The following is a 55,119-nucleotide window of genomic DNA, read 5'->3' as shown; positions in this document are numbered from 1 at the left end:
ACCCGACGCCGATGACGCCGCGATCGTCGAAGCGGCCAGGCGCGCCGAGGCGCATGAGCTGATTCTCACGCTGCGCGACGGCTATCAGACCATGATAGGCCCGTCGCATACCGTGCTGTCGGGCGGCGAGCGCCAGCGGATAGGGCTGGCGCGCGCCTTCTACGGCAAGCCACGCATGCTGGTGCTGGACGAGCCCAACGCCCATCTCGACGGCAGTGGGGAGGCGGCGCTCGAAGGGATGCTTTCGGCCGCGCGAAGTGTAAGCGTCACGACAGTCGTCATCACGCATCGCCCTTCGATCGCCGCGGCCTGCGACCGCGTCATGGTCCTGCGCAACGGCATGGTCGAAGCTTTCGGCCCTGCGAGCGAGGTGCTGAGGCAACCGGCGGCCGGCAAGGCCGGGAGCGCGGTGGTGACAGGCTCGTTCGTGCCGACCGTGCGCCCGCACAGCGTCCGCTTCGGGTCATAGACGATGATGCAGCAGAGCCTCGCCTTCGAAGGTCGACCGCGCACCGACTTCCGCCGCATGGCCGTCGTCGGCTACGTGGCCATAGCGCTCTTCGTCGGCTGCTTCGGCTATTGGGCGGCGAACGCGCCGCTCTCCGGCGCGGTGATCACCTCCGGCACGATCTCGGCAACGGGCGGCAACATCCTCATCCAGCACCCCGAGGGCGGCATCATCGAGCAGTTGCTGGTGCATGAAGGCGACCGCGTGCAACAAGGCGAACCGCTGGTCCTCCTCGACCGCACGGCGGCCGAGGCCGACCTCAACCGGCTGACCAGACAGTCGATCGCGCTCAGGGCAAGTGCCGCGCGGCTGGAGGCCGAGCGCGACGGATCGGACAGGCTGGCGCCGATCGCCGAAGCAGCACCCGCGCCGTTCCAGAGGGATTTCGACAATCTGGTGCACGAACAGCAGAAGGAGTTCGAGGCCAGGCTCGCCCGGTTCCGCTCCGAGCAGTCGATCCTGGCGCAGCGCGTCGCCATGCATCGTGAGTCGGCGCTGGGACTGGACGCGCAGAAACTGGCCATCCAGCAACAGGCCGAGATCGTGAAGAAGGAACTCGGCATCAAGACCGGCCTGCTCGACAAGGGTCTCACCAACCGCAGCGAATATTCGCAGCTTCTGCGCAGCGAGGCCGATCTGGTCGGCCAGGCCGGCGCGCTGGAGGCGGATATCGCAGCGACCAAGACGCAGATCGTCGAAGCCCAGGCGCAGGTCGAGCGCGCGACCACGCAGCGCGTCGAGGACGCGCTGACCAAGCTCGACGAGGTTCGCACCAGCCTGGCCGACATCGGCGAACAGATCACCGCAGCCGAGGCGGTGCTGGGGCGCACGACGATCAAGGCGCCGGCAGCCGGCATCGTGGTATCCTCGATCTACAACTCCAAAGGCAGCGTGATTGCGCCGGGGCAGAAGATCATGGAGATCCTGCCGACCGCGTCGGGCCTCATCGTCGACGCGAAGCTGCGGCCGAAAGACGTGGACCTGGTTCGCGTCGGCCAGCCGGCGAAGCTCAGGCTGTCCGCCCTGAACGCGCGCCTCACCCCTGAGGTCCCGGCTACGGTGACGCAAATTTCCGCCGACCGGCTGATCGATGAAACCACGCATGAGGCGTATTTCCGCGCCAGGCTGAAGATCACCGACACGCTGCCGCAGAGCGTGAAAGCCGAGCAGCTTTACCCAGGAACGCCGGTCGAGGCGTTTATCAGCACCGGCGACCGAACCTTCCTCGAATATCTGGCGCGGCCGATGCTGGACTCGTTCGCGCGGGCGTTCACGGAGCGATAGGCGCCAGCTCGTCCTCCCAGTTGACGCCGCCGTAGAACACCCTGAGAATCACCACCTGGTCGCCTTCTACGGTGAAGGCCACAGTCAGGCGGCGCTCGAAGCCAACCATGCGAAGCCCCCGCCGCACATCATCCCTTAGGGTTCCGCGTTCCGAGGCATAGTCGAGACCAGGCAAAATCGCTCGATCCGCTCGATGTAGCGAAGGGCGGTGAGGTTGCCGGATGCGTGAGCGACCGTATCGTATATCCATAACAGGTCCGTCTGGGCTTCCGGCAAAAGGACAACATGCAGGCGCTTCACACGTTGCGGGCTGCGTGATGTGCGCGGATGCTGTCAAAAGACTTGTCGCCCGGGATGACCTGGGAGGGGTCTGCCTTCCACCTATCATAGGTCGGCGCGACCTCCTCACGCAGCCAGCGCTCCACGGCGGCGTCGCGTTCCTGCAATGCGCGAAGACCGGCGCGGATCACTTCACTGCTGGTCGCGTATGTGCCGGACCGAACGAGCTGGTCGATGAAAGCAGCCTGCTCGGCCGGCAGGCTGAAGGTGCGTTTTTCGGTGGCGGACATGGATCCCTCCTATCAGGTTGGTATGATACTATCATACCAACGGCGAGATCGCACGCCCCAATATAGGCTTAGGGACCGCTCCCCTTGCCGTCGGCAAAGACACCGGACATTCGGTTCGGATGCCTGAGATGGGTCGGCGTGATACCGGTCTGCTGGCGGAAGACACGGCTGAAATGGCCGGCATTGGGAAAACCGCAGCGGTAGGCGATGTCGCCGATCGCCAAGTCGCTCCCCTCCAGCAGCGACTTGGCATGATGCACGCGCAGCGCAAGATAGGCGGCCATCGGGCCGATGCCGAGCTCGGCGCCGAACAGCCGCTCAAGCTGGCGCCGGGATAAATGCAACCGGCCCGCGATCTCGGCGATCGACAGCGTCTCCTGGAGATTGCTTTCCATCAGAAGCAGCGCCCGTTTCACCGCGCGGCTCGAGGCCGCGGGAAAGAGGTCGCCGACGGGCTGCACATCCAAGCTCGAGCGGATGCGGTCGAGCACGAGGATCTTGGCGGCTTTTTCCGCAGCCTTGCGGCCGATGAACTGCGACACGAAATGGCCGGCAAGGTCGGCCGCACCCGTGCCTCCGGCGCAGGTCGAGCGGCCCCTATCGACGGAAAACAGGCTGTCGGCATGGGCGTTCACATCAGGGAATTGGCTGCGGAAATCCTTGATGTGAAACCAGCTGACGGCAGCACTGTAGCCATCGAGCAGACCGTAGCGCGCGAGCACGAAGCTGCCGGTGCAGAGTGCCGTCAGCGGCACGCCCTTTTCGGCCGCCCGCAACAGGAAGGCCTCCTTTTCGGAGCTGAGGCTGCGGTTGGTGTCGAGCAGGCCACCGACCACGACGACATTGTCGAACTCCTGCGGATTGCCGATCGCCTTGGTCGGCAGCAACTCGACACCGCAACTCGCCCGGATCGGCAGGCCACGCTCGCCGACGATCTCCCAGTCGAACTCGATCCGGCGGCTGCGGTCGCCCTCATCGCCGGCGAGCCGCAGCGTGTCGATGAACAGCGACAGCGGCGACAGCGTGAAGTCGCGAACCAAGAGAAACGCAAACCGCCTGGCCATTGTTGCTCCGAAACCGTTCCTTCGGGTGGATGGAAGCAATTATCGCGAAAGATGTCGCACAGGCGAGCACGCGGCGCTTTTCAGGAGAAGCCACCGGATGTCGGCGATGAGATTGACGACTTTCTGATGCGCCGTCACGGTATCGCCTTTGGCTTCAACAGGCCGAGACCGCTCGCATCCATAACAATTTGCCGCTATATTGGGTTCATGACAAAAGCACAGACCAAACAGGAGCTGACCGGCAAGTGGGTGGTGCGCGATTCCCGCAGCGGCCGCTACGTTGAAGTGCGCGGTGCTGATTCGATGAAGTCGTCGCAGTTGCCCCTGAAAAAGGGTGTGGACCTTACGAAGCCGATTGCTAATCAAGCCCTCAAAGGCGGCTCTCACCAGGTGCGCAAACCCAGGGATAGTTGATCCTTGCCAGGGGCGCTTCTCGACACGCATACGTTTTATTGGCTGGTAACGGCCGCAGGCACGCTTTCGGAAGAAGCTCTCATCGCAATCGCCGAGAGCCAAACTGCGGGCAAGCTTTATGTTTCCCCAATCACTGCGTGGGAATTGGCGATCGCGTCCCATAAGCCGACGCACAAGAACCCGCCCTATCTCGGCATAGGAACGCCGTCGAAATGGTTTTCCGAGGCAGTTGCAGCAACGGGATCTAAGATCATCCCGATCAAGCAACGTATCGCTTGCGAGGCAGCGACCGTGGTGACCGATACGGGGCATAAGGATCCCGGCGACTGCTACCTGATCGCGACGGCGCGAGTAAGAAAAATTCCGATCATCACCCGCGACACAATCATGCAGGGGCTTGCCTCGCCGGACTATCTACAGGTCATTGTATGTTGAGTTTGCAGCCACAGCACTAAGCGGAGCCCCAACCATGACCCTGACCAATCGCGATATCATCGAGCTGACGGCATGGCGCCGCAAGCTGCACCAGCGGCCTGAAATCTCCAACGAGGAAGAACAGACCGCCAAGGAAGTCGTGAGCTTCCTCGCCGATACAGGGCCGGACAAGGTGCTGACCGGCCTCGGCGGTCATGGCGTGGCGGCGATCTATGACAGCGGCAAGGCAGGGCCTACGGTGCTGTTCCGCTCGGAGATCGATGCGCTGCCGATCGAGGAGCTTTCGGGCGTCGAGCATGCCTCGCAGATGCCGGGAAAATCGCATATGTGCGGCCATGACGGCCACACCGCGATCCTGGCCGCACTTGGCCGCCAGCTCGGGCGCGAAAGGCCGGCCCGCGGCCGCGTCGTCTTGATGTTCCAGCCGGCGGAGGAGACCGGCAATGGTGCGGCCGGCGTCGTCGCCGATCCACGCTTTGGCGAGATCGCGCCGGACTTCGCCTTCTCGCTGCACAATCTGCCGGGCGTGCCGTTCGGCGAAGTGCGGCTCAAGCCCGGCGTCGTCAACTGCGCCTCGCGCGGCATCCGCATCGTGCTGGACGGCAAGACCGCGCATTCCTCCATGCCCGAAACCGGCGTGTCGCCGATGCCGGCGATCAGCCAGCTGATGCCGGCGCTTCCGGCACTCGGGAGCGGCACTTTCGCCGATGACGATTTCAGCATGGTGACCGTCACCCATGCGACCATGGGCGAGGCCGTGTTCGGCATCGCGCCCGGACATGCGGAAGTGTGGGCGACGCTGCGCACAAGGCGTGACGAGCGCATGGCGGAGCTGGTAGCAGCTGCTGAAGCGCTGGCCGCCAGGATAGCGGCCGAGCACCGCCTGTCCGTGCGCTGCAACTATCACGAAATCTTCGTCGCCAGCGTCAATGCGCCGGACGCGGTGAAACATCTCAACCGCGCGCTCGACGAGGAAGGTGTCGCGCGCAGCGAAGAGGCCCTGCCGATGCGCGCTTCGGAAGATTTCGGCATTTTCGGCCACAAGGCGAGCTCAGCCATGTTCTTTCTCGGCGCCGGCGAGCGCCATCCTTCGCTGCACAATCCCGATTATGATTTTCCCGACGATCTGATCCCGATCGGTTCGAAAATCTTCATGCGCACGGCGCGCAACCTGCTGGGGTGAGCGGCCCTGCAAAATCCGCATCCTGAAGCTGCCTTTTTCCCGCTGGAATCGTCTTGTAGTCGCGTCCTACATTAGGAGGGGCTTGCGGATGAGAATTGCAATGGTCGTCGCGTTGACCGCGACGGTGGCAGGGTGCGTATCGTCTCCAGTCCAGTATGGAGCCTCGCTCTCGACCCAAGACCCGAAATGGGCGACGCCGGAATGCCAGCAGGCCCGCACGGATGCCTTGAACTACGACCGGCGCGAGAAGGAGCATCCGGGATGGGCCGCCGGCGTCGTGCTGGGGCCCTACAGCATGGGTCTCGTGGCGGCGATCAAGGAGCATGAGCAGCAGCAGCGAAGGCTGTTGGCGCGCCAGATGCATCTGCAGTGCTCGAGCCTGCCGCTGCCGAAGGATTTGGACTTCGATCCGCAAATCTACGCACCAAAGCCGGGGAAATATCCGTAGGGCTGGGATTGGTTTGCACAGGGACCATAGCGGAGGCTTGCGCCCTACGAATACCCCCACCCTCAATCCCTCCCAACAAGGGGGAGGGAGACTAGGTTGGCGCTGATTTCCGCAAAACCGTCTAAGTCGACTTAAAAAAGGGCTGGGCGTGCGGCAGCGTTCCCTCCGCCTTGTGAGGGTCCGAAGGACGGGCGAAACCCTGGCTCGCCCCGGCAAGTTAGAGTGGGGGTCCTCTTCGTAAAAGCTCATATGCGATAGCCCTTGCCCCGAGGCATTGGCATTGCCAGCTCTGTATGAAGCGCTCCTCCGCTCTCCCCACCAGCTTTGCGCCTTGACCCACCGAGGGCTCTCCCTGGAACCAAATCCAAGCCTAAACTGTTCAAGTTGGCTACGACGCCGACGAGCCCTGCCGGTTGGGTGAGCGGCGCACTTGAGGAGCTCCCATCATGACCATCTCGTCCAGCTTTCGTTCGCTTGCGGTTGCGGCCATCACAACTGTGTCCGTCAGCGCTGCCAGCGCCGCGCATGCCGATAGCGGCACGATCCGCTTTGCCGTCTACAAGGCGGCCTTCTTCGTCGGCGGTTCCGGCGGCGAGGGGACGCTGACCTTCCACGGCCGCTCCTATCCCATCACGATCGGCGGCGTTTCGGGCGGCTTCGCCTTCGGGGTTTCCAAGACCTATTTCCGGGGCACCGTGCGCCATATCCGCAGGGTGCGGGATGCGACCGGCGTTTATGGCGCGGCCGGCGGTGGCGGCGCGCTCGGCAAGGGGGCGCAGGTGATCGTCATGACCAACGACAAGGGCGCCCAGCTCGAGCTTACCGGCCGGCAGGTGGGCCTGCAGGTGAATGCGGATCTGAGCGGGATGGCGATTTCGTTGAAGTAAGGGGCGCTCCCTCGCGTTCTCGGTGGGGTAAGCTCGTCTGGGGCGATGATAATCGCCTATGGCTGCGCCAGCCCCCTCATCCGGCCGCTTCGCGGCCACCTTCTCCCCGCTGGGGAGAAGAGGCTGGCGTTGACGCTGGCGCCCTCCTCTCCCCTCGGGGAGAGGTCGGATTGCCCCGAATTGCCCTTCGCAATTCGGTTGGCAATCCGGGTGAGGGGGAACTTGCTCCCGTGCGCTTGGCCTGAACCTTGGATGGGGAAGCTTCGCCCAATGCAGCGTCGGGCGCCAGCCCCTACCGCTCCTCCACAATCCGCAAATACGCCGCCGTCACGAACAGCACGATCAGCCCGAACAAGATCCGCCGTGCCCCCTCCGGCATCTGCAGGATGGTCAGCAGTGTTGTCAGCACGGTCAGGATCAGGGCGCCGATGATGGTGCCGGTGTAGCCGCCGCGGCCGCCGAAGATGGAGGTGCCGCCGATGACGGCGGCGGCGACCGAGGGCAGCACCAGCGGTTCGGCGAGCGACAGCGAAGGCGCCTTGATCAGGCCGATATAGAGCAGGCCGGTGATGCCGGCGAGCACGCTGGAGGTGACGTAGAGCGCGGTGATGACCTGCCAGTATTGCACGCCCGACAGGCGGGTCGCGCGCTCATTGTCGCCGACGGCGTAGAGCAGGCGGCCGAAGCCGGTGCGGGCGAGCGTGAAGACGATGAGGGCGGCGAGCGGCACGAACAAAAGCAGCGCGTTGGGGAAGCCCCATGTCACGCCGGTGCCGAGCCAAGCCAGGAAGTCGGGGATTTTTGCGCCCGACGCGATCACCGTGCGCTGGTAGACCTGCAGGCAGCCGGTGCCGATCAGGCTGGTGCCCAGCGTCATGATCAGCGGGTGGACGCGGAAGACACCGACGCCGATGCCGTTGACGAGGCCGATCAGCACCGCCGGCATCATCGCCAGCAGGAACGCCACCGCCGGGTCCTGGTTGACCACTTGCGTCGCCATGATGAAGGCGCTCATCGTTGCCACCGTGCCGACCGACAGGTCGATGCCGCCGGTCAGCATGGTCATGGTCTGGCATCCCGCGAGGATCGCCAGCGGGATGGCGAATTTGATGGTGTTGGCGATCCAGCGCTCGTTGACGATGCCGGGGCGCAGGACCTGCAGGATTATAACCAAGATGGCGAGCAGGACGATCAGCGGGATGAGCGGGCGATCGGCCATGAAGCGCTTTATGCGGCGGCCGATGGGGACCGGGGTGATGGCGGTGGTGCTCATGGGGCGGCTCTTGCTCGCGATGAGGTTTGCAAGGTGCGGCAAGTTGGCGAGGACAGTGCTCTACGGCGCCCCCCTCTGGCCTGCCGGCCATCTCCCCCACTTGTGGGGAGATTGGCAGCTCCAGCGCCTCGCTCCTTTTTGCAACGTTGAAGGCTGGCGAAAGCGGCGATGACAGCTGATCTCCCCCCTCGTGGGGGAGATGTCTTCCGGCAGGACAGAGGGGGGCGCGAAGGAACGCCGACGTCTCTCTGCGACAGCACACCCATCATTGCCGCCCCCGCATCGTGATAAACGCCCCGAACATCACCACCGCCACCATGATCAGCCCCTCGATGATGGCCGTGACATTGGGGTCGATGGCGAGCAGCGTCAGGTCGGTGCGCACCAGCCTCAGCACGAAGACGGCGACGATGGGGCCGAGCAGGCCGCCTTTGCCGCCGCCGAGCGCGACGCCGCCCAGCACCACGGCGGCGACGCTGGCCAAGAGATAAGGGCCGGGGATGGGGGCGCCGATGCCGGTGCTCATGGTCAGCGCCAGGCCGCCAAAGGCGGCGAACAGGCCGGACAGCGCATAGGCGATGATGCGGGTGCGCTTGACCGGCACGCCGGAGCGAAACCCCGCCAGTTCGCTCGAGCCGATGGCGTAGATGGAGAGGCCCAGGCGCGAGCGCCTGAGCGGTATCCAGATGACGCAGAGGCAGACGATCAGCACCAGCAGGGCCTTGGGCAGCCAGGCGTCTATGGCGTCGGGCAGGCCGGGGATCGGCACGGTGCCGGAGATCAGCGCCTTCAGCCATTCGGCGATGCCGCCGCCCGGCGCGTCGAGCACCAGCAGGGCGGCGCCCTGCAGCACGAACAGCATGGCGAGGGTGACGACAATGTCGGGCACGCGGGTGACGACGATGAGCAGGCCGTTGAGCGCGCCGAGCGCAAAACCCATGGCGAGCACGAAGGGCACCACGAACAGCGCGTATTCCTCGCTCGCGCCATTCATCATCGACGCCGCGGTGACGCTGGTCAGCGCCATCATGGCGGCGACCGACAGGTCGATGCCGCCGGCGATGACGACCACCGTCTGCGCGGCGACTGCGAAGGCATAGGGCAGAACGGCGCGGGCGAGCGAGCCGAAATCATTGCTGCCATAGGCCGGCTGGATGATCCTGGTGGCGATGAACAGGACGATGAGCAGGGCGAACAGGCCGACGACCCAGCCTTGGCGGCGCAGGAAATGGCTCATGGCGCGGCCTCCGGCGAAGCCGAAGTGTTCGCGGTCGGATCAGCCAATATGCCGATATCGGCCTTGGCGCCGCGCGGCAGGCCGTAGGCGGCGCGCATCAGCGCCGGCTCGTCGGCCTCCTCGACCGGAAAAATGTCGACGAGGCGGCCGCCAAAGATGACGATGACGCGGTCGCAGACGCGCTGCACCTCTTCGAGTTCCGAGGTGTAGAACAGCACCGACTTGCCGTTGCCGGCGAGTTCGCGCAGCAGCTTGTAGATCTCCTGCTTGGTGCCGACATCGATGCCGCGCGTCGGGTCGAAGCACAGGATGGTGCGGGCATCCGCCGCGATCCAGCGGGCGATGGTCACCTTCTGCTGGTTGCCGCCGGACAGGCGCTGCACCTCGCCCTGGGCGCGGGTGTCGATCTGCAGCCGCTCGATGGCGCTGAGCACGGTCGCGCGTTCGCGGCGCATGTTGATCGGACCCCAGTTGCGCAAGGCAGCGCTGAAAGGCAGCGCGATGTTTTCGCGCACCGAGCGCTGCATGGCGAGCGCTTCCGAGCGGTCGCCCGGCACATAGGCAATGCCGGCGCGGATGGCGTCGATCGGATGCGAGAATTTCACCGGCTGGCCATCGACTTCGATCGTGCCGCCGGAGGGCCGGATCGAGCCGGCAAGGGCGGCGAACAACTCGTCCTGGCCCTGGCCTTCGAGCGCGACGACGCCGGCGACTTCGCCGTCGGCGAGATCGAAGGAGACATCGCTGAGCTTGGCGCCGACGCGGAGATTGCGCACGGAGATGCGCGGCCGGGCAACTGCGGGCGCGGCCTTCTCGGCAGCGCTGCGGGCCGCGACATGGGTTTTGACGATGCGGGTGCCGAGCATCAGCTCGACGATCTTTTCCTCGACGCCCGGCACGATGTCGACGACGCCGACGGTCTCGCCGTCCCGCAGCACGGTGGCGCGGTCGCACAGTGCCGAGATTTCGACGAAGCGGTGCGAGATGAAGATCACGGCGCGGCCGGCATCGCCCTGGCGGCGCACCACTTCCAGCACCTTTTCGGCAAGGTTGGCGGGCAGTGCCGCCGTCATCTCGTCAAGCAGCAGCACGTCGGGCTCGACGGCGAGCGCCCGCGCAAGGTCGAGCACGCGCAGCACGGCGAGCGGGATGTCGCGCGCGGTGTCGCGCAGATCGAGGTCGGTGATGCCGAGCTCGCGCACCCAGGCGCGGAACGGCTCGACCGGCGTGCCGGTGAGCCTGAGGTTGGAGAGAACGTCGAGATCGGGGATCAGCGACGGCTCCTGGTAGACAGGCAGCAGCCCGGCGCGGCGCGCGGCGGCCGGCGAGCGAATGTCGCGCGCTTCGCCGCGGATCAGGATGTGGCCGGCGTTCGCCGGAATGGCGCCGGTCAGGATCTTCACCAGCGTCGACTTGCCGGCGCCGTTGGCGCCCATCAGCGCGTGGACCTCGCCCGGCAGCACGGAGAGCGACGCGTTGCGAAGCGCTGCAACCGCGCCGTAGTTCTTGGCGACGCCGGTGGCGTCGAGGAGGGGGCTGGTGGTCAAATGGTTTGTTGTCAAAATTGACGGTTCCAGAAACTAATGTCGGCGCTCTACGGCGCCCCCCTCTGTCCTGCCGGACATCTCCCCCACTTGGGGGGAGATTGGCAGTTCCGGCGCCGCCCCTCGTCTTGCGACGTAGAAAATTAGCGAAAGCCGAGATGACAGCCAATCTCCCCACCTGTGGGGGAGATGTCCGGCAGGACAGAGGGGGCGCCGTAGAGCGCTAGTCTGTGTGACGAGGACGGCCGTTCGCCGTCCTCGCCAGTTCATTCAAACCAGGCTTACTCCCCCGGCCCCTTGCAGGCCACGATCTGGTCCTTCGTGTAGGTCGTCCACTCCGGGATCGAGATCGAGACCGGCCATTCCGGGCTCAGCGACGGGTCGGCGGCTGCCTTCAGCTTGGCCTTGCCTTCGTCGGTGGCGTTGTCCCACAGCTGCGGGTCGACCAGCACTGTCTGCTGCGCCGGCTTCTTGCCATCGAGGATCTGCAGCGCCAGCGTCACGCCCGCGCCGCCGATCGAGCCGGGGTTGGTGACGGCTGCACCGACGAGACCTTTCACCGAGCTCAGCTGGCCGACGAAGCCGGCATTGTCGGCGCCGACCACCGGCACCAGCGGCGCCTGCGATTCGACCAGCGCGTCGACGATGACGTTGTCGATGCCCGACGTCCACACGCCGTTGAACGGCGTGCCGGTGGCCAGGAACGACAGCATCTGCTGCTTGGCCTGATCCTGCTGCCAGCCGGTGAAGACTTCCTGCGCCACCTTCACGCCGGGGTTTTCGGCCAGCGCCTTCTTGAAGCCTTTGTCGCGATCGCTATCGGCCGAGGCGCCGGCGGCGCCGCGCATGTAGAACACTTCGCCCTTGCCGCCCATCTGCTGGAACAGCCATTTGGCGCCGAGATAGGCATACTGTTCCTGGTTGTTGGAGATGATGTAGGCCGACGGTTCGGTCACCGCCTGGTCGACGGCAACGACGACGATGCCGGCCTTGGTGGCTTCTTCCAGGCCCGCCTTGATGCCGGCGGGATCAGCGGGGTTGACGACGATGGCGTCGACCTTGGCGCTGATCAGATTGCGGATGTCTTCGAGCTGGCCGGCGGCATCGGTGTTGCGGTGGGCGATGTTGAGCTTCGTCACTTCGCCCGAAGCCAGCGCCTGCGCCTTCATGGCGCAGACCATTTCCTCGCGCCAGCCATTGCCCTGCACGGTGTTGGAAATGCCGATCGTATATTTGGCTTCGGCCGACGACACGCCCATCGATGCCAGCAAGGCAGCGCCCGCAAGCAACGGGACCATGGTCAGTATTTTCTTCATCTCAGTACTCCTCCACATTGTTGTTTTTCGTCTCAGGGCCAGACCCTTCGGCAGGATCAGACCAAGTCATTCACCTCGTCATTTGACGAAGGGGCGCAGCACGTCGCGGGCGAGCAGAAAGCCCCGCTTCACCGCATCGTCGCTGCCTTCGAACCGCCTGTCCTCATGTTCGATGATGACCGAGCCGTCATAGCCGGCGCGGTAAAGGCCGGAGAAGAAGCCGCTCCAGTCGACATCGCCCAATCCCGGCATGCGCGGCACCTGCCAGCCTATCCCGGCGGAAAGGATTCCGCGCTCATACAAACCATCATGATCGATCATCAAATCCTTGGCGTGGACATGCAGCATGTAGGGGCCGAACTCCCGGATGAAACGGCCCTGGTCGATCATTTGCCAGACCAGGTGCGAGGGGTCGAAATTCATGCCGACCTCGCCGCCCCAGGCCTCGAGGATGCGCCGCCAGATGCAGGGCGAATAGGCGATGTTGTGCCCGCCCGGCCACTCGTCATAACTGAAGATCATCGGGCAGTTCTCGAAGGCGAGTTTTACCCCGTGATCGCGCGCATAGGCGACGGTCTCGGGCCAGACTTTCAGCGCGTCCTGCCAGTTGACGTCGACGGTCTTCGAGGCATCGCCACCGCAGAAGGTGTTGACCACCGGCACGCCCATATTGGCGGCCAGCACGATGACCTTCTTCAGATGGCCGATGACGGCCTCGCGATGGGCGGGGTCCGGATGCAACGGGTTGGGATAGTAGCCGAGGCCGGAGACCGTCAGCTTCTTCTCCGTCAGCGAAGCGACGATCTCCTTGGCCTGCGCCGCCGAGGTGGAAGCGGCATCGATATGGCTGGTGCCGGCATAGCGCCGCGTCGCGCCGGAGGTCTTCGGCCAGCAGGCGATTTCCAGCGCCTCGAAGCCGGCCGAGTGCGCCCAGCCGGCGACCTCGCCAAGCGGCGTCTCCGCAAACGGTGCTGTAAGCACTCCAAGTTTCATTCTGCCTCCCTAGACCCGACGACTATAATGCCGATTGTTTGGATCGCTTCAACCTCGCGACCTCATCTTGTTCAAGACTGTGCCGGACAGCCGCCATCGGATCGTCCGACAGCAGGTCGCCCAGCGCCGATGTGACGGCCGCGCGGAACGTATCGTCGGCGGCAAGGCCGGGGTCGAATATCCCGTCGATGGCAAGGATGGCGGACACCAGCGCGCTGGCATCGTGACCGGTCGCATCGGCGATCGCGGCGACCTTGCCGGCATAGGGGTCCGACACCGGCCAGCGTCTTTCAAAGCGATCCGAGGCCCGGATCAGATAGGCCATCCAGCCGGCGACCGGCACCGATAGCAGGCCTATGCTCTGGCCCATTGCGAGCCGGTCGCGGATCGGGTTGAGCAGGCGCTGGACGATCTTCTGCGAACCGTCGGTTGCGACCTGGTGGTTGCGGTGGCGGATCGCGGTGTTCTTCAGCCGGGCAAGACTCTGCTCGACATAGGCAAGCGGCAGGATGCCCGGCACCGGCATCAGCGTCGGCACAGTCTCTTCGACCAGCATGCGCCGGATGAAGTCCGACAGCAGCGGGTCGGCCATGGCATCCGATGTGTGCTCGAGACCAGCCAGAACGCCGAGCGTGGCGAGTGCCGTCTGGGCGCCATTCAGCACCCGCATCTTGAGATGCTCAAACGGCGTGACGTCGTCGACGAAGGTGGCGCCGACCAGATCCCAGCGCGGCATGCGGCCGGCGAATTTTTCCTCGATCACCCACTGCCGGAACGGCTCACCGACAGCGACGGCGGCATCGTGGTAGCCGAACCATTGCTCGACACTGTCGAGGTCATCTTGCGTTACCGCCGGCGCGATGCGGTCGACCATTGACGAAGGGAAGGCGGAATTGGCTGCGATCCATGCGGCCAAGCCATTGCCGCGCTGCCTGGCGAAGGTCTGCACGACATTGGCTAGGATAACGCCATTGGCCGGAATGTTGTCGCAGGACAGCAGTGTCAGCGGCCGCCCATTTGTGGCCCTGCGCTGCTCCAGCGCCCGCACCAGCAGGCCGGGGACGCTGCGAGGCGTCTCGGGGTTGGCGAGGTCGTGGACGATATCGGGATGGCCAAGGTCGAGTTCGCCGCTGGACGGGACGTGGCAATAGCCTTTTTCGGTCACCGTCATCGTCACCAGCTCGATATCGGGTGAGATCAGCACACCCAGCGCCGGTGCGGCACTCTCCTGGCTGTCGACCACCCGGACGATGCTGCCGATCACACGTGCCTCGATATGGCTGTTCTCGCGGATCAGCCTTGTGTACAGCCCGCCCTGCCGTCCCAGCGTGTCGGCAAGGCTGGGCGGACGGATGTTGATGCCGACGATGCCCCAGCGGTCGAAGCGCAGCGAGATGAGATCGTCGGTGTATTCGGCCTGGTGGCAGCGGTGGAAGGCGCCGACGCCGAGATGCGCCATCCCTGCGGCAAGCACGGTGCGATCGTAGGACGGTGTCTGCACCGATGCCGGCAAGCGATCGAGCAGCGCCGGCCCAAGCGTTTCGGTGGAAGCGCTCACCGGTTCGCCCCGATCACCGCCTGCTCCTGGTCGATGACCGCGCCGGTCATCGGGCCGGCCGCGTCGGACAGCAGGAAGACGGCGAGGCTGGCGATGTCGTCCGGCGTCAGCAGCCGGCCGAAAGGCTGCGCGGCATTGGCCTTGTCGAGCCAGCCGGGGCCGTTGCCCAATGTCTCCGCCTGCATGATGCGTTCGGCCGGCGTGTCGGTCCAGCCGACATTGATGCCGTTGACGCGGATGCGATCGAAACGGTGGGCGTTGGCGGCGTTCCTGGTCAGCGTCGCCAGCGCGCCCTTGGTGGCGGAATAGACGGCGAGTTCCGGCGAACCGCAATGGGCGTTGATCGACAGGATGTTGAGAATGGCGCCGCCCTGTCCGCGCTGCTTCATGTCGGCAATCGCCGCCTGCATCAGGAAGAACGGCGCGCGCGTGTTGACGGCAAACAGCGCCGCCCAATCGTCGAGGCTGGCGTCGAGGAAAGAGGCGCGATCGGTCAGGCCGGCGGCGTTGACCAGCGCATCGATGCGGCCGAAGCGCTCGATGCAGGCCTGCGCCAGAAGGGTGGGGGCGTCAGCATCGGCAAGGTCGGCGGTGACGAAGATGGTCGGCGTGCCCAATTGCGAAAGCTCGGCCGCCACGGCCTCGCCACGCGCCCTCTCGCGCCCGGTGACCAACAGCCCGGCGGCACCGGAACGCGCCAGCGTCTCGGCAATGGCGCGGCCAATGCCTTGCGTCGACCCGGTGACCAGAGCCACCTTGCCGTCAAGCCGGATCTCCATTCCTCCTCCCGGGAATAAAGTTTCTATTTTGAGAAATATGGAACGACAATTCCCGATAGTCAATTGGACCAGTGATGCCTCATTCGCCGCGCCGCGCCGCCACGCCATGGACCAGCGCCATCCCAACGGCGAGCGAGGCCGCCAGTGAGCGGAAGCCGGCAAAGTCGGATTCCACCACTTCCAGCCAGCTGTCCGAGAGCGGGATCAGCGGGCTGAAGGTGCTGTCGGTGACGGTGACGATACGCGCCTTGCGCTCATGCGCCACCGCGACGAGATCGGGCGTGATCGAATTGTAGGGGCTAAACGAGACAGCGAGCACGGCATCCCGGCCGCTGATGCAGCCGATCTGGTCGAGTGCGGAGGAGCCGACATTGTCGACCAGCACATTGCGCACGCCCTGCTGCGACAGTGTCAGGGAGAGATAGGCGGTGACGGGAAAGGCGCGCTTGGAGCCGATGACATAGATCAGCTCGGCGGCCGCCAGCAGCGCCACCATCTTGTCGAAACTCGCGACATCGAAGCCCGCCTCGATGCGGCCAAGCGAGGCCTGCGACGCGCCGACCATGCCGTGCAGGAAATGCAGATTGGGCTCGGTCTCGGTGCGCGGTTCGCCGCGCCCTTCCGGCCATGAGCCCTTGATGTGCTCCTTGAACAGGCCCTGGAAATCGGAAAAGCCAGAATAGCCGAAGATCTGGGCAAAGCGCACCAGCGTCGAGGGCTGCACGCCGGCCTGTGCCGCAACCTGCGCGATGGTGCCGAGCGCGACGTCGCTCGGATGCTGCCACAGGAAGATTGCCACCTGGCGCAGCCGCTTGGGGAAATGCACCGTGCCCGACGACAGCACCGCGCGCAGCTCCTCATAGGTCTGCGGCTGGATGTAGCCAAGCGCGGCCAGCGAGCGCCCGCGCTTGCGCGTCGCCGCCTCGTCGGTGCTGGACCGTCCGGATGCCTTGCTTGCCCCACTCATGATTTCAGGCTAGCGCGACACGATCGTTTTACAATATGAAAATTGGAAATCATGTTCGAAAGCGGTCTGCCGGGAGGAGCTTGAAAATGGTCTACGCAACATCGGACGGGTCGGCCGGCAAGCGGCTGCGGGTCGGCATGGTCGGCGGCGGCCGCAACGCTTTCATCGGCGCGGTGCATCGGCTCGCCATGCGCCTCGACGACCAGATCGTGCTGGTCGCCGGCGCGCTGTCGTCGGACCCGGAAAACGCCGCCGCATCGGCCGCCGAGATCGGCATCGCGCCGGATCGCAGCTATGCCGACTATCGCGAGATGGCGCGAACCGAAGCAGCGCGGCCGGACGGCATCGAGGCGGTGGTCATCGTCACGCCCAACCATCTGCACGCGCCGATCGCCACGGCCTTTCTCGAGGCCGGCATCGACGTGATCTGCGACAAGCCGCTGTCGACGACGCTGGCCGATGCAGAGGCACTGGTGGCGCTGGCGCGGGAGAAAAAGCGTCGCTTCGTCGTCACGCTCAACAACACCGGCTACGCCATGGTCCGCCAGGCGCGCGAGATGGTGGCGGCGGGCGCGCTTGGCCGCATGGTGTCCGTGCATGGCGCCTACATCCAGGACTGGCTGACCAAGCCGATCGACGCCGAGGGCCAGAAGCAGGCGGAGTGGCGCACCGATCCGGCGCGCGCCGGGCAGTCGGCGGTGCTGGCCGACATCGGCGTGCATGCCTTCAACCTGGCAAGCTATATCTCCGGCTGTGAGGCCGAGGCGGTGTCGGCGGATCTGTTCACTGCCGTGCCGGGACGCCGGCTCGACGACAATGCGCATGTGCTGGTGCGCTGGACCGGCGGGGCGCGCGGCACGATCCTCGCCAGCCAGACCTCGCCCGGCCACTACAATGATCTCTCGGTGCGCATCTATGGCGACAAAGCCGGGCTCGAATGGTCGGGTGGCCGGCCGGAGGAATTGCGCTTCTCCATCTACGGCGAGGAGACCCGCACGCTGGTGCGCGGCGGCCATGGCTCGACGACGGAAAGCCAACGCGTGTCGCGCATGCCGGCGGCGCATCCGGAAGGCTATATCGAGGCCTTCGCCAATTTCTACCGCGACGCCGCCGATATCATTCGCGCCCATCGCTCTGGTGGGGTGGTGGATGCGGCGCGCGCAGCGCAGGTGCCCGATGTGGTAGAGGGCGCGCGCGGGGTGAAGTTTGTTGCGGCGGCGGTGGAGTCGAATGCAGCGGGTGGGGCTTGGACGGCGGCAAGGTTTGGGTGAGGACGGGAGCTGCCGTGGTTCAGCGGTAGAAGCAATCACCTGGGGGACTGGCGCTGCCCTAAGGGATTGACCTGCCGAAGGCGCTACCGCCGCCGCAGCAGACCTGGCAGCGGCGGGGCGCCAAGTACTCTTCGGTCGCTTTACTGGGCAAAACGCTGCTATGCATGTGTTAATCTTGTCAGAGCATCGGCCCAGCCGTATTCGGTAACAATGCGCAACTTGTCTCTCTTCCTTGCTGCCAGCCTCGGCTGCCTCGTTCTCTCGGCGGTTTCCTTCGGCGCTCCGCAAGGCCTGCTCGTTACCCTGTTCCCGGACAGCAATGCAGCGAAGGTGGCGCAGTGCAGAAGCCTACTCAAAATCCGTTTCGACACGGGCGAATGGCCGGACAAGGGCGCGGCTGACTACATGCGCTATGACGAGTGCTACTATCTGATCTGTGGCGGAACCAAACCGAGCGCTTGAGGGTTTGGCGAGCTATCCCTTGATCGCCGAGCCGACGATGGAATCGACGAAGAAGCGCTGCAGGAAGACGAACAGGATGAGCGGCGGCAGCACGGCGAGCGTGGCGCCGGCCATCACCAGGCCGGTGTTGACCGCACCCCTGTTGTAGCTGAGCAAGCGGCTCAAGCTGATGACGATCGGATAGGCGTCGGTATTGCCCTGCAGCACGGTCAGCGGCCAGAGATAGCTGTTCCAGTGGTAGACGAAGGCGAAGAGGGCCAGAGCCGCGATTGCGGGAGCGACGCTCGGCGCCACGATCTTGTAGAGGATCAAGAACTCCGAGGCGCCGTCCATGCGCGCGGCGTCGATCAGGTCGTCGGGCACGCCGGAGATGAACTGGCGCATCAGGAAGATGCCGAAGGCGTTGGCGAGATTGGGCACGATGATGCCGGCGAGGCTGGCGTTGAGGCCGATCGAGCCGACCAGGCGATAGAGCGGGATCAACGTCACGATCGGCGGCAGGAACATGGTGGCGATCAGCACAGAAAACAGCAGCGACTTGGCGGGGAAGTGGTATTTGGCGAATGCGTAGCCGGCCATCATGCTGGTCAGCAGGATGCCGGCGGTGGTGATCGAGGCGATGACCAGAGAATTCCACATCGAGCGGCCGACATTGACGACGCCCGACACCTTCTCATAGGCGTCGAGGCTCGGCGTAAGGGGGATCCATACCGGCGGCACCTGCATGCTCTCGGCCGGCGTCTTGAGACTCGATAGCGCCATCCAGACCAGCGGGAAGGCCGAGGCAACGGCGACCAGCAGCATCAGCGTCGCCAGCAGCGCCTTGCGGCCCGACGGGCGCCGGCGCGACAGCCGGCTCGACGATCCCGCGCTCATTCGTCGTTCTTCCGGTTGGCGAAGGCAAACAGCGCGCAGACGACGACAATCAGCGAAAGCATCAACATCACCGCCATGGCCGAACCCAACCCGCCCTGCGCGCGTTCGATGCCGACGCGGCGGATGTGGTAGGTCAGGACGTTGGTCGAGCCGGCCGGCCCGCCCTGTGTGATCAGCGCCACCGGCTCGAACACCTGCACGGCGTTAATGATGGCGATGACGGCGCTGAACAGAAGCGTGCGCCGCATCAGCGGCAGCGTGATGAAGCGGAACTGCTCGAAGCGGTTGGCGCCGTCGAGCTTCGCCGCCTCGTAGAGGCTGCCTTGGATTTGCGTCAGCCCGGCGATGGCCAGCACGGTGAAATAACCGACCTGCTGCCAGACATTGAGGAAGACGATCGAGACCAGCGCCGAGCGCGGCGACGACAGGAAGGGCTGTGGTCCCATGCCGATCAGGTCGAGCATCTGGTTGAGCGGCCCTTCGCTCGGCGAATAAAGCTTCGACCAGACCAGCGCCACCGCGATCATCGGCACCATGTAGGTGGCAAACAGCACCGTGCGCAGCGCCGTGCCGCCGGGCACATCCTGCTGGTAGACCATCAGGCCGAAGGCCACCGACAGAGGCAGGATGAGGACGACGGAGAGCGCGGTGTAGACGGCTGTGTTCGTGAGCGCGGCCTTGAAGTCGCGGCCGATCGAGGTGGCCCCGAAAATCTCGCGGAAATTGTCGAGGCCGACGAAGCTGGCGCTGGAAAACGGCGTCTGCGTCGACCAGTCCTGGAACGACAGCCAGACGGTGAGCAGCATCGGCAACAGGATGAAGATGCCGATCAGCGTCACGGCGGGCGCCAGCATGATGCCCGCCGAGGCACGGTACCTCTGAATCATTATTTGGCGGCGCGCTCCAGGATCGAAATGGCGTCGGCCTGCGCCGTCGCCTGCGCATCCTTGGCTGAGACCTGGCCATACTGCAACGCCTCGAGCGTCTGCTGCAGCGATTCCGAGAATTCCTGGCCGCCGGGCACGACAGGGAACGGCTTGGCATCGGTGAGCACGCTGACATAGCCGGAGAGGAATTCCGAGCCGAGCTTGTCTTTGTGCGCCTCGATGTCGGAGAGGCGTGAGGGCAGGATGCCCATCGACATGAGGATATCCGACATCGCGGAAGCACCGTTCTTGCCGGACTTTGGATTGTTCAGCCAGGCGAGGAAGTCCCACGCCGCCTTCTGCTCGGCGGCACCTGCATTGGCGTTGACCACGGTCATCCAGGAGTAGGATATCGAATGCGGCTTGTCGCCGCTCGGACCGACGGGAATCGGCGCCGTCGCAATGTCGGCGAACTTGTCGCCCATGCCGGCCTTCAGCGCGCTCTCCCACCAATTGGCCATGATGATCATGCCGGTCTTGCCGGAGACGAAATTGTCGAGGAAGGGGCCGGTGGTGTTGGCGTCGGCTGTCGCCATCGAAGGCACGCTGGCGCCCGACTTGATCAGGTCTTCATAGAGCTGGAAAGTCTCGGTGGCCTGCGGGCTGTCCAGCACCGGCTTGCCGTCCTTGACCAGGTCGCCGCCATTGGAGACCAGCAGCGAGGCGAAGGGATGAACGACACCGGCGGCCCATGAATTGATCATGCCGAAGCCTTGCTGTCCCGCATCCTTGTTGGTCAGCTTCTTGGCCGCATCCTTGAACTCGTCCCAGGTCTTGGGTGGCGCCGCGATGCCGGCCTGCTTGAACAGCGCCTTGTTATAGTTCAGCGCATAGACGTCGATTTCGTTGGGGATGCCGTAGAGCGTGCCGCCGACCGAGGCGGCGCTGGTGACGCCCGCCGGCCAGGCGGCCTTGACCTCGCTGGCCACCGCATCGGGAGCGGGCGCGACCAGCTTGTCGCGCGCCAGTTCCGGCAACCAGAGATCGTAAATGCCGCCGATCGTCGGACCGTCCGCGCCGCCGCCTTGCGAGCGCAGCGTGGTCAGGAGGTCGCCGAAGGGGACGGCACGCACGGTGACGCTGACATCCGGATTGGTCTTGGCATAATCCTTGGCCGCCGCTTCCAGCAGCGCCACCGTCTCCGGCGACCAGTGGGTGAGATAGGAGATGTTGACCGACTGCGCCCAGGCCGTGGCGGGCAGGATGGCGAGGCCTGCGGCCAGTGCCAGTTTCGACGTCCAGGCAAACGACATTCCTCATCCTCCCTATTGGTTCGCATGAGGTTATGACAAGTCAGCGCGGCGACGCAAGGGCTTGCTGGCGAAAAAGTCTCACATGGTACGGTCACAGATTTCTTTGCGGCGCTGGAATGTGGGTATTTGTCGTTACGTAACAAACAGTTGCGGGTACTGCAATGTCGTGAGCGGGCCAACGCCGCCATTCCTGAGGCGCAGCAGACCTCTTGCGAATACCGCTATGTCGTTATAATGACTTTTGCCGAACCAATGACTTCTCACGGCACGGAAACGCCGCGGGACGCCAAGGACAGAGAACAATGGGAGACTGGCAATGAGCATGCTTTCACTTCACCGGCGCGCAGCACTTGGGCTGATCGGCGGCCTTGCCGCCGCCTGCGCCGGCGTCTTCGCCTCATTGCCGGCGCGAGCCGCCGACAGCACGGTGACGCTGTGGAGCTGGCGCACCGAGGACGAGGCCGCGATGCGCCGCATCTTCGATGCCTTCGAGGTGAAGAATCCCGGCATCAAGGTCGCCATCCAGTTCACGCCCGATGCCGACTACCAGAACCGGCTGAGCACGGCGCTGCGCGGCGGGCGCGGGCCTGACATCGCCCAGCTCAAGGCCTATGGCGAATTGCAGCCCTTCGTCGAGGCGGGCTATCTCGACGCGCTGGACGACAGCGTGCCGGAGCTGAAGAACATGGAGGACGCAGCGCTTGGCGGCGCGCGCGGCCGCAGCGACGGCAAGCTCTACGGCGTGCCCTACTCGGTGCCGATGATGGGCGTCTTCTACAACCAGGATATCTTCGCCGCCCGGGGCATCGAGATCCCCAAGACCTACAAGGATTTCACCGCCGTCTGCGAGAAGCTGAAGGCGGCCGGCATCACCCCGATCGCCACCGGTGGCGCCAACGGCTCGGCCTGGGAACTGGAGATCGCCGTCGGCGTGGTCGGCCCGACCATCTATGGTCCTGATTTCTACGACGAGATGATGAGCGGCAAGGCGACCTTCCAGGATCCGCGCTATGTGGCGGCGCTGAAGCGCTTCGCCGAGCTGAAGCCGTATTTCCCCGACGGCTTCGCCGGCATCGACTACACCACCGCCACGCAGCAGTTCATCGGCGGCAAGGCGGCGATGTTCCTCGGCGGTTCGTTCGAGAACGGCAGCTTCAAGGCGCAGAACCCGAAGCTGAAGTTCTCGATCTTCCCGTTCCCCGCGGACGATGCCGGGGCAAAACTCTACACCTCGGCCTTCTCCGACGGCTCCTATGGCCTGGTCTCCGAGAGCCAGAACAAGGAAGCCGCGACCAAGGTGCTGGGCTTCATGGCTTCGGCAGAGTTCGCGCAGATGTTCGCCGACGAGCTCGGCTGGCCGCCGGCCCGCACGGATGTGAGGGTGAAGGATCCAGTGCTGGCCTCGATGATGGAGATGGCGAAGAATTCGACGCCGTATCTGACGCTGGTCGGCTTCCGCTGGCAGTCGCCGACGGCGTCTTCGGTGCTGCAGTCGGAGATCATCGACATGGTCGAAGGCAACATCGCGCCGGAGAAGCTGGCGGCCGACATGCAGGCCGCGGTCGCCACCTGGTTCAAGCCGAAGCAGTAGGCGCGGCCGGTCGCAAAAGCGGCCGGCCTCTCACGGACCAGAAAAGCGCATGAGCACCCTTCGCCGCACCAGCAGCCTTCGCCGCACGCAGCAGCGCATGGCCGTGCTGTTCATCCTGCCGGCGCTGGCAGTCTATGCGCTGTTCGTCCTCTATCCCCTGGGGATGTCGCTGTGGGGCAGCTTCTTCGTCTGGAAGGGGCTGCGCATGGTCGAGTTCGCCGGCCTGTCGAATTTCTCAAGGCTGTTCGCTTTCCCGAGCGGCGCGCGGATCTACGGCGCGCTGTGGCACAACACCGCCTGGTTCTTCGGCATCATGGTCTTCCAAAATGGCCTCGGCCTGTTGTTTGCCTGGCTGCTGTTCCTGCGCGACAAGGGTGCGGCCTTCTTCCAGTCGGTGTTCTTCTTTCCGGCGGTGCTGAGCCCGGTCATCGTCGGCGCGCTGTGGCGGTTGCTTTTGGCACCGGGCGGCGTCGTCGAATGGGCGCTGAACGGGCTTGGCCTGCACCAGGGCAGCCTGACCGTGCTCGGCAACAGCCACACCGCGCTCGCCATGCTGATCGCCGTCGATGCCTGGAACTGGATGGGCCCTGCCGGTGCTGATCTACACGGCAGGTCTGCGGCAGATTTCCGGCCAGATTTTCGAGGCGGCAAAACTTGACGGCGCCGGCAATGCGCGCATGCTGTTCTCGATCGCGCTGCCGCTGCTGATGCCGGCGCTGGGCACGCTGACGACGCTGTCGTTCATCAACACCTTCAACCAGTTCGACATCGTCTATGTCACGCAGGGCGTGCAGGGCAATCCGAGCTATTCGACCGACACGCTGGTGACCTACTTCTACCGGCTGGCCTTCGGCGCGGAAGGCGCTGTCGGCATCACCGATATCGGTCTGGCGCTGGCGCTCGGCACCGTGCTGTTTTTGATCCTCAGCATCGGCACGCTCATGATGCTGCGCTTCTTCGACCGCCGCACGGTGCAGCTATGAGCGCGCTGGCGATTGCGCAGAGGCCAGACATCTCTCGGCAGCTGGCGCGGCTGCCCGGCTGGACGGTGCTGGTCGTTTGGACGGCGGCTGTGCTGTTGCCGCTCTACATCCTTGTCGTCTCCTGTTTCAAGACCACGGCCGAGATCTACGACAACAGGCTCGGCCTGCCGCAAAGCTTTGCCTTCGACAATTTCATCAACGCCTGGACGCGCGCCGATCTCGGCCAGAATTTCATCAACAGCCTGATCGTCACGGGCGGCGCCGTCATCCTCACCATCGTCGTCTCGGCGATGGCCGCCTATCCGCTCAGCCGCTACAAGCTTGGCTGGAATGCCATCATGCTCGGCCTGTTCCTGTCCGGCATCATGCTGCCCATCCGGTTGGCCTCGGTCGAACTGTTCACGCTGATGCGCAATCTCGGCCTGCTGGATTCGCTGACCGGGCTGATCCTGGTCTATTCGGCGATCCGCATTCCCTTCGCCGTCTTCATCTTCGCCAATTTCATGCGCGTCTTGCCCTCCGAGTTGGACGAGGCCGCGCGCATGGACGGCGCCGGCGAGGTCCGCATCCTGTTCCAGATCATCCTGCCGATGGTCAAGCCGGCGGTGTCGATCGTGGCCATCTTCACCGCGATCGCGGTGTGGAACGATTTCTTCTTCCCGCTGATCTTCATCTTCGACGACCGCTACAAGACGGTGCCGCTGGCGATCAGCATCTTCGTCGGCCAGTTCCGCACCGACTGGGGCCTGGTGTTCGCCTCGCTGGCGATATCCATGGCGCCCATCCTGATCATGTATTGTCTGCTGGCGCGCCAGATTCGCGAAGGCGTGGGCACCGGAGGAGGCATGAAATGATCGAAGACAGAATTTATGCGGCGAAATCCATCCTGGTGGTCGGCGCGCACGCCTTCGATGCCGAGGTGATGGCCGGGCCGCTGGCGGCCGCTGCCGTCAAGCGCGGCGCCACGGTGACCTTCCTGCATCTGACCATGGGTGAGCAGGGCCATCCGTACCTGGTTCCCGCGCATTATTGCGTGCAGAAGGAAGAGGAAGCGGGCAGCGCGGCGGAGCGGCTCGGCGTCACCATGCGTGGCTTTGGCCTGCGCGACGGCTTCCTGCCCACAGACGATCAGACGGCGCTCGAAGTGGGCGACATCATTCGCGAGCTGAAACCCGAGATCGTCATCACCCATTGGCATGGCAGTTGGCACAAGGACCATCGCGCCGCCGCCCATTTGACGAAGACCGGTATCTTCTTCGCCGGACTGCCGACCGTTGCCAGCGACCATCCGGCGCACACGCCGCAACTGCTGCTGTTCGGCGAGAACTGGGAGGACGATGACGGCTTCCGGCCCGAGCATCTCGTCGATGTCAGCGACGGGTTCGAGGCCTGGCGCGACGCGGTCATGGAGTATGAGCTGGCGCGCGGCCTGAGCAGCTTCCCCTATGTCGACTATTACAGTTCGCTCTACCGGCTGCGCGGCTGCCTGCGCGGCACGCGCCATGCGCAGGCCTTCGCGGCGGCGTCGCATTCGTGGAATGCCGGCAGCGGTCTGTTCTCGCTCCCCTTCGGCAAAGGGTCGGGTCGATGACGCGGGTACTCGCCATCGATCTCGGCGCCACCAATTTGCGCGCTGCCGTATCTACGGGCGATGTCGGTGCGTTGGAGGCGCTGGGCAGCGAGCCGGCGCCGGCAACCCTTGATGCCTTCATTGCGCGCATCGACGCGCTGTGCACTGAGGCCGGGTCGGTCTCAGCGCTTGGCATCGCGGTGCCGGGTCTGGTCGAGGGCTCAATCTGCCGCTGGATCCCCAACTTGCCGTTCCTCGACGGCGTCGATATCCAGCCGCTGTTTCCCAAAGTGCGCGTAGCGCTCGGCAATGACGCACAGATCGCGCTGCTGGGAGAGGCTGTCGAAGGCAGTGCGAAAAACATGCCGGATGCGATCCTGCTCGCCATCGGCACCGGTATCGGTTCGGCGGTGCTGGCCAATGGCCGCATCGTTGCCGGCGCGCATGGCGGCGCCTGCTCGTTCGGCTGGGCCTGCGCCGACGTGAGGGATCATGGTGAAGAGCGCAGCGGCTGGCTGGAGCGCGTTGCGTCGGGCCGGGCGCTCGATGCCCTTGCCGGCCAGATCGGCCTTGCCGACGGCCGCCAACTGATCGCCGCTGCCCAGGCCGGCGAGCTGGCTGCACTCACCTTGCTTGAACTGCCGGCGCGACAGCTCGGCACCGCGCTGGCAGGCGCTGTCGCGCTGCTCGATCCGCAAGCGGTGCTGATTTCGGGTGGTTTGGCGGAGGCGCTGGATGTGATCCGGCCGCCGCTGCTTGCGGCGCTGCGACGTCAACTGCCGCCACATCTGCGCGGCATCGACGTCAAGGCTGGAAAGTTCGGTCCCCGCGCCGGTCTGGTCGGCGCGGCGCTGGCCGGCGCCGTTGGGCAAGGGTGGAGGCAGGTGCGATGAGCGAAGCAAGCTTTCAGCAACCGGACCGCAGACGGCCGGAGCCGCTCTGGTACCAGGTCGAAGAGGCGATCCGAGCCATCGTCAAGAGCGGCGAATGGGCAACGGGCGACCAGATCCCGGCGGAGGACAGGCTGTGCGCCCTGTTCGGCGTCAGCCGCATCACGCTGCGCCACGCCTTGCGCAATCTCGAGGAGGCAGGACTGCTCAGGCGCGAACATGGCCGCGGCACGTTCGTGCGCTCGACCACGCTGGTCGCCGGCACGCGCGAGCTGACCAGCTTTACCCAGGAGATGGGCAATATGGGCGTGGTCGCGGGCTCGCGCCTGCTCGACTGCAGCCTGACCACCGCCAATGCGGCGGCTGCCGGCGCGCTGGAGATCGAGGAGGGCGATCCGGTGGTGCGCATTCGCAGGCTGCGGCTCGGCAACAACGAGCCGATCGGCATCCAGACGGCGCAGCTGTCGGCGGTGCGCGTGCCGGGCTTCCTCGATGCCGGCCTGCTGCAGGGCTCGCTCTACGAGGCGCTGGAGCGCCATTACGGCATCGTGCCGGTGGCCGCGCGGGAGAACTACCGGGTCGGCGCGGTCGGCGCGGCGGACGCCGAACTGCTCGACCTCGCTGTCGGCAGCCCGGCCTTCGTCGTCGAACGCATCACCACCGACGAGCGCGGCCCGTTCGAATTCACCGTCTCGATCATGCGCGGCGACCGCTACGAAATCCGCTCGACGCTGCGCGCCGGACGCGTGCCGCTGAACCCGAGAAGCTGATCCATTCCAGACCGACACAGCAAACAGGAGTACCCACGTGTCCGATCTCTACATCCACCGTCTCGCCGCCCTCATCGACCAGGCTGCGAAAGCCAATGAAGAGGCCTTTGGCCAGGCCGCCAGCCGCTTTGCCGACTCCCTCGAGGGCGGCGGGCTGGTGCATCTCTATGGCTCCGGCCATTCGGTGCTGCCGGTGCAGGAAGTGTTTCCGCGCTATGGCAGCTATGTCGGTTTCAACCCGCTGACCGACCCGCGCGTGATGTGGCACAATGTGCTCGGCGCCGGCGGCGTGCGCGAGCTTTTGTGGCTGGAGCGAACTGAAAAATACGCCGAAAAATTCCTCGACCACCAGCCGCTCAACAAGGGCGATTCGATCATCATCTTCGGCCATAGCGGCCGCAACTCGTCGGGCATCGACACCGCGCTCTACGCCAGGAAGCGCGGCATCTTCGTCGTCGCTGTCACCAGCAAGAACAATCTGGACAAACCGGCGACGCACTCGTCCGGCAAGCGGCTGGCGGATGCCGCCGACCTCGTCATCGACACCTGCTCGCCGATCGAGGACGCCATCGTGCCGGTCGAGGGCTGGAGCCGGCCGGTGTCGGGCTCATCGACGGTGCTTGCCATGATCCTGGCGCATGAGCTGATCGCGCGCACGGCCGAGCAGCTCGCCAAGCGCGGCATCGAACTGCCGGTCTTCGCCTCGCCGACCATTGCCGGCGTGACGCTGCACGACACCGACGTCATCTACGGCGTCTACCGCGAGCGCATGCTGGAGGCGCAGCAGAAGCACCTGCCGACCTTCCAGGCGACGATGCGGGGAGAGTGAAAGCACGGAGGCCCGGCACATGGCCAGGCCTCCAATTTCTCTCGCTGGAATTTTCCGGATGTTCAACGCCGCTTCGGGCGGCTCGCGGGAGATTTGTTGCCGCGCGGGCCGCTCTGAACCGGCGTGTTGCCCTGGTTTTCCTCCGACAGCTTGCGCCAGCGGGCAAGGCGCTCAGGGTCGAGCGTACCCGCCTTCAACGCAGCCTGCACCGCGCAGCCCGGTTCGTGGACATGGGTGCAGTCGCGGAATTTGCACAGCGGTGCGAGCTCGGTGATTTCGGCAAACAGCGTGTCGATGCCGGAGGCGACGTCGCTGACATGCAGCGTGCGCATGCCCGGCGTGTCGATTACCCAGCCGCCACCGGCAATGGGGTGCAGCGACCGCGCCGTGGTGGTGTGGCGACCCTTGGCATCGTGTTCGCGGATGCCCGCCGTCTGTTGCGGCGATTGCTGCGCCGATCCGGCCAGCGTGTTGACCAGCGTCGATTTGCCGACCCCGGAGGAGCCGACCAGCGCCACCGTCTGCCCTGCGCCACACCAGGGAGCAAGCGCCGCTGCGGCATCGGCGACGCGCGGGTTCAGCATCACCACGGCCAGTCCACGCTGCAGGGCGGCGGCCTGGCTTTGGTAAGCCTCGGCATCGTCAGCGGTGTCGGCCTTGGTCAGCAGGATCACCGGCGTCGTTCCGGCCTCGTTGGCCAGCGCCAGATAGCGCTCGAGCCGGGCGATGTTGAAATCGGCATTGCAGGACGTCACGATAAACAGCGTGTCGACATTGGCCGCGGCCAGCTGCGGCACCCTGCCGCCCTGTGTGCGGCGCTCCAGCACCGTCTTGCGGGTCAGGCGGCGGCGCAGCAGATGCGTATGCGGCTCGACCAGCACCCAGTCGCCGACGGCATAGTCGCCGGTGTTGGCATTGGCCGGCAGCGTCAGATCCACTGGCCCTGCCCGGGACAGGCCGGCCAGGCGGTCGCGGTGCACCGAGGCGATGCGCGTCGGCACGAGGTCTGCCTCATCGGCTTCAAGCTGGTCGCCGAAGAAATCCGTCCAGCCCAGGCTTGCGAGGGAGGCCGTCACGGCTTTGACCAGGGGGACGGCGTCACAGACATCGGAGAGTATCCTTTGGCAAAATGGGCGCGGACCCTCGGGGCGGTTGTTCAAGCCGTGTATGGGCGGCATGGCGGCATTTGACAAGCCGAACCGCGCCGATGGCCGAGCCGTTTCGCGCACCACGTTGGAACGCATCGCGGCGGTGGTTCGCTGATGCGCTTACGCGTCGTTACTCTCAATGTCTGCAACACGGAAGGCGAACCGGAGCGCCTGGCGGCCATCAACCGGGAGCTGAGGCGGCTCGACCCCGATCTGTCGCTCTCCAGGACGTCGTCCAGACAGCCGATGTGAAATCCCTCGATACGCTGCCGATGGTCTTGATTTGCATGCCACGCATCAGGCCTCGTCGTCGACCTCGAAGTTGGCAGCGACGGCTGAGGATGGCAGGTCGAGAAGCCTGCCAAAAGGGGGAGGGGGATGGCCGGTACCGCAGGGGGCGGGGGGTTGGGATGGGGTTGCCTGAAGCACCGGCCAAAGCGGGACAAGTCCCACGCCCACAAGCTAGCAGAGCTTGGATCGGTTCATATGGTGTGATCGCGGAACTGGCGCAAAAGCGCTTTCACATCCCCGCGCAGGCGTCGGCAACGAGCCCGCAACCGGGGGTTTCCGGTCGGTTGGTGGATTGCGCAAGCGTCGGTTGAAGGCGCTGCGTGAGGCTGTCGTTTTTAGTGCGGTTCGAGTGCTATGCGCTCAGCGACAGGTGCTCAAGGCAGGGCAATCGCGTGGCGCCACCACATGCGATTGTCCTGCTTACGCCACCGGCAGCGTTCGCCCCGCAATCAGATCCGCAGCCTTCTCCGCAATCATGACCACGGCGGCGTTGGTGTTCGACGACACGATGCTTGGCATGACCGAGCTGTCGCAGACACGCAGGCCTTGCAGACCGCGCACGCGCAGCTCGGGATCGACGACGCTGTCGGCATCGCCGCCCATCCGGCAGGTGCCGACTGGGTGATAGGCGCTGCGGCCATGTTCTCGGGCGAAGGCTTCGAGTGCTGAGCGCCCCTGCATCGCCTTGCCGGGCAGATGCTCGCGGCTGATGTATCTGGCGAAGGCTGGCTGCGACAGGATTTCGCGGCTGATCTCGATGCCGTCGATGGCGCGTTCGAGATCATAGCGCTCGGCGAACGGGTTGGGGTCGATGATGGGCGCATCGCGCAGGTCCGCGGACTTGAGCGTGACGCTGCCGCGCGAACGCGGGCGCACATGGTAGGAGTTCAGCGTGCAGCCATTGCCGCCGGGAACCGAGCCGATGCCTTCCTCGACGCCGGCGCCGGGCAGGAAATGGAACTGGATGTCCGGCGTCTTCTCCGCGCGGTCGCCCCACCAGAAGCCGCCGGCCTCGACGATGTTGGAGGCCACCGGCCCCTTGCCGAACAGCGCATATTCAAGACCGGCGACCGCTTGCCAGCGCTTCTTCTTGTAACGGTCGATGCCGTGCGGTCCGTTGAGCTCGGCGACGACATCGACGTCCATGTGATCGTGCAGATTCTGGCCGACGTTTTTGGAATCGTGGACCACCTCGATGCCGTGATGGCCGAGATGCACGGCCGGGCCGATGCCGGACAGCATCAGCAATTTCGGCGAGCCGATGGCGCCGGCGGCGACGATGACTTCGCGCTCGGCGCGGAGCAGTTCGGTGCGGCCATTGACGATGATCTCGACACCGATGGCGCGGCCGTTCTCGACCACGATGCGGCTGACGGAGGCGTCGGTGCGTAGCGTCAGATTCTTGCGGCCGAGCGCCGGCTTCAGATAGGCGACCGCCGTGCTCGAGCGTTTCCCCCGACGCGTCGTCGTCTGGTAGAAGCCGGCGCCCGCCTGCTCACCGGCGTTGAAGTCGGCGCGGAAAGGAAGGCCCGCCTGCTGCGCCGCCTTGACGAAGATGCGGGTCAGCGGATGCGGCGCGCCGCTGGAGACGCCGAGCGGGCCGTCAATGCCATGCTGCGCATCGGCAAAAGTGTCGTTGCCCTCGGAGCGGACGAAGTAGGGCAGCACGTCGGCATAGCTCCAGCCGGCACAGCCGGCGTCAGCCGCCCAGCCGTCATAATCCTGCGGGCAACCGCGGGTGAACACCTGGGCGTTGATCGAGGAGCCCCCGCCCAGCACGCGGGCCTGCGGATAGACCATGGTGCGGCCGTCGATTTCCTTGCCGGGCGCGGTGTCATAGCCCCAGATCAGCGGCCCCGACGTCATCTTGAAGAAGCCGACCGGCAGATGGATGTAGCGATCGGTGTCGGGCGGACCGGCCTCGAGCAGCACGACGGACACGTCCGGGTCCTCGCTCAGCCGGGCGGCCAGAATGCAGCCAGCCGAACCGCCGCCGACAATGATGTAATCCGTCATTTCCACTCCCGGGTTCTCTTTGTTGGAGCATGATCTCCCGGACAAAACGGTTTCCCGATTTGTCCGAGAAAACCGGTTCCCACTTCTAGGGATCATGCTCCGGCGGGCGATGAAAATCACCGCCCTCCTCTTGCGCGCGACGATCTCAAGTCGCTTGTGCCGCGTCAAGAGAAAGGGTATGGTTATCGTGTTGAAGGGTTGTCGTACAAGTGGAGGAGCTCGACGATCCTCACCAGGAGGTCCCGGCCGCGCTCCCTGCGCAAGATGCCGGGCGGAACAGAATTCAATCGGGAGGTTTCGAGGTATGAACGACACGAAGAATTTTGCGGTCAACCGGCGCACGCTGATGATGGGCGCCACCGCCGGCGTGGCGGCACTCGCCATGCCGAGCGTGCTGCGCGCGCAGGACAAGCCGACTCTGGTGACGTCGATCCGCTCGCTGTCCAACCCCTATCACGCGGTGTGGAAGACCGGCGCCGAAGCGTATGCCAAATGGGCCGGGCTGGAACACGTCACGCTGGTTTCGGAAGGCAACAGCGAGAAGGGCATTGCCGACATCAAGGCGATGCTGGCCAAGACCGGCGGCAACATGGTGCTGAATTCCGATCCCAACGACACGCCCGATGCGCGCCCGATCGTCGAGGCCTGCGCCAAGGCCGGCGCCTATGTGGTGACGCAGTGGAACAAGCCTGGGGATCTGCACCCGAAGGATTTCAACCCGAACTATGTCTCGCATATCGAGTTCGACGGCATCGACAGCGGCAAGACCATCGCCGAGATCCTGTTCAAGACCATTGGCGGCAAGGGCGGCATCGTCGCACTCGGCGGCCTGATCTCGACCACGGCGGCGATCGAACGCAAGAAGGGCCTCGATGCGGCGCTCGCCGCCAACCCGGACATCAAGCTGCTCGACTTTCAGGTCGCCAACTGGAAGTCGACCGAAGCCTTCGACCTGATGGGCAATCTGCTCACCCGCTTCGGCGACGACATCAAGGGCATCTGGGCGGCCAATGACGATATGGGCTCGGGCGCTCTGGAAGCGCTGCGCGCCGAAAACCTGGCCGGCAAGGTGCCGATCGTCGGCGTCGACGGCATCAAGACGGCGGTCGATGCGGTGCGCACCGGCGAGTTCGCCTGCACCGTCACCTCCGATCCGTTCTGGCAGGGCGGCATGGGTCTCGCCATCGGCTACAACGCCAAGATCGGCAAGTTCGACCCGACCAAGGAGCCGCCGGAGCACCGCGAGTTCTACGGCAAGGCGGTGCTGATCTCGCACGACAATGTCGAGGAATATTACAAGACCAATGTCGATGCGAAGCCCGAGATCGACTGGAACGATCTGTGGGGCCGGGTGACCGGAGCGATCCGTACCTGATCCATCGGAGCGGGCTGCAACTCCCTGGCGGCCCGCTTCCTCCCGCAGCCGTCGCGATCCCCTTGTCGCGACGGCTGTCACCAGCAGACGGGAAGCGGTTTCTTGACAATCCATACAGAACCCCTGAAGTCCGTTTCGGACATCGAGCGGACGACGCCTATGACATCGTTCCCCGGCCGCATCGCGACATTCCTGGGCGGCAGGCGCTGGCGCAGCCTTGCGCCGCTGGCGGTGCTGATCGTGTTGTGCATACTCATCGCCATTGCCAACCCCAATTTCATCGAGCTGCGCAATCTGGTGCGGCTTGCGAATTCCGCCGCCGTGCCGCTGACGCTGGCGATGGGGCTGACCTTCATCATCCTGATGGGCAGCATCGACCTCGCAGTCGAAGGCACGCTTTCGGTGGCGGCGATGGTGCTTGTGCTGCTCGCCGCCAATGACGGCAACGGCAACGACTATGGCTGGTGGGCGGTGCTCGCTGCCATCGCCGCCGGCACCGCCATGGGCTTCGTCAGCGGTCTCGTCCAGACCATGCTGCGCATCCCGTCCTTCATGGGCACGCTCGGCATGTGGTTCATCGGCCTCGGCCTGTCGGTCTATATGCTGGGCGGCACGGCCATCAAGCTGAACGACGCCTCGATCCGCGACCTGGCCTTGCACCGTTTCCTCGGCCTGCCGGTGGCGGTCTGGGTCGCGTTCGGCGCCTTCCTGCTCGCCACTGTCATCCAGTATCACACCAAGCTCGGCCGCCACATATTGGCGATCGGCGGCGACGAGGATGTCGCCAAGCTCTCCGGCGTCAATGTCGTGCGCGTGCGCATCACCGCTTTTGCGCTGGCAGGGTTCTTCTTCGGCATTGCCGGCGTGCTGGCCGCGGCACAGCTCGGCCAGTCGCACGCCGTCATCGGCGACGGCAGGCTGTTTGCAGCGGTCACCGCAGTGGTCGTCGGCGGCACCGCTTTGACCGGCGGCGAGGGCGGCGTCGTCAACACGCTGATCGGTGTGCTGATCGTCACCGTGCTTGCCAATGGCATGATCCTGCTCGGCATCTCGCCCTACATCCAGCAGACGGTGCAGGGTCTGATGATCATCGCCGCGGTGGCGCTGTCGCTCGACCGTGTCCGCCTGAAAATCGTCAAGTGAACGCCATGCTGCAGGCGTCCAACATCATCAAGAATTTCCCCGGCGTCCAGGCGCTGCGCGACGTCTCCATCGAGGTGCGGCCCAATGAAGTTGTCGGGCTGATCGGCGAGAACGGCGCCGGCAAGTCGACGCTGATGCGGGTGCTGGCCGGCGGTTACCGGCCGGATGGCGGCTCGCTCACGCTGGATGGCGAACAGCTGCGCATGCGCAACGCCCGTGATGCGGCCAGGCATGGCATCGGCATGGTGTTCCAGGAGCAGTCGCTGGTGCTGAACCTGACGGTTGCCGAAAACATCTATCTCGGCGAAGAGGACCGCTTCACCCGCTTCGGCCTCGTCAATTGGCGCGCCATGAACGCGGCGGCGCGGCGGCAACTGGCCAAGATCGGCATCGACATCGACGTCACCGCGCGCACCTCCGAACTCACCTTCGCCGCACGCCAGATGGTCGAGCTCGCCAAGGCGCTGACCTTGGAGGAAGTGGTCGAGCGGCAGTTGCTCATCCTGCTCGACGAGCCGACCTCGGTGCTCAACGCCGCTGATATCGAGGTGCTGTTCGCGCGGGTGCGCTCGCTTAAATCCCGCGCCAGTTTTGTGTTCGTCTCGCACCGCCTCGACGAGGTGCTCAACATCTCCGACCGTGTCTACACGATGAAGGACGGCGCGGTCGTCGCCGAGCACCGCGCAGCTGAAGTCACCGCGCCGGAGCTGCACGAGATCATGGTCGGGCGCGGCCTGCAGGCCGAATATTACCGCGAGGCCCGCCAGCTCGCGCCGCGCGATATCGTGATGGTCGAGGCCAAGGGGCTTGGCGCCAACGGTTACTATCACGGCGTCGATCTCTCGATCCGGGCCGGCGAGATTGTCGGCATTGCCGGCGTCGTCGGCTCCGGCCGCGAGGAGGTGACGCGCACCGTTGGCGGCTTCGTCCAGCATGATGCCGGCGAGATGAAAATCGCCGGCGATGCCGTGCGCTTCTCCTCGCCGGAGCCGGCTGTGCGCAAGGGCATCGGCTATGTCCCGCGCGAGCGCCGGCTCGAAGGGCTGGTGATGTTCCTGTCGATCGCGGAGAACATTTCGCTGGCCGATCTCTCCAGCGTCATGCGCCATGGCGCCATCGACTATGGCAAGGAGCGCCGGCTTGCCGCCGACTGGATCAAGCGGCTGCGCATCAAGGCGCCCGGTCCCGATGCCGCCTGCCGCAAGCTCAGCGGCGGCAACCAGCAGAAGGTGGTGCTGGCGCGCTGGATGACGGCGGGCTCGCGCATCCTGGTGCTCGACCATCCCACACGCGGCCTCGATGTCGGCGCCAAGGAGGAGGTCTACGAATTGGTGCGCGATCTCTCGGCGCAAGGCGTGGCGATCCTTTTGATTTCCGACACGCTGGAGGAAACGATCGGTCTGTCGCACCAGGTGCTGGTGATGCGCGACGGTGCAATCACCGCACGCTTCGATGCCAGTCCGGGCAACAAGCCGAACCAGGTCGATCTTCTCAGGGCAATGGTGTGAACCGATGAATGAGGCGTTCTCCATCAGGCAGGTTTTCGAGGGCAAGTGGACGCAAGGCGCCATTCCGCTGATCCTGCTGGTCGGCCTGCTGCTGGTCATCGAGATCGCCGCGCCCGGCTTCCTCACCGGCGAAACCGTGGCGCTTTTGTTTGCCAACACCTCCGTGCTGTTCATCCTGGCGACCGGCGTCACCTTCGCCATTCTGCTCGGCGGCATCGATTTGTCGATCCAGGCGGTGGCGTCACTAGCCAGCGTCATCCTGGCGCAATTGCTGCCGTCGCTCGGCCTCGCCGCCTTTCCGGTGGCGATCCTGTCGGGGCTCGCCTTCGGCGTGTTGAGCGGTGTCGTCCATGTCAAGCTGCGCGTGCCGTCCTTCGTCGCGACACTCGCCACCGGCGGCGTGGTCACCGGCCTGGCGCTCTGGGTCTCCAATGGCCGCGCCATCACCATCGAGGAGGCTGGTCGCGAAAACACGGCGTGGATCAACGCCACCATCATCGGCATTCCGGTGGTGGTGCTGATTTCGGCGGTCATCGGCATCGCCGCCTTTCTGGCGCTGCGCTACACACGCTTCGGCCGCCAGGCGATCGCGGTCGGCGCCGGCGAGCCGGCGGCGTGGGCCGCGGGCATCAATGTTGACCGCACCAAGATCATCGCCTTTGCCGCGTCGGGTATGCTCGCGGCCTTCGCCGGCATCGTGCTGGCAGCCAGGCTGTCGAGCGGTTCGCCGGTGCTGGCCAACCAGCTGCTGCTGCCGGCCATCGCCGCCGTCATCGTCGGCGGCACGGCGATCACCGGCGGGCTCGGCGGCGTTGCCCGCACGGCGGTCGGCGCGCTGATCATCTCGATCGTGCGCATCGGCATGACCTTCGTCGGCGTCAATATTTTCCTGGAAAACATGGTGTTCGGCGCGGTGCTCATTGCCGCCGTCGCCATCACCATCGACCGCAGCAAGATCGCGGTCATCAAGTGATCCCGCCTCCCAGGCAAGCGCGGACAGGACGGGACCGCATCGGCGCGAGGCCGATGCGGTCCGGCCCGATCGGATTACATCGTGTCGAGGCCGATCAGCTCGATCTTGTAGCCGTCGGGGTCTTCGACGAAAGCGATGTGGGTGGTGCCGTGCTGCATCGGGCCGGGCTTGCGCGGGATCTTGGCGCCGCGCTTTTCCAGTTCGGCGCAGACGGCGTAGATGTCGTTGACGCCGAGCGCCAGATGGCCGAAGCCGGTGCCGATCTCGTAGGGCTCCTCGCGGCCCCAGTTCAGCGTCAGCTCGACGACGGCTTCCTTGTCCTCGGGGCCGTAGCCGACAAAGGCGTTGGTGAACTTGCCGCCGGGGTAGTCGTCGCGGCGCAGCAGAGTCATGCCGAGCACCTCGGTGTAGAAGGCGATCGACTTGTCGAGGTCGAGCACCCTGATCATGGTGTGCATATAGCGAAATCCCGGGGCGTCGCTCATTGGGGAAGTCCTCCGAATTCTGTGATTTGCGGGTCTGATCATCCACATCGAACGCTTGGCGGCAAGCCTCGCTTGATGTTCTCAATCAGGGTTGTATGATAACACGACAACGCCGGTATTTGTCCAGCCGTTTTGCCGAGGGGCCCAGAGCCAATCCATGAATGCCGTGCCGCCACCCTCCGCATCGCAGATCGCAGCCCTGGCCGGCTTGCTGCCGAATGGCGGGCTGCTGACCGAGGAAGTGGATCTGGCGCGCTACAGCCGCGATTGGTCGGGCGATCATTTCGGCCGGCCGCTGGCGGTGGCGCGGCCCTCTTCGGTGGAGGAAATGTCGGCGCTGATGCGGTTCTGCCATGCCGAGCGCATTCCGGTGGTGCCGCAAGGCGGCCTGACCGGGCTCGTGGGCGCCGCAGTGGCGGCGGATGGCGGCGAGATCGTCATCTCGCTGGAGCGCATGAACCGTATCCGTTCGATCAGCCCGATCGACTTTGCCATGGTGGTCGAGGCCGGCTGCATTCTCGAGGACGCCAAGCGCGCCGCCGAAGCGAGCGACTGCCTGCTGCCGATCACCTTCGGCGCGCAGGGCAGCTGCCGTATCGGCGGCAATGTCGCCACCAATGCCGGCGGCTTCAACGTGCTGCGCTACGGGATGACGCGGGACCTGGTGCTTGGCCTCGAAGTGGTGCTGGCCGACGGCCGCATCTGGAACGGGCTGAAAGTGCTGCGCAAGGACAATCGCGGCTATGATCTGAAGCAGATCTTCATCGGCTCGGAGGGCACGCTGGGCATCGTCACCGCGGCGGCGCTGAAGCTGTTTCCCAAGCCGACGCAGATCGAAACAGCACTTGTCGGCTTGCGCTCGGTCGAGGATGCGATGGCACTCTATGCCCGCGCCCGGCGCGATTGCAGCGATTTGCTCACCGCCTTCGAACTGATCCTGCGCGGCGGCATCGAGATCACCATGCGCGAAGGCCAGGATTTTCCCGATCCGCTCAGCCAGCCCTATCCCGTCTATGTGCTGATCGAGGTGTCGTCGGGCGGGCTGATCGACCTCTCCAATATGCTGCTGGGGTTTCTCGGCAGCGTCGAGGACATCGTCGAGGACGGCGTCATCGCTTCGACCAGGGCTCAAGGTGAGCGGTTGTGGCTCTACCGCGAGATCATGGTCGAGCGGCAGGGCAGGGGCGGGCGCTACCTGCGCACCGATGTGTCGGTGCCGATCTCCAGGCTTGCCGATTTCGTCACCGATGCGCTGGCCGCCTTGGAGAAAGCCCGGCCCGACGCGCTGGCCGTCACCTACGGCCATGTCGGCGACGGCAACATCCACCTCAACGTCGTGCCGCCGGAAGGCATGGGCACCGAGGCGATGGAACATCTGTTCGAGCAGGCGGAAGCCGAGATCTTCACCGTCGTCGATCGCTATGGCGGCTCTATCAGCGCCGAGCACGGCATCGGCCGGGTCAAGCAGAAGGCGTTCCTCGAACGCATCGATCCGGTGACGCTCGACCTCGCCGCCGGCATCAAGGACGCATTCGACCCGCGCCACATTCTCAGCAACGGCCGCATTCTGGCGTCCGCACCCGCCGTCGACTATAGGTGAGCGATGACGCTGAAACTCGACAAGGTCAATCGCGGCCCACACCTCTCCACTCTGGTGGCCAGTTCCATCTCGCGCGAGATCGCGCAAGGCCGGCTGAAGCCGGGTGACCAGCTGCCGACCGAGGCGGCGCTGGCAACCACTTTCGGGGTCAGCCGCAACGTGGTGCGCGAGGCGATCGCGCGGCTGCGCTCGGAAGGCCGAATCTGGTCGCAGCAGGGGCGCGGCGCCTTCGTGGTCGAGAGCAACAACCCGACGGTGCTGACCATCGACCATGAGACGCTGCAGCGCGCCGACTCGTTTCGCAATCTGTTCGAACTGCGTGGCATCCTCGAAGTGCAGGCGGCGGCCCTTGCCGCAAAACGGCGCAGCGACGCCGATCTCAAAGCCATGGGCGATGCGCTGTCCGGCATGCGCGCCGCCCCCTATGGCAGCGTCGCCTGGCTGCGCAGCGACCTCGAATTCCACCGCACCGTCGCCGAGGCGACGCGCAATTCCTACATGGGCCAATTCCTGGTCTTCGTGTCCGAGCGGGTGCGCGAAAGCATTCTCGCCGCCGGCAACCAGCAAAAGTCGGACGACATGGCCCGCATCACGCTCGGCGAACATGAGCGCATCCTGAGAGCGATCCGTGCCGGCGACGCCGAAGGAGCGCAAGCGGCGATGCGCGACCATCTGGCGGGCGCGGCGCTGCGGGTGGGGTTGCATGAGGGGGAAGCTGCGGAGATAGCGCCGGGGCCCGAGGCGGCGTCTCCGGTACGGCATTCGCGGTTGCGGAAGGCTGTGCGCGGGCAGGCTTAGGGATAGCCTTGCCTTATCCGCGCGCTGGGCCAATCGCCTATGGCGGCGCTGACCCCCACTCCGTCTCGGCTTCGCCGAGCCACCTTGCCGGGGCGAGCCACGGGTCTCGCCCGTCCTTCGGACCCCCCATTTCATGGGGGATGAGGAAATGCCAATCTCCGACATCGCAGCCCTTCAAAGCTTGGGTTTCCTCTCCCCCACGAATGTGGGGGTAGAGGTGGCTCGGCGAAGCCGAGACGGAGTGGGGGAGCGCCATATCAGATTTCACTCGGTCGTCGGCTCAACCAGCTCAGGGCCGGAGATAGGCCGCCACCCACCGCGCTATTTCAGCGGCAAAAACAGCTCAAGCACCACCTCGCGCACCGGTCCGTTCGACGAAAAGTGTCGCTGGCAATAGATCGGAAAGTCGCGCGCCTCCTCGCCGCTGGCCGGAAGCCATTCGCGGTACAGGTAAAGCGCTGCCGGCTCGAGATTGTTGGTGTTGCCGGGATAGCGCAGCACCGCGCAGCGTCCGCCGGGGATCACGCCGGCCTTCATCTGCGCGTCCTCGATCGGCCCGCCTTCTACCGGCAGGTCGGTTCCGGCACAAATATCCATGCTGTAATCGGCCGGGTTCGCCGGCTCCCTTTCGGAACGGAAGATGTTGAAGGTCGGGCTTGTCTCGGGCGAGAGGCCGGCCGCCTTGCGCCAGGCGATGAAGCGCTGGATGGTGTCCTGGAGCGTCGCCCGGTCGCCGCGATGCTCCATGATCGCCACCGGCGTCGGGGGCACATCGCGGATCATCACGTCGGCGGGTTCGAAGATTATCTGCATGAGCGTGGTCCTTGCTTTTTCGAGCGGCCCGAAGGCCATGAGCCACGCCCCCCAGTCGGGAGACTTCCGGAACGACGAAGGCGATTGTCCGAACCGTTGCCGAAAGGCGCGGGCGAAGGCATCCGGTGCGTCGTAACCGGCATCCATCGCTATGTCGGTGACGCTTTGGGCGTCGCTCTCGGCAAGCCGGTACGAAGCGCGCTTCAGGCGGGCGAGCTGGACATAGCGATGCACGGACAAGCCGAAGGTTGACGTGAACTGCCGGTGGAAATGGTATTTCGAGAACGCCGCGACGCCGCTCAACGCTTCCAGGCCCAGATCGCCGTCCAGATGCTGGTCTATGTGGTCCAGCACCCGCTGCATCCGGGCTTGGTAGTTTTCAAGTGGCGTCATCAAACGTCTCGTCCTGCGTGGCGACACCAGATAGGCGGTTCCGGACATGTCGCGCTCGACCGATCTTGCGGTTTGACATGGGGAGGGGTGGCCAGTGGTGGCTTAAAGGCCAACTCTGGCGCCGAAGCAGCGGCGCAAAGTTGCGGAAGTTCCTGGCCTATGGAGGAGGAAACCGGATTAGAAGGCAGGCGCATCCTACCTGGCGTAGGCCTTGTCGCTCATGCCGCCTTACCCAGTGCTTCGCGAGCAATACGAGCTATCGCTGCGTCTTCGTCATCCTTGTAGACGGGTACGGTCGCAAGGCGGTTGCTTGCTCTGCGGCGAAGGTCGTTCGAGATCGCATGATCGTCTTCCAATAGAGCTACTACCGACAAGTCCTGCTTCACCTCATGCAGAGCAGCAAAGTGAAGGAAGATCGCGTCGTTCACTCGCGAAGGACTATTCCCGAAAAATATTGCGACGGGCGGGCGGCCGCTGACCTCCAAAACCATGTCAGGAGTCACCTCTGAAAGACGAGAACTGACCGCCTCATTTTCTCTGACTATGGCACGGTCTCCCACGATTGCCTTTATTCTTTCCGCCGCATCTTCCTTGAATGAGGAAGCGATCTTCTCTTGTGTGAGCAGGAGAAAATCGTTCATGCGGATCATGACGCCGACAAACTCCAGCGCCCTAGCCGGCAGTTCCCTCTCTGGAAATGCCACGGTCTTGATCGTTCCGTCTGTCTGATCGAAATGAGCGTCCACTGAGGACAGTAGGCTTTCCAGCCCGCGACGGCGGGTATCGGTCTCAAAATCGACGCCGGCCGCTTCTAACTGCTGAATCGTAGCGCCGTCGTCTTCAAGCCTGAAAGCGCCGCCCTCTGTTTTCGTTACATAAAATGACACGCGGTCGCCGTCATCGCGCCTGAATGCCGTAGATACAGCAAGGCCAGCAGGCACCTCAGTGACCGTTATATCATTGCAGAACGCTTGGCAGAGTTCGGTCTTCATACCATTCCTTCCGCCCTATCGATCTTGAAGATTGATATTGCGCAATTAAAGGCGGTCTGAGCAGAAAGAGGCTGCTTTAGATGCCTAAATTCTGTTCGGCGATGGAACGAACCCGCCTTTGGCAAGCGAACGCCGCCGAATCGATTGTGAGCGGAATTGATGCCGGCCAAATCGCTACAACGGGCATGGCAATGCCACCCTGGTTCGCTGGCGTGATACTCATAGTCACAAATGACAAGGGTTTCGCCGCCCTTCGTCACGCCTAGGGTAGCACGAAAAATCCGCTTCGATTCGTTGAACAGCAGAAGAACGCGACAATCTTGACCAGCCGCTTGAAAGAAAAGGATTCGCCACTGATAAAGCGGCCCATATTTATACGCCTTGGCCTTCGCGCGGCGTGACGGCCACTTGGAGCGTGGTATCTCACCTCGTTTCCAATCCCCCGTATCAACGGCGGATTTCTCCGCCGCGATGATCCCCCTCAGATTCATGCGATCCTCATAGCGCAAAATCGCTAAGGAATCACCTATACATCGTCAGTATACAACTAGGCGGTACTCATCAGCCGCCTCCGTCACCCAGTCGCCGGCTCTATCAACGACACCCCGTTCAACCCCGCAACAATATCCGATAGCGCCGGCACGAACTTCTCGCCATGACCCGTCGTGACGGCCATCGCAAACCCATTGCGCACCGCCGCGCTGATCGGGTTGGCGATGCCGGCGGCCTGGGCGAAGGAGGCGAGGTAGGTCATGTCCTTCAGCGCATTGGCGATGGCGAAGCGCTGGGCGTTTTCGTTGCGGTTGAGGACGAAATCGAAGAAGGCCTGGTAGAAGCCGCAATCCATGCGGCTGCCGGAGATGACACTGTTGAAGACCTGCGGCGTCAGGCCGGCCTTGGCGCCGAGGCTCAGCGCTTCCGAATAGATCGCGGAATAGCCCATCGAGATGAAATTGTTGAGCAGCTTCATGGTGTGGCCGCTGCCGGTCGGGCCGGTGTGGACGACACGCGCGGCGAAGGCCTCGAGCACCGGCCGGGCGCGGGCGACGATTTCGGCCGCACCGCCGACCATGACGTCGAGCTTGCCCTCGGTGGCTTCCTTGGGCGTGCGCGCCAGCGGCGCGTCGATCAGCGTCATGCCCTGCTCCGCGAGGTCGGCGGCAAGCGCTGTCGTCGATGACGGGTTGGAGGTCGAGCAGTCGATGATCAGCAACGGCTTAGCTGCCGCAGCAAGGCCATCCTGGCCTTTGACCAGCGCTTCGACCTCGTGCGAGCCGGTGACGCACAGGATGACGATGTCGCTCGCGGTGGCGAGCGCGCGCGGGCTTGGCGCTTCGGTGGCGCCGGCGGCGATCAGCCGGTCGGCGGCGGTGCGGCTGCGGTGGACATGCACCGTCAGCGGCCAGCCCTTGCGCAGCAGATTGTCGGCCATGCCGGCGCCCATGCTGCCCAGGCCGATGAAACCGATGCGTTCTTTCATGCAATCCTCCTATGGCCCGTGCCAACGGGCCGAACTTTCGTCACCTTGCGGCGGGCACCCGTCGATGCAATTCTTTGAATAAGATTCGGCCTTCGAACAAGAATCGAACCGGAGTGCCACCGATGGCGGACCCCATGACTTTCGACGCCATTCCGCAGGCGCCCAACCTGCGGACGGGTCTGGTCAACACGCTGATTGCGCAGATCGAATCCGGTGACCTTGCACCGGGGCAGCGGCTGCCGACCGAGCAGGAGATTGTTGCTGCCACAGGCGTCAGCCGCACCGTGGTGCGCGAGGCGCTGGCGGCGCTGCGTGCGCGCGGGCTGATTACCACGCGCCAGGGGCTCGGCGCCTTCGTCGCCAAGGATCCGCCGCCGAAGACGTTTTCCGTGCTGCCCGACGATCTCGAATCGATCGACGAGGTGCTGCGCGTGCTCGAACTGCGCATGGGCATCGAGGTGGAGGCGACCGGTCTCGCCGCCGAACGCCGCAGCGAGGCGGCGCTTCAACAGATGAGCGCTCGGCTCGACGCGCTGGAGGCGGCGGTGCGCGCCGGCGGCTCCGGCTCGGAAGAGGATTTCGGCTTCCACCGCGCCATTCTGGCGGCGACGCAGAACCCGAATTTCACCCGGCTGTTCGACACGTTCGGCAGCGCCATGGTCCCGCGCCATTGGACGCGGCTCGACCGCATGACGGAGGCCGAGCGGGAAAAATATCTCGACCGCATGCAGCGCGAGCATCGCGCCATTCTCGGGGCAATCGAAGCCAGGGACGTCAATGCCGCGCGGCGCGCCATGCGCAGCCATCTGACCAAAAGCTATGCCCGCTTCGAGGATCTGCGCAACAAGGCTGTTCACGATTAGGGGGCCAACCACGGTTGACGGACTGCTCATCCGGCGACCCCGCGGAGATAGAGTTCGCGCATCAGCGACATGTTCCTCCCGGCTCCAACTGTTGCAGTCTTACCCGGTTGTCATACAACCCTGTAATCTGGTAAATCCAGGGAAGAGGGATGTCAATCACGTTGCCATGCGGTATGAGGCTCCCTGAAAAATCGCAATCATGGAGCCGGCATTGCCGGCGAGGCCGCAAGTCAGGAACAGCGAGATGCATTCACGGAAATTTGGCCGTTCCGGCAGATCAGTCAGCGAGATCGGCTTCGGCGCCTGGGCAATCGGCGCCGCCTGGGGCGAGGTCAATGACGACGATGCAGTCGCCGCCCTGCATGCTGGGCTCGATGCCGGCGTCAGCTTCCTCGACACCGCCGACGTCTATGGCGACGGCCGTTCGGAAAAGCTGATCGCACGGGTGATGAAGGAACGCGGCGGCGCGCGCCCGTTCATCGCCACCAAGGCCGGACGGCGGCTGCCGAAGCAGAGCGTCGAAGGCTACAGCGTCGAGAACCTCAACAGCTGGATCGACCGCAGCCTGACATACCTCGAGACCGACACGCTCGACCTGGTGCAGCTGCATTGCCCCTCGACGGATCTCTACTATCATCCGGAGGTGTTCGAGCGTCTCGACAAGCTCACCGAGCAGGGCAAGATCCGCAACTACGGCGTCAGCGTCGAGCGTGTCGAAGAGGCGCTGAAGGCGATGCAATATCCCGGTGTCGTCAGCGTGCAGATCATCTTCAACGCCTTTCGCCAGCGCCCGGCCGAGCTGTTCTTCGACCAGGCGAAAAAGAACGATGTCGCCGTCATCGCCCGCGTGCCGCTGGCCAGCGGCCTGTTGTCCGGCAAGTTCAGGGCGGACACCAAGTTCGAGACCACCGACCATCGCCTGTTCAACAGGAATGGCGAAGCCTTCGATGTCGGCGAGACGTTTTCGGGCGTGCCCTATGAGGTCGGGCTGGCGGCGGTCGAGAAGGTGCGGCCGCTGGTGTCAGGCGACACCACGATGGCGAAATTCGCTCTGCGCTGGATCCTGATGTTCGACGCGGTGACGGTCGTCATCCCCGGCGCCCGCAATCCGGCGCAGGCGGTTTCCAATGCGGAAGCGGCGGAGCTCGCGCCGTTGTCCTCCGAGTTGATGGCCAAGGTGAGGGCGGTCTACGACGAGAACATCAAGCCCTACGTGCATCAGCGCTGGTAACCCGGCGCCTGCCGGCCTCGACCGGCTGACCGACCAGAGGTCAGCCGGGCGCAATTGCGCTCGTCGTTACAAGCTGTGCAGCGGCTCCTGTGATCCACCGGTCATTTAACCGACCGCGCCGCTTGTTATTGTGCAGTGCAGCAACGATATTGCTGCGTGTGCGTTGTGTGCACGAGTCTGCCCATTCCGGCGCGCAAGGATACCGATTTGCGAGACATATCCGATACGATCGCCCGGCTGAGCGCGATGCGCGGCCGGCCAGCCGGTACAGGACAGAGCAAGGACGACCACCTGTCCGAGATGACAGGGTTCGGGTCCAATCCGGGCGCCTTGCGCGCGCGGTTTTATCGTCCTGAAAACCTGCCGAAGCAGGCGGCGCTGGTCGTGGTGCTGCATGGCTGTACCCAGACTGCGGCCGCGTACGATCATGGCTCCGGCTGGACCGAACTTGCTGCCGATCAGGGTTTTGCCGTGCTTTTTCCCGAGCAGCAGCGCGCCAACAACGCCAACCTTTGCTTCAACTGGTTCGTGCCAGGCGATATAAGCCGCGACAGCGGCGAGGCGCTGTCCATCCGCCAGATGATCGAGGCGGCCGTGGTCACTCACGGTCTCGACCGCAAGCGGATATTCGTCACCGGCCTTTCCGCCGGCGGCGCCATGGCGGCGGTGATGTTGGCGACCTACCCGGACGTGTTTGCCGGTGGCGCGATCATTGCCGGGCTTGCCTATGGCAGCGCCTCGACCATCCCCGAAGCCTTCGACCGCATGCGTGGCCATGGCGGCCCGTCCAGAACCGACCTGCAGCGTCTGTTGCGGGAGGCTTCGCCGCACAAGGGGCCGTGGCCGAGGATTTCGATCTGGCAGGGCTCGGCCGACACGACCGTGGTGCCTTCCAATGCCGGCGCGGTGCTGGCGCAATGGCAGGGCGTGCACGGCCTCGCTCAAGCGCCGACACGCACGGAAAAGGTCGACGGTCAGAGCCGCAAAGTCTGGTCCGATGGCAAAGGCCGCGACGTGGTCGAGGCATACAGCATTGCCGGCATGGGCCATGGCACGCCATTGCAGGCGAGCGGCGACAATGCTCTCGGCAAAGCAGGGCCGTTCATGCTGGATGCCGGGATTTCCTCGACGCGCCACATCGCCCGTTTCTGGGGGCTGACGAAGCCAGAGGTACGACGCACGGCGAAAGCCGAGGCCGCTTCAGGCACTGCATTGCAGCCTTTCTCGCCAAAGGAAAAACCGCGAGCTGTCCGTGTCGATCCGGCCCCGGAGCCTGTCAATCCGCCAGGCGGTCCGGCGGGCGGGATTACCAAGGTCATCGAGGACGCGCTGCGGGCAGCGGGATTGATGCGCTGAGGCTGAGGCTCGCCCCGCACACGCCCAAAATACAAGGGCAAGCGCCAGCATCATTATCGCAGCAGGCCTTCGTCCTCGAACGCATCCCAGCCCTTCAATCCGGGCGGCGGGCCGTCCGTGTTCCGGGCCTTCCTCGCAGTGCGTGCCTGCCCGGTGCCTTTTCCCGCGCGCGTCAACGCGGCCTTGCCCGCGCCGCGCCGCCTGTTCTCGGCGACCGCCTGGACATCCTGCTCTCTCCAGACTGTTGCCAAATCGCGATCCAGGACGTCCTCGATGTGGCGCGGGTCGAAAACGTGGAAGGTGACAGACTTTGATCGCCCACGCATCTTGACGGTGCGTGTGCCGGTGCTTTGCAGCCGACCGTCCTTGCGCCATTTGTGGCGCTCGCGCGAAGAGATCGTAAGGATATCCTCGACCTCGCGTGGAAGCACAGGCAGCGCTTCCACTCCCTCCAGTGTTTTGGAGATACTGGCAGAGGCGGCCTTGAACGCTTCCGCTTCGGATCTCGACATTCGCAATGCGATGCGGCCCGTCTCGGCCTTGACGTGCTTCCTGACTGCCCATGGCAGCCGGGCTCTGACTTCACGTTCGATCCCCTTGGAGCGCACGGCGGACCCGAGTGTCGCTGACGGCGACAACGGCCATTCGGCAATCAGTTGCGGGGAGGGGCTCATGCCTTCCTGGGGCTGGGTTCGTTGGTTCGACGTTAACACGGCGAGAGCCGGTCAAGCCAAGGCAACAGCGAAAAGGGGCAGGTCCGATGAGAACCCGCCCCTTATGGCCGAATCTGAACGTCGCTTGCAGTGCGCCGACAGCACCTTCGGCCCCGCCGCCGTACGGCGACGGGGCTCGATGATCAGAGTGGGCTGGCGTTGCGCGTTCTGTCGCGCTCGGCCTCGATGTCGGTGTAGGGGTCGGCATTGGCATCGAAGCCGGTCCAGCCACCGGCTTCATAGGCGCGTCGGCGGTCTTGCAGATCGACCGAGTTGGACTCGCCAAGAATACGCTCGGCCTCATCGGCGAGTTCGTCACTGACCCTGGCGGTCACCATCGTGCCACCGCGGCGAACGCCCTCCGCATAGACATGCGCATCCCTTTCGGGGACGCCTGACTCGGTCAGCGCCCCGACGATGCCGCCGGCAGCGCCACCGACGACCGCGCCGCCAACGGCGCCGACCGCGGTGGCGGCCAGCCATCCTGCGGCCACGACCGGACCGACGCCCGGAATGGCCATGATGCCGAGCCCTGTCAGAAGCCCGCCGGCGCCGCCAATGACGGCTCCGAGACCGGCGCCGCCGGCTGCATCCTCGGCGGCGTTGGAGGTGTCGCCATCGTCGTACCAGTCATCCGAATTGTTGGCGACGATGCTGATGTCGGCCTGCGGCACGCCGATTGCCTCCAGTTCGCCGACGGCATCGGAGGCATCATCGTAGTTGTCGAAAAGTCCGGTTACGGTTTTCATGGGTCTTGATCTCCTCGGTCTGGTTCAGAGGTTCAGTTGGCGCCGGCAACGACGTTGCCCTGATAATCGAGCGCCACGGTCGTGGTCTTGCCATCCTTGGTGGCCTGACCGCGCCAGATGCCCTGGTCGTCTTTGGTCAGCTTGGACACGCCGGAGAAGCCGGCATCCTGAATGCGGCTCTTCGCCTGATCCTCGGTGAAGCTGTTGGCACCCGGGACCGGGGCGGCCGGATTGGTGGTGTCGGTCGTGCTCACGGCCGGGGTGGTGGAGCTGGTGGTCGACGATGCATTGTCGGCGGAAGCGATCTTCTCGGCCATTTCCTGATGCATTTTGAGCGTCGGCAAGGTCTCGGAGGCGAAGGTCTTCAACTGCGCGTTGTCGCCGTCCTTGGCGTAGCTCTCGAACAGCGTGACCGCCTCCGAATGCGCATCGCGCTGCATCTGGACATAGGGCTTGTCGACGGCATCGTTGGCATTCTGCAGAGCCTCCAGATCGGCCTTGTGCTTGGCGTCCAGCTCCGTCGGCACTTTCAGCTTCTGTTCGCCGGCGATGGTCGCAAGCTTGGCGTTGGCGGCGCCGTGATCGTCGATCATCTTCTTGGCGAAATCCTTGACGCCTTGATCCTGGGCCTTGCCTTCTGCGATCTTGCTGGAGTCCACTTCGAACAGGCCGCCGATGGCAGCCTTGTCGACAAAGTCCTGAGCACTGTCGGCGGCGAAGGCGGGCAGGGCGAAGACCATGGCTGTGGCGGTGGCCAGCGAAGCTAGAAGAACACGTGTTTTCATGGACAGAAATCCTCGTTGGGGCACACATCGTGCTGTGAGCCTAACCAGTGCGGCCAAGCTTTGTTCCGCCGCCCAAGCGTTATAACAGGGAGGGTCGATGCCGCGATGATGGTCCCTCATCCTCGGCTTCTGCGCCTTTGCAATGTCGACGCGTGGCGCGGACGGCGACCTGCTCGATGGGCGCCTTGCAAGTCCATCGCAAAGGGAAACGAGGCCTTCGCCGCCCGCAATGAATAGCGCCCGCGGTGGCCTATCGAGGTTCAGCGATCGTTGCGTTCGAGGCGGCGCGCAACCTCTGTCTGGGCGACCTGCAGCAGCGTATCTATTTCGAACATCGCCGCCGCATGGCCGCCGTCGCGGATGACACGGCGGGCGCGGTGGAGCAGGTCGGAGACCGTCCGCAGCGTTTCAGCATGGCTCGACCGATTCGACAAATGCGTGCCCTCCATCAACCACAACCGTTGGATCGGGAGAGTGTTCCCAAAGTTGGCGGCCGGCCGGGCGAATGACTGTGAGCGCAGGCAGCGGAACCATCCTTGTCCGTTGGCCGTTCCCCCTGCCTCAACGAAAGGAACAGCCATGGCCGACAACGACACCCCGAAGGACACCGCGAAGGACACCCCCAAGGACACCCCGAAGATGTCCGCCCGAGAGGCCCAGGAGGCCCTGGAGAAGCAGGTCGCATCGCTGAAGCGCGAGATCAGCAAGATCAACCGGACGCTTGCCGACCGCGCAGAAGATGCCGTCGGCGAAGCCGGCGGCTGGTACGGCAGCGCGACCGAGCGCGCGGCACGGGCAACGCAGCAGCTGAGATCGCAGGCGCAGACGGTGTCCGAAGCCGTCCAGCAAAATCCCGGCACCATCAGCAGCGCTTTCGTGCTTGGCGGCATTGCCGGGTTGTTGATCGGCATGCTGCTCGGGCAAAGCCAGGAACGCGACCGAAGCTGGTTCTAGTGGCGTATCTTATGACTATTGCGCCCGCCGGCTTTGCTGGCGGGCTTTGTATGGACGCCAGATCACTGTGGCTTTGAGTGAAAAACTCCCCGCTCGGGTAAACGGGATTTGTGGTCGGCGCCGCCCGCGCGGCGCCGCCCGCGCGGCGCCCTCGACAGGTGAGTTGAGTTTCCCTGCCGCGGTCGTATGTTGTTGACCGCAGTGGAGGATCACAAATGCCCATTCGACGCAAAGCCACCGAGGCCGGCGTTTTGCAGCCATCCGAACTCGAGCTGTTGGGCCGTGTATTCGAGCAGCTTAAGCGCGACGGTCAGTCGCCCGAAGCACGCGACGCCATCGCATCCCGGATTATCGCGAACTATATGGCCGGCGTGGTCGACGAAGCCGAGCTCGTCAGTCTTTCGAGGCAACCGCTGGGCCGGTAGTGCGCTTTCCATTCCGGGTTCAGAAGAGTTTCAGGTCGTCAAATCAGAGGGATAAGGCAATGCCGGCTGACCCACCGATAGAGCGACGGTCACATATCCGTGATCTTGTTCTGAAGGAAGCGACAATCCGCGTTGGCGACGCCAGTATCAATTGTCTGGTTTGCAACCAGCACGCTCACGGTGCGGAGCTGCGGGTGAAGGCCGATATCGCAATCCCCGACCGTTTCGTCCTTCACGTGCCTGTCGATCATACCAGCTATCGCGCCGTGGTGCGGTGGAGACGGAACGAGCGACTTGGGGTGCAGCTTGATTCGGGAAGGCAGGCGTAGAGGGCGATAGCCGGGACGGATGCAGGGTTGATGGGACAAGGCAGAGCTCGTTTGCGGCACGAACGCTTCCTTCCATGCTGCTTGCGATTTGCAATCAGTTGCTATAGTGTCTGACTGCTTGCAAATTACAAGCGGTTAATCCGTGAACCGACCATGTGAAGGCGCTGCTTTTGGGCAAACTTATCTTGGGAATGAACGTTTCCATCGATGGCTATGTCGATGACCTTGCCGGAAATCTGGTCATGGGCGCACCAAGCCAGAAGCACTTCGAGTACTGGATCGAGACGATTCGCAACCATGCCGGCGCTGTGTATGGCCGCCGGATGTACGAGGTCATGCGCTATTGGGACGATGATCACGCGGAATGGGATGCTTCGCTTCGCCAGTTCGCGACACTCTGGCGCAAGCTGCCCAAATGGGTCGTTTCGCGCACACTTTCACGGGTCGGCCCGAACGCCACCCTCATCTCCGGCGATATTGAAGCGCAGATTCGCGAGATCGCGGCCCGCACGGAGGGTATCCTGAGCGTTTCCGGTCCGGAACTGGCCGGTCTTATGACCGGGCTGGGCCTGATTGAGGAATATCACCTGCACGTGAGGCCGTTCGTGCTCGGCAAGGGCAAGCCTTTCTTCCACGAGGCAAGGCCTCCGCTGCAACTGGTGTCGAGCACATTGATCGATGACGATACGGTTCATATGATCTATGTGCCGCGAGGCTGAACGATAAGGCGCTTCAGCGCCAACATGCGAACCAACACGTACGTTCGCAGTGGGTCTGGTCCCTGCCTTCGCACCGAGGTCTCACATGTCAGCTTGCGTGCTGGGTACCCAAGCAGCAGAGGGTCTGCTGTCGGCCGAAAATCTGCCGGTCAGCAATGCGCCCCATGCCGGTCAAAGAGGCCTTGCCGCCGTTCCTCGCCCGAAGCGCCGCTTCGGTTGGTCCTTCAGTGACCTGGCGGCCCAAGGGCGTCGTCCTCCACCGCCCGACCTCGTCCGCAACTCATCGTTGCCGCCAGCGGCTCTGCTCCTGGCCTTCCCGCGATGACCGAGCGGGTAGTGAAACATCATGGTCAAGCCTGAAAAGCAAGGTCCAACCTAGCCGCCTTTCCAGGCCTGCGTCATCATCGTCCAGCAGTTCAGGATCCTGCGTGCGCCAGCCGGGTCCGTCGGGTCGGCCGGCCGCACAGTTTTTTTCATCCCGCTGGAACATTGGCGAAGGAATGCAGTTGGGGTCGCTGCAGATGCCGCCGCGTGGTGCCTGTGGGCGATTGGTGGCAACACCTGATCGGCCGCCGCTCCTTTACGAGGCGGCTTAGCGTGTGAGCCAATCCTGCAGCAAAGGCCTTGGGATTGGAACGACCAACAGGAGGCAGTCATGAAGCACCAGACACTCGATCAACTCCAGTCAGTCGCGGACATCAGTCCACTATCGCCGGCTCTGCTGGCTACAAGGACGCAACGGATAGAGCGGTGGGCGGAACTGCTCTATCGAAATCCGACGCGCTCCCTTGTGGCTCTCACCGGGACTGAGCATCTGCATCCCTCTGTCCGCGGAGAAGCGCGCGCGGTCGGATCGGCGATCAGTGTCGCCTTTGACGATCCACTGCTGCGTGCATCGGGCATGCAATCGGATACCTACGGGGAAGCCAGACGCTTCTTCGAACTCTCCGATTGGCAGTTGCATGAGATCGTCTGCAGTTGCCACACCGGCGCCACCATGCAGGCTGGCTGGGCCGCCGGACGTGTCCGCAGGGTCCTCAATGGGAGCAAGATATTGGCTTGGCTGAGAAAAGGATTCATGCCGCACTGAGACACAGCGCTTGCGCCTGAAGAAGCATGCAGGCTCCAGCAGAGATTGCGTCGGCTCCGCGAAGGCATGGCTGACCTCAATGGAGTAGGGCGGCCGAGTTGCTTGCGACTTCAGAAATGACGTTCACCATTGCTTAGTGGACCTCGTCAGGGTGATCGGCAATTTCGTGAATAGCGAGTACCAGCGCCAGTTTCGACCAACCGGTCGGCAGCGCCCTCGTGACCAAGCGGGGTTACTTATCCTCGGTGCGTCACATGTGCGCTTCGTCAGCGGTATAGCCTGCCAATCCCTCCACAGCCGTTTTGACGCTGCGAAAAGCTCGAGGCGTGAGGGGGCAATTTAACCCAGGAATCCCGAAAACGGCACTTCCGCTTTCGGCCCCGAAATTGAAATTCGAGGCCCGCCCCATCACCCCGGAAAAATCGTAAACCCGCCATCCACCCGCAGCACCTGCCCGTTGATAAACCGCGCCCGCGGGCCAGCCAGAAACGCCACCGCCTCGGCGATCTCCTCCGGCTCGGCATAGCGGTTCAGCGACTTCTTGCTGGAATCCATGCGCTCCGGATCGACCACGCGGGTCGCCTGGAAGCGTGCCGTCTTGGTGGCGCCGGGGCTGACCGCGTTGATGCGCACGCCGTCGTCGATCAGTTCCTTGGCGAGACAGCGCGTGTAATGCACGACCGCGGCCTTCAAGGTGGAGTAAACGACCTCGGGCGAGCAGCCGAGATGTGCCGCCGCGGAGGCGATGTTGATGACGGAGCCGCCGCCGCGCTGCTTCATCGGCGGCACGAAGGCCTGGCAGACCAGCATCGTGCCGATCAGATTGTTCTCGGTGAGCACGCGGATGTCGTCGAGTTCGATGTCGAGGGCGTTGTTCGGGTTCGGCTTGCCGCCCCTGGCGCCGATGTCGCCGCCGGCACAATTGACCAGCACATGGACGTCGCCGAGATCGGCCTCGATCTTGCGCTTCATCGCGGCCACCGCCTTCTGGTCGCCAATGTTGCCGGTCACCGACGTCACCTTCGTGCCGTGCCGCTTCAGGCGCTCGACCACTTCGCTCAGATTGGCGAACTCGCCATATTTGGCCGGCGCTTCCTCGTCCATGTCGTGAATCGCGACATTGGCGCCGAGTTCGGCCAGGCGCTCGGCCATCACGCGGCCGAGGCCGCGGCCGGAGCCGGTTACGAAGGCGGTCAATCCATCGAGTTCACGTGCCGTCATCGGATATTCTCCATCAAACCAAATTTGCGCATGTTGGCGGCGCTGCGCCGGATCATGTCGAGCTCATAGGAAACCAGTGAGACGTCGGCTTCGCGCTCCCAAGGCGTGCGGTAGTCGGCATCGTCGGGCAGCCGGTTGCGCTGCGCGGCCGCCAGGCAGGCGGCAAATTCGCGTGCCGTCTTCGGGGGATAGCCGCGCCACCAGTCGTCGCTGAGATAGCGGACATGCCGCGCCTCCAATGCGCCCGGTTCGAGGACGGCGGTCAGGCGATCATGGTGCTGGGCAAGAATTGCAAACAGCTCGGCGAACGGCACAGCACCGTCACCGATGGCGCAGCGGATTAGCCGGTAACCTTCGGTCGTGAACTGCACGCGGTAATCCTTGAGGTGGACATGGCGGACATGGGGGGCGATCGCGCGCGTGAAATCGAGCGGCGCTTCGCCGACCGGGAACGTGTTGCCGGTGTCGAAGGTGACGCCCACACTGTCACCACCGAGGGCGCAGAAATCGACGAGTTCCCGGCTGGTAAAGTCCTGGTGGTTTTCGATCGCAAGGACATACCCGTCGGCATTCGCGCGGGGACCCCACTCCACCAATCGCCCCCGAATGATGCCGGCGTACTCGCTCCATTTTTCGCCGGCGGCGTTGCGGTCGCCGCAGAGAATGGGCGTCAGCGCCGTGCGGATGATTTTGGCCTTGAGCAGGCGCGCGGCCCGAAAGGCATCGTCGAGCGGTTCGCCCACCAGCAGGCCGCCGCTGACGACCGGCGTGATGCCAAGGCCGGCGAGCCGTTCGCGTAGCGCGATCACCGCGTCGTCGGAAAGCTCGCTCAGCCATGGCACCCAGATCTCCAGCACGCGCGCGCCGAGTTCGGTCGCCAGCGCGATGAAACCTTCGAGCCCCGCAGGCCTAGGATTGGCGCGTGGCGTGCCGCGACCCTGCAGGCCGAGATGATAGGTCAGGCCGTAGGGGTTCAGGCCGACCTCGAGCATGAAACGATCCTTTGAGTCAGGTGGGGTCATCGCAGGCCGGCGTCCACGGTGATCGACTGCTTGGTGATCATGCGGCTGTCGTCGGCGGCGAGGAACAGTACCGTGCGCGCGATCTCCTCGCCGAGCAGAATCTTGCGGATCACCTGGCGCTGCACGACCTGATCGACCGAACCTTGGGTCTTGTACCAAAGCTCCCGCTGCCGGTCGGTGATGACGGCGCCCGGCTCGATGGCGTTGACGCGGATGTTGTCGGGGCCAAACGCCCGCGCCAGCGCGAAGGTCAGCCCGACCACCGCAGCCTTGGCCGCCGCATAGGGGGCCATCTCTGATGCGCCGAAACGCCAGGCGATCGAGGAAAAATTGACGATCGAACCAAAGCCCAATTCCTGCATGTGCGGATGCACGGCCTGGGCGGCAAAGAAATGGTGCCTGAGGTTCACATCCTGGGCGTGGTCCCAGTATTCCTGCGTCACGTCGGCGACCGAGAGGCGATTGTCGTCGGCGGCGTTGTTGACCAGCACTGCGACAGGCCCGAGGCGGTCGCGCACCGTGCCGATCGCGGCCTGGAGGGCGGGGATATCGGTCACATCGCAGCGCAGGAACAGGGGCGCGTGCGCTGCCGCGGCGGCGAGTTCCCGCGCGAGCGCCTCGCCGGCCTCCTGCTGCAGATCAAGAAACGCCACTCGTGCGCCATTGGCGGCGAAGGCGCGGACCGTGTCGGCGCCGATGCCCGACGCACCGCCGGTGATCAGCACGACGCGCTCGGACAGGCTCGGATAGGTGGCGAAGGACAAGGC

The 55,119-nt window shown here is 64.5% G+C and carries 60 protein-coding genes (1 of these 60 running past the window's edge); 32 read left to right on the top strand and 28 right to left on the bottom strand.

Translation table 11 applies throughout. From position 1 onward, the window contains the following. Positions 1-469, top strand: partial view of a type I secretion system permease/ATPase gene (locus X727_RS160225; RefSeq protein ID WP_023726478.1) — the end only. It extends 1,292 nt beyond the left edge of the window; 469 of the gene's 1,761 nt are visible here — the last part of the coding sequence; the start codon falls outside the window, past its left edge; the stop codon is at positions 467-469. Between the two features lie 3 nt (positions 470-472). Then, complete coding sequence (locus tag X727_RS160230; RefSeq protein WP_023833656.1) at positions 473-1,792, top strand: HlyD family type I secretion periplasmic adaptor subunit; 1,320 nt, start codon at positions 473-475, stop codon at positions 1,790-1,792. On the opposite strand, the gene X727_RS1000000169765 is transcribed toward X727_RS160230, so the two are convergent. From X727_RS1000000169765 to X727_RS160240, 3 genes are all read right to left on the bottom strand, one after another. Next, positions 1,779-1,901, bottom strand: coding sequence for a hypothetical protein (locus tag X727_RS1000000169765; protein ID WP_348524517.1), 123 nt, complete (start codon positions 1,899-1,901; stop codon positions 1,779-1,781). The genes X727_RS160230 and X727_RS1000000169765 overlap by 14 nt on opposite strands. A 187-nt stretch (positions 1,902-2,088) precedes the next feature. Continuing rightward, positions 2,089-2,361, bottom strand: coding sequence for a type II toxin-antitoxin system ParD family antitoxin (locus X727_RS160235; RefSeq protein ID WP_023833655.1), 273 nt, complete (start codon positions 2,359-2,361; stop codon positions 2,089-2,091). A 68-nt stretch (positions 2,362-2,429) separates the two neighbouring features. After that, positions 2,430-3,425, bottom strand: a complete 996-nt coding sequence (locus tag X727_RS160240; RefSeq protein WP_023833654.1) for a GlxA family transcriptional regulator — start codon at positions 3,423-3,425, stop codon at positions 2,430-2,432. Between the two features lie 51 nt (positions 3,426-3,476). Here X727_RS160240 and X727_RS160245 point away from each other — a divergent pair, with 51 nt between their 5' ends. The 5 genes from X727_RS160245 (at position 3,477) to X727_RS160265 (ending at position 6,792) form a co-directional block, all read left to right on the top strand. Then, positions 3,477-3,839, top strand: coding sequence for a hypothetical protein (locus X727_RS160245; protein ID WP_023833653.1), 363 nt, complete (start codon positions 3,477-3,479; stop codon positions 3,837-3,839). A 3-nt stretch (positions 3,840-3,842) separates the two neighbouring features. Beyond that, on the top strand, positions 3,843-4,274 hold the full coding sequence (locus X727_RS160250) for a type II toxin-antitoxin system VapC family toxin (RefSeq protein WP_023828343.1): 432 nt from the start codon (positions 3,843-3,845) through the stop codon (positions 4,272-4,274). Positions 4,275-4,308: 34 nt separating this feature from the next. Continuing rightward, complete coding sequence (locus X727_RS160255; RefSeq protein ID WP_023828344.1) at positions 4,309-5,457, top strand: amidohydrolase; 1,149 nt, start codon at positions 4,309-4,311, stop codon at positions 5,455-5,457. Positions 5,458-5,545: 88 nt separating this feature from the next. Then, positions 5,546-5,905 carry a hypothetical protein gene (locus X727_RS160260; RefSeq protein ID WP_023826351.1) on the top strand — a complete coding sequence of 120 codons (360 nt, stop codon included), beginning with the start codon at positions 5,546-5,548 and terminating at the stop codon, positions 5,903-5,905. A gap of 446 nt (positions 5,906-6,351) precedes the next feature. After that, positions 6,352-6,792, top strand: coding sequence for a hypothetical protein (locus X727_RS160265; protein ID WP_023686526.1), 441 nt, complete (start codon positions 6,352-6,354; stop codon positions 6,790-6,792). A gap of 292 nt (positions 6,793-7,084) precedes the next feature. On the opposite strand, the gene X727_RS160270 is transcribed toward X727_RS160265, so the two are convergent. From X727_RS160270 to X727_RS160305, 8 genes are all read right to left on the bottom strand, one after another. Further along, complete coding sequence (locus X727_RS160270; protein ID WP_023833652.1) at positions 7,085-8,065, bottom strand: ABC transporter permease; 981 nt, start codon at positions 8,063-8,065, stop codon at positions 7,085-7,087. A 265-nt stretch (positions 8,066-8,330) separates the two neighbouring features. Further along, positions 8,331-9,302: an ABC transporter permease gene (locus tag X727_RS160275; RefSeq protein ID WP_023825533.1), complete on the bottom strand. Its 972-nt coding sequence runs from the start codon at positions 9,300-9,302 to the stop codon at positions 8,331-8,333. Further along, entirely contained in the window at positions 9,299-10,849 is a 1,551-nt protein-coding gene (locus X727_RS160280; protein ID WP_023833651.1) for a sugar ABC transporter ATP-binding protein, read from the bottom strand. Before X727_RS160280 ends, X727_RS160275 begins: the two co-directional genes overlap by 4 nt. A gap of 278 nt (positions 10,850-11,127) precedes the next feature. Continuing rightward, entirely contained in the window at positions 11,128-12,162 is a 1,035-nt protein-coding gene (locus X727_RS160285) for an ABC transporter substrate-binding protein (RefSeq protein WP_023683115.1), read from the bottom strand. A 78-nt stretch (positions 12,163-12,240) separates the two neighbouring features. Next, positions 12,241-13,155, bottom strand: a complete 915-nt coding sequence (locus tag X727_RS160290; RefSeq protein WP_023671055.1) for a sugar phosphate isomerase/epimerase — start codon at positions 13,153-13,155, stop codon at positions 12,241-12,243. A 22-nt stretch (positions 13,156-13,177) separates the two neighbouring features. Continuing rightward, positions 13,178-14,713, bottom strand: a complete 1,536-nt coding sequence (locus tag X727_RS160295) for a mannitol dehydrogenase family protein (protein WP_023817200.1) — start codon at positions 14,711-14,713, stop codon at positions 13,178-13,180. Beyond that, positions 14,710-15,492: an SDR family oxidoreductase gene (locus X727_RS160300; protein ID WP_023704171.1), complete on the bottom strand. Its 783-nt coding sequence runs from the start codon at positions 15,490-15,492 to the stop codon at positions 14,710-14,712. The genes X727_RS160295 and X727_RS160300 overlap by 4 nt, the downstream gene beginning before the upstream one ends. A 79-nt stretch (positions 15,493-15,571) precedes the next feature. Next, on the bottom strand, positions 15,572-16,459 hold the full coding sequence (locus X727_RS160305) for a MurR/RpiR family transcriptional regulator (protein WP_023704170.1): 888 nt from the start codon (positions 16,457-16,459) through the stop codon (positions 15,572-15,574). Between the two features lie 86 nt (positions 16,460-16,545). On the opposite strand from X727_RS160305, the gene X727_RS160310 reads away from it, so the two are divergent. Continuing rightward, on the top strand, positions 16,546-17,730 hold the full coding sequence (locus X727_RS160310) for a Gfo/Idh/MocA family oxidoreductase (RefSeq protein ID WP_023704169.1): 1,185 nt from the start codon (positions 16,546-16,548) through the stop codon (positions 17,728-17,730). A gap of 210 nt (positions 17,731-17,940) precedes the next feature. Next, positions 17,941-18,192, top strand: a complete 252-nt coding sequence (locus X727_RS160315) for a hypothetical protein (RefSeq protein ID WP_023817201.1) — start codon at positions 17,941-17,943, stop codon at positions 18,190-18,192. Between the two features lie 12 nt (positions 18,193-18,204). On the opposite strand, the gene X727_RS160320 is transcribed toward X727_RS160315, so the two are convergent. The 3 genes from X727_RS160320 to X727_RS160330 are packed head-to-tail and all read right to left on the bottom strand — an operon-like array spanning position 18,205 to position 21,247. Beyond that, positions 18,205-19,068, bottom strand: a complete 864-nt coding sequence (locus X727_RS160320; protein ID WP_023817202.1) for a carbohydrate ABC transporter permease — start codon at positions 19,066-19,068, stop codon at positions 18,205-18,207. After that, positions 19,065-19,955 carry a sugar ABC transporter permease gene (locus X727_RS160325; RefSeq protein WP_023817203.1) on the bottom strand — a complete coding sequence of 297 codons (891 nt, stop codon included), beginning with the start codon at positions 19,953-19,955 and terminating at the stop codon, positions 19,065-19,067. The genes X727_RS160320 and X727_RS160325 overlap by 4 nt, the downstream gene beginning before the upstream one ends. Then, positions 19,955-21,247 carry a sugar ABC transporter substrate-binding protein gene (locus tag X727_RS160330; protein WP_023817204.1) on the bottom strand — a complete coding sequence of 431 codons (1,293 nt, stop codon included), beginning with the start codon at positions 21,245-21,247 and terminating at the stop codon, positions 19,955-19,957. The genes X727_RS160325 and X727_RS160330 overlap by 1 nt, the downstream gene beginning before the upstream one ends. A 316-nt stretch (positions 21,248-21,563) precedes the next feature. Between X727_RS160330 and X727_RS160335 the strand changes: the two genes are divergently transcribed. The 8 genes from X727_RS160335 to X727_RS160360 are packed head-to-tail and all read left to right on the top strand — an operon-like array spanning position 21,564 to position 27,880. Continuing rightward, a complete protein-coding gene (locus X727_RS160335; protein WP_023833650.1) occupies positions 21,564-22,838 on the top strand; it encodes an extracellular solute-binding protein in 1,275 nt (424 codons plus the stop codon). A gap of 49 nt (positions 22,839-22,887) precedes the next feature. Further along, complete coding sequence (locus X727_RS01000000164410) at positions 22,888-23,496, top strand: sugar ABC transporter permease (RefSeq protein WP_245274120.1); 609 nt, start codon at positions 22,888-22,890, stop codon at positions 23,494-23,496. Then, positions 23,432-23,821, top strand: coding sequence for a sugar ABC transporter permease (locus tag X727_RS1000000168870; RefSeq protein ID WP_245274119.1), 390 nt, complete (start codon positions 23,432-23,434; stop codon positions 23,819-23,821). The genes X727_RS01000000164410 and X727_RS1000000168870 overlap by 65 nt, the downstream gene beginning before the upstream one ends. Further along, on the top strand, positions 23,818-24,675 hold the full coding sequence (locus tag X727_RS160340) for a carbohydrate ABC transporter permease (RefSeq protein ID WP_023691908.1): 858 nt from the start codon (positions 23,818-23,820) through the stop codon (positions 24,673-24,675). The genes X727_RS1000000168870 and X727_RS160340 overlap by 4 nt, the downstream gene beginning before the upstream one ends. Further along, positions 24,672-25,412: a PIG-L family deacetylase gene (locus tag X727_RS160345; protein ID WP_031195993.1), complete on the top strand. Its 741-nt coding sequence runs from the start codon at positions 24,672-24,674 to the stop codon at positions 25,410-25,412. The genes X727_RS160340 and X727_RS160345 overlap by 4 nt, the downstream gene beginning before the upstream one ends. Beyond that, entirely contained in the window at positions 25,409-26,284 is an 876-nt protein-coding gene (locus tag X727_RS160350) for an ROK family protein (RefSeq protein ID WP_023691907.1), read from the top strand. The genes X727_RS160345 and X727_RS160350 overlap by 4 nt, the downstream gene beginning before the upstream one ends. Then, entirely contained in the window at positions 26,281-27,051 is a 771-nt protein-coding gene (locus X727_RS160355) for a GntR family transcriptional regulator (protein ID WP_023683130.1), read from the top strand. The genes X727_RS160350 and X727_RS160355 overlap by 4 nt, the downstream gene beginning before the upstream one ends. A gap of 37 nt (positions 27,052-27,088) precedes the next feature. Next, a complete protein-coding gene (locus X727_RS160360; RefSeq protein ID WP_023700933.1) occupies positions 27,089-27,880 on the top strand; it encodes an SIS domain-containing protein in 792 nt (263 codons plus the stop codon). Between the two features lie 62 nt (positions 27,881-27,942). On the opposite strand, the gene rsgA is transcribed toward X727_RS160360, so the two are convergent. Further along, positions 27,943-28,956, bottom strand: coding sequence for a ribosome small subunit-dependent GTPase A (gene rsgA, locus X727_RS160365; protein ID WP_245274118.1), 1,014 nt, complete (start codon positions 28,954-28,956; stop codon positions 27,943-27,945). Positions 28,957-29,142: 186 nt separating this feature from the next. Here rsgA and X727_RS1000000167750 point away from each other — a divergent pair, with 186 nt between their 5' ends. Next, the gene (locus X727_RS1000000167750; protein WP_023691904.1) at positions 29,143-29,280 is read left to right on the top strand and encodes a hypothetical protein; all 138 of its coding nucleotides are present in this window, start codon (positions 29,143-29,145) and stop codon (positions 29,278-29,280) included. Positions 29,281-29,739: 459 nt separating this feature from the next. On the opposite strand, the gene X727_RS160370 is transcribed toward X727_RS1000000167750, so the two are convergent. Further along, complete coding sequence (locus X727_RS160370; protein ID WP_023740876.1) at positions 29,740-31,335, bottom strand: GMC family oxidoreductase N-terminal domain-containing protein; 1,596 nt, start codon at positions 31,333-31,335, stop codon at positions 29,740-29,742. Between the two features lie 304 nt (positions 31,336-31,639). Here X727_RS160370 and X727_RS160375 point away from each other — a divergent pair, with 304 nt between their 5' ends. From X727_RS160375 to X727_RS160390, 4 genes are all read left to right on the top strand, one after another. Next, complete coding sequence (locus tag X727_RS160375; protein WP_023683136.1) at positions 31,640-32,710, top strand: sugar ABC transporter substrate-binding protein; 1,071 nt, start codon at positions 31,640-31,642, stop codon at positions 32,708-32,710. Positions 32,711-32,812: 102 nt separating this feature from the next. After that, complete coding sequence (locus tag X727_RS160380) at positions 32,813-33,853, top strand: ABC transporter permease (RefSeq protein ID WP_245274117.1); 1,041 nt, start codon at positions 32,813-32,815, stop codon at positions 33,851-33,853. Between the two features lie 5 nt (positions 33,854-33,858). Continuing rightward, positions 33,859-35,361 carry a sugar ABC transporter ATP-binding protein gene (locus X727_RS160385; RefSeq protein WP_023671076.1) on the top strand — a complete coding sequence of 501 codons (1,503 nt, stop codon included), beginning with the start codon at positions 33,859-33,861 and terminating at the stop codon, positions 35,359-35,361. 4 nt (positions 35,362-35,365) lie between these two features. After that, complete coding sequence (locus X727_RS160390) at positions 35,366-36,334, top strand: ABC transporter permease (RefSeq protein WP_023833648.1); 969 nt, start codon at positions 35,366-35,368, stop codon at positions 36,332-36,334. A 74-nt stretch (positions 36,335-36,408) separates the two neighbouring features. Here X727_RS160390 and gloA read toward each other — a convergent pair whose 3' ends face one another. After that, positions 36,409-36,819, bottom strand: coding sequence for a lactoylglutathione lyase (gloA, locus tag X727_RS160395; RefSeq protein ID WP_019856614.1), 411 nt, complete (start codon positions 36,817-36,819; stop codon positions 36,409-36,411). 157 nt (positions 36,820-36,976) lie between these two features. On the opposite strand from gloA, the gene X727_RS160400 reads away from it, so the two are divergent. After that, positions 36,977-38,419 carry an FAD-binding oxidoreductase gene (locus X727_RS160400; RefSeq protein WP_023728490.1) on the top strand — a complete coding sequence of 481 codons (1,443 nt, stop codon included), beginning with the start codon at positions 36,977-36,979 and terminating at the stop codon, positions 38,417-38,419. Between the two features lie 3 nt (positions 38,420-38,422). Further along, positions 38,423-39,217 (top strand): FadR/GntR family transcriptional regulator, encoded by a 795-nt coding sequence (locus X727_RS160405; RefSeq protein WP_023671079.1) that lies wholly within the window; start codon positions 38,423-38,425, stop codon positions 39,215-39,217. A gap of 321 nt (positions 39,218-39,538) precedes the next feature. On the opposite strand, the gene X727_RS160410 is transcribed toward X727_RS160405, so the two are convergent. The 4 genes from X727_RS160410 to X727_RS160420 form a co-directional block, all read right to left on the bottom strand. Continuing rightward, entirely contained in the window at positions 39,539-40,426 is an 888-nt protein-coding gene (locus tag X727_RS160410; protein ID WP_023814664.1) for an AraC family transcriptional regulator, read from the bottom strand. A gap of 215 nt (positions 40,427-40,641) precedes the next feature. Continuing rightward, positions 40,642-41,415 (bottom strand): DUF1828 domain-containing protein, encoded by a 774-nt coding sequence (locus X727_RS160415; protein WP_023804645.1) that lies wholly within the window; start codon positions 41,413-41,415, stop codon positions 40,642-40,644. Beyond that, complete coding sequence (locus X727_RS1000000167745; RefSeq protein ID WP_023831723.1) at positions 41,412-41,906, bottom strand: hypothetical protein; 495 nt, start codon at positions 41,904-41,906, stop codon at positions 41,412-41,414. The genes X727_RS160415 and X727_RS1000000167745 overlap by 4 nt, the downstream gene beginning before the upstream one ends. Positions 41,907-41,989: 83 nt before the next feature. Continuing rightward, entirely contained in the window at positions 41,990-42,895 is a 906-nt protein-coding gene (locus X727_RS160420; RefSeq protein WP_023814663.1) for an NAD(P)-dependent oxidoreductase, read from the bottom strand. Between the two features lie 122 nt (positions 42,896-43,017). On the opposite strand from X727_RS160420, the gene X727_RS160425 reads away from it, so the two are divergent. The 3 genes from X727_RS160425 to X727_RS160435 all read left to right on the top strand — a co-directional run bounded on the left by X727_RS160425 (position 43,018) and on the right by X727_RS160435 (position 46,345). Continuing rightward, the gene (locus X727_RS160425) at positions 43,018-43,758 is read left to right on the top strand and encodes a FadR/GntR family transcriptional regulator (RefSeq protein WP_023833646.1); all 741 of its coding nucleotides are present in this window, start codon (positions 43,018-43,020) and stop codon (positions 43,756-43,758) included. 244 nt (positions 43,759-44,002) lie between these two features. Continuing rightward, positions 44,003-44,989, top strand: a complete 987-nt coding sequence (locus X727_RS160430; RefSeq protein ID WP_023833645.1) for an aldo/keto reductase — start codon at positions 44,003-44,005, stop codon at positions 44,987-44,989. A 207-nt stretch (positions 44,990-45,196) separates the two neighbouring features. Next, positions 45,197-46,345: a PHB depolymerase family esterase gene (locus X727_RS160435; RefSeq protein WP_023833644.1), complete on the top strand. Its 1,149-nt coding sequence runs from the start codon at positions 45,197-45,199 to the stop codon at positions 46,343-46,345. A gap of 53 nt (positions 46,346-46,398) precedes the next feature. Here X727_RS160435 and X727_RS160440 read toward each other — a convergent pair whose 3' ends face one another. From X727_RS160440 to X727_RS160455, 4 genes are all read right to left on the bottom strand, one after another. Then, positions 46,399-47,019 (bottom strand): hypothetical protein, encoded by a 621-nt coding sequence (locus tag X727_RS160440; protein WP_031203899.1) that lies wholly within the window; start codon positions 47,017-47,019, stop codon positions 46,399-46,401. Positions 47,020-47,201: 182 nt separating this feature from the next. Further along, on the bottom strand, positions 47,202-47,807 hold the full coding sequence (locus tag X727_RS160445) for a hypothetical protein (RefSeq protein WP_023704148.1): 606 nt from the start codon (positions 47,805-47,807) through the stop codon (positions 47,202-47,204). A gap of 32 nt (positions 47,808-47,839) precedes the next feature. Next, positions 47,840-48,592 carry a DUF4142 domain-containing protein gene (locus tag X727_RS160450; RefSeq protein ID WP_023833642.1) on the bottom strand — a complete coding sequence of 251 codons (753 nt, stop codon included), beginning with the start codon at positions 48,590-48,592 and terminating at the stop codon, positions 47,840-47,842. Between the two features lie 260 nt (positions 48,593-48,852). Continuing rightward, positions 48,853-49,026: a hypothetical protein gene (locus tag X727_RS160455; protein ID WP_155923304.1), complete on the bottom strand. Its 174-nt coding sequence runs from the start codon at positions 49,024-49,026 to the stop codon at positions 48,853-48,855. Between the two features lie 145 nt (positions 49,027-49,171). Here X727_RS160455 and X727_RS160460 point away from each other — a divergent pair, with 145 nt between their 5' ends. From X727_RS160460 to X727_RS160475, 5 genes are all read left to right on the top strand, one after another. Then, the gene (locus X727_RS160460) at positions 49,172-49,546 is read left to right on the top strand and encodes a hypothetical protein (RefSeq protein WP_023833641.1); all 375 of its coding nucleotides are present in this window, start codon (positions 49,172-49,174) and stop codon (positions 49,544-49,546) included. 215 nt (positions 49,547-49,761) lie between these two features. Then, on the top strand, positions 49,762-49,971 hold the full coding sequence (locus X727_RS160465; protein ID WP_023671091.1) for a hypothetical protein: 210 nt from the start codon (positions 49,762-49,764) through the stop codon (positions 49,969-49,971). 59 nt (positions 49,972-50,030) lie between these two features. Continuing rightward, positions 50,031-50,300, top strand: coding sequence for a PilZ domain-containing protein (locus X727_RS1000000168865; protein WP_023726509.1), 270 nt, complete (start codon positions 50,031-50,033; stop codon positions 50,298-50,300). A 170-nt stretch (positions 50,301-50,470) separates the two neighbouring features. Next, the gene (locus tag X727_RS160470; protein ID WP_023744134.1) at positions 50,471-51,019 is read left to right on the top strand and encodes a dihydrofolate reductase family protein; all 549 of its coding nucleotides are present in this window, start codon (positions 50,471-50,473) and stop codon (positions 51,017-51,019) included. Positions 51,020-51,674: 655 nt separating this feature from the next. Beyond that, positions 51,675-52,109 (top strand): hypothetical protein, encoded by a 435-nt coding sequence (locus tag X727_RS160475; RefSeq protein ID WP_023671095.1) that lies wholly within the window; start codon positions 51,675-51,677, stop codon positions 52,107-52,109. Between the two features lie 408 nt (positions 52,110-52,517). Here X727_RS160475 and X727_RS160480 read toward each other — a convergent pair whose 3' ends face one another. Genes X727_RS160480 through X727_RS160490 form a run of 3 tightly spaced genes read right to left on the bottom strand, consistent with a single transcriptional unit; the run spans position 52,518 to position 55,116 of the window. Further along, positions 52,518-53,330 carry an SDR family oxidoreductase gene (locus X727_RS160480; protein WP_023744135.1) on the bottom strand — a complete coding sequence of 271 codons (813 nt, stop codon included), beginning with the start codon at positions 53,328-53,330 and terminating at the stop codon, positions 52,518-52,520. Continuing rightward, positions 53,327-54,322 (bottom strand): sugar phosphate isomerase/epimerase, encoded by a 996-nt coding sequence (locus X727_RS160485; RefSeq protein ID WP_023744136.1) that lies wholly within the window; start codon positions 54,320-54,322, stop codon positions 53,327-53,329. Before X727_RS160485 ends, X727_RS160480 begins: the two co-directional genes overlap by 4 nt. Positions 54,323-54,348: 26 nt before the next feature. Continuing rightward, the gene (locus tag X727_RS160490) at positions 54,349-55,116 is read right to left on the bottom strand and encodes an SDR family oxidoreductase (protein WP_023744137.1); all 768 of its coding nucleotides are present in this window, start codon (positions 55,114-55,116) and stop codon (positions 54,349-54,351) included. Positions 55,117-55,119: the final 3 nt, after the last annotated feature.

This window comes from Mesorhizobium sp. L103C105A0, from assembly GCF_000502215.1.
Lineage (GTDB): Bacteria > Pseudomonadota > Alphaproteobacteria > Rhizobiales > Rhizobiaceae > Mesorhizobium.
This window is presented reverse-complemented; position numbering and strand designations above follow the sequence as displayed.

Bases quoted from the DNA above. Each gene is read 5' to 3' on its own strand.
- X727_RS160230 (WP_023833656.1), top strand. From the start codon at position 473: ATGATGCAGCAGAGCCTCGCCTTCGAAGGTCGACCGCGCACCGACTTC.
- X727_RS1000000169765 (WP_348524517.1), bottom strand. From the start codon at position 1,901: ATGGTTGGCTTCGAGCGCCGCCTGACTGTGGCCTTCACCGTAGAAGGC.
- X727_RS160235 (WP_023833655.1), bottom strand. From the start codon at position 2,361: ATGTCCGCCACCGAAAAACGCACCTTCAGCCTGCCGGCCGAGCAGGCT.
- X727_RS160240 (WP_023833654.1), bottom strand. From the start codon at position 3,425: ATGGCCAGGCGGTTTGCGTTTCTCTTGGTTCGCGACTTCACGCTGTCG.
- X727_RS160245 (WP_023833653.1), top strand. From the start codon at position 3,477: ATGTCGCACAGGCGAGCACGCGGCGCTTTTCAGGAGAAGCCACCGGAT.
- X727_RS160255 (WP_023828344.1), top strand. From the start codon at position 4,309: ATGACCCTGACCAATCGCGATATCATCGAGCTGACGGCATGGCGCCGC.
- X727_RS160260 (WP_023826351.1), top strand. From the start codon at position 5,546: ATGAGAATTGCAATGGTCGTCGCGTTGACCGCGACGGTGGCAGGGTGC.
- X727_RS160265 (WP_023686526.1), top strand. From the start codon at position 6,352: ATGACCATCTCGTCCAGCTTTCGTTCGCTTGCGGTTGCGGCCATCACA.
- X727_RS160270 (WP_023833652.1), bottom strand. From the start codon at position 8,065: ATGAGCACCACCGCCATCACCCCGGTCCCCATCGGCCGCCGCATAAAG.
- X727_RS160275 (WP_023825533.1), bottom strand. From the start codon at position 9,302: ATGAGCCATTTCCTGCGCCGCCAAGGCTGGGTCGTCGGCCTGTTCGCC.
- X727_RS160285 (WP_023683115.1), bottom strand. From the start codon at position 12,162: ATGAAGAAAATACTGACCATGGTCCCGTTGCTTGCGGGCGCTGCCTTG.
- X727_RS160290 (WP_023671055.1), bottom strand. From the start codon at position 13,155: ATGAAACTTGGAGTGCTTACAGCACCGTTTGCGGAGACGCCGCTTGGC.
- X727_RS160300 (WP_023704171.1), bottom strand. From the start codon at position 15,492: ATGGAGATCCGGCTTGACGGCAAGGTGGCTCTGGTCACCGGGTCGACG.
- X727_RS160305 (WP_023704170.1), bottom strand. From the start codon at position 16,459: ATGAGTGGGGCAAGCAAGGCATCCGGACGGTCCAGCACCGACGAGGCG.
- X727_RS160310 (WP_023704169.1), top strand. From the start codon at position 16,546: ATGGTCTACGCAACATCGGACGGGTCGGCCGGCAAGCGGCTGCGGGTC.
- X727_RS160315 (WP_023817201.1), top strand. From the start codon at position 17,941: ATGCGCAACTTGTCTCTCTTCCTTGCTGCCAGCCTCGGCTGCCTCGTT.
- X727_RS160320 (WP_023817202.1), bottom strand. From the start codon at position 19,068: ATGAGCGCGGGATCGTCGAGCCGGCTGTCGCGCCGGCGCCCGTCGGGC.
- X727_RS160325 (WP_023817203.1), bottom strand. From the start codon at position 19,955: ATGATTCAGAGGTACCGTGCCTCGGCGGGCATCATGCTGGCGCCCGCC.
- X727_RS160330 (WP_023817204.1), bottom strand. From the start codon at position 21,247: ATGTCGTTTGCCTGGACGTCGAAACTGGCACTGGCCGCAGGCCTCGCC.
- X727_RS160335 (WP_023833650.1), top strand. From the start codon at position 21,564: ATGAGCATGCTTTCACTTCACCGGCGCGCAGCACTTGGGCTGATCGGC.
- X727_RS01000000164410 (WP_245274120.1), top strand. From the start codon at position 22,888: ATGAGCACCCTTCGCCGCACCAGCAGCCTTCGCCGCACGCAGCAGCGC.
- X727_RS160340 (WP_023691908.1), top strand. From the start codon at position 23,818: ATGAGCGCGCTGGCGATTGCGCAGAGGCCAGACATCTCTCGGCAGCTG.
- X727_RS160345 (WP_031195993.1), top strand. From the start codon at position 24,672: ATGATCGAAGACAGAATTTATGCGGCGAAATCCATCCTGGTGGTCGGC.
- X727_RS160350 (WP_023691907.1), top strand. From the start codon at position 25,409: ATGACGCGGGTACTCGCCATCGATCTCGGCGCCACCAATTTGCGCGCT.
- X727_RS160355 (WP_023683130.1), top strand. From the start codon at position 26,281: ATGAGCGAAGCAAGCTTTCAGCAACCGGACCGCAGACGGCCGGAGCCG.
- X727_RS1000000167750 (WP_023691904.1), top strand. From the start codon at position 29,143: ATGCGCTTACGCGTCGTTACTCTCAATGTCTGCAACACGGAAGGCGAA.
- X727_RS160370 (WP_023740876.1), bottom strand. From the start codon at position 31,335: ATGACGGATTACATCATTGTCGGCGGCGGTTCGGCTGGCTGCATTCTG.
- X727_RS160375 (WP_023683136.1), top strand. From the start codon at position 31,640: ATGAACGACACGAAGAATTTTGCGGTCAACCGGCGCACGCTGATGATG.
- X727_RS160385 (WP_023671076.1), top strand. From the start codon at position 33,859: ATGCTGCAGGCGTCCAACATCATCAAGAATTTCCCCGGCGTCCAGGCG.
- X727_RS160390 (WP_023833648.1), top strand. From the start codon at position 35,366: ATGAATGAGGCGTTCTCCATCAGGCAGGTTTTCGAGGGCAAGTGGACG.
- gloA (WP_019856614.1), bottom strand. From the start codon at position 36,819: ATGAGCGACGCCCCGGGATTTCGCTATATGCACACCATGATCAGGGTG.
- X727_RS160400 (WP_023728490.1), top strand. From the start codon at position 36,977: ATGAATGCCGTGCCGCCACCCTCCGCATCGCAGATCGCAGCCCTGGCC.
- X727_RS160405 (WP_023671079.1), top strand. From the start codon at position 38,423: ATGACGCTGAAACTCGACAAGGTCAATCGCGGCCCACACCTCTCCACT.
- X727_RS160415 (WP_023804645.1), bottom strand. From the start codon at position 41,415: ATGAAGACCGAACTCTGCCAAGCGTTCTGCAATGATATAACGGTCACT.
- X727_RS1000000167745 (WP_023831723.1), bottom strand. From the start codon at position 41,906: ATGAATCTGAGGGGGATCATCGCGGCGGAGAAATCCGCCGTTGATACG.
- X727_RS160420 (WP_023814663.1), bottom strand. From the start codon at position 42,895: ATGAAAGAACGCATCGGTTTCATCGGCCTGGGCAGCATGGGCGCCGGC.
- X727_RS160425 (WP_023833646.1), top strand. From the start codon at position 43,018: ATGGCGGACCCCATGACTTTCGACGCCATTCCGCAGGCGCCCAACCTG.
- X727_RS160430 (WP_023833645.1), top strand. From the start codon at position 44,003: ATGCATTCACGGAAATTTGGCCGTTCCGGCAGATCAGTCAGCGAGATC.
- X727_RS160440 (WP_031203899.1), bottom strand. From the start codon at position 47,019: ATGAGCCCCTCCCCGCAACTGATTGCCGAATGGCCGTTGTCGCCGTCA.
- X727_RS160445 (WP_023704148.1), bottom strand. From the start codon at position 47,807: ATGAAAACCGTAACCGGACTTTTCGACAACTACGATGATGCCTCCGAT.
- X727_RS160450 (WP_023833642.1), bottom strand. From the start codon at position 48,592: ATGAAAACACGTGTTCTTCTAGCTTCGCTGGCCACCGCCACAGCCATG.
- X727_RS160460 (WP_023833641.1), top strand. From the start codon at position 49,172: ATGGCCGACAACGACACCCCGAAGGACACCGCGAAGGACACCCCCAAG.
- X727_RS160465 (WP_023671091.1), top strand. From the start codon at position 49,762: ATGCCCATTCGACGCAAAGCCACCGAGGCCGGCGTTTTGCAGCCATCC.
- X727_RS1000000168865 (WP_023726509.1), top strand. From the start codon at position 50,031: ATGCCGGCTGACCCACCGATAGAGCGACGGTCACATATCCGTGATCTT.
- X727_RS160475 (WP_023671095.1), top strand. From the start codon at position 51,675: ATGAAGCACCAGACACTCGATCAACTCCAGTCAGTCGCGGACATCAGT.
- X727_RS160480 (WP_023744135.1), bottom strand. From the start codon at position 53,330: ATGACGGCACGTGAACTCGATGGATTGACCGCCTTCGTAACCGGCTCC.
- X727_RS160485 (WP_023744136.1), bottom strand. From the start codon at position 54,322: ATGCTCGAGGTCGGCCTGAACCCCTACGGCCTGACCTATCATCTCGGC.